Consider the following 56762-nt stretch of genomic DNA (forward strand, 5'->3'; position numbering starts at 1 on the left):
CCCGTCGACCCCGAATACCCCGCCGACCGCATCACCTACATGCTGGAGGACTCCCGCCCCGTCCACGTCCTCGCGACCCCGCTGGACGAACTGCCCCTGGACACTCTCGCCACCACCGACATCACCGACACCGAACGCACCGCACCACTGCTGACCGACTCCCCCGCCTACGTCATCTACACCTCCGGCTCCACGGGCCGCCCCAAGGGAGTCGTCGTCACCCACTCCGGGCTTCCGGCGCTGGCCGCCGGGCAGATCGAACGGTTCGGGGTGGATTCCGGGAGCCGGGTGCTTCAGTTCGCCTCGCCGAGCTTCGACGCCGCCGTCTCCGAGGTGTGCATGGCGCTGCTGGCGGGGGCGCGGCTGGTCATGGCCCCGGCCGGGCCTGCCCGCCCGCCCTGGTGGACACCTGGTCCGCCGGCCGCCGCATGATCAACGCCTACGGCCCCACCGAGACCACCGTCTGCGCCACCATGAGCCGTCCCCTCTCCGGCGCCGTCACCCCGCCCATCGGCACCCCGATCCTGGGCGCGAGCGTCTATGTGCTCGACGCCCGGCTGCGTCCGGTGCCGGCCGGCGTCCCGGGCGAGCTGTACGTGTCCGGCGCCGGGCTGGCGCGGGGCTATCTGAACCGTCCGGGCCTGACGGCGGGCCGGTTCGTCGCCGATCCGTTCGGTGCGCCGGGTGACCGCATGTACCGCACCGGAGACCTGGTCCGCTGGCGGAACGACGGCCAGCTCGAGTTCGTCGGACGCGCCGACCACCAGGTCAAGATCCGCGGCTTCCGCGGCCCGGCGACCGGCGGATCGTCGCGTACGCCGTCACCGACGCACCCGCCGGGGAACTACGGGCGCTGGCCGCCGAGCGGCTGCCCGAGTACATGGTCCCGTCGGCGATCGTGCCGCTCGACGCACTGCCCCTGACCCCCAACGGCAAACTCGACCACAAAGCGCTCCCCGCCCCGCAGCTGGTCGGCCGGGCCCGGCGGGCTGGGCTGGAGTTCACCGCCCGCGATGTGTTCGCGCACCGGTCGGCGGCCCGGCTGGCGGTCGTGGCGAGGGCGGTGGAGCAGGACGCGCCCGCCGTGACGGACGACGGCACCGGCGAGGTCGTCGCCACCCCGATCATGCACTGGCTGCGCGGACTCGGCGGTGCCTGGAGCGGGTTCAACCAGTCGATGACCGTGCGGGTGCCCGCCGGGGCGGAGGCCGGGCGGATCGCCGAAGCCCTTCAGGCCCTGCTCGACCGGCACGACGTCCTGCGGCTGCGGGCATGCCCTCAGGCCGAGGGCCGGCGGCTCGAGGTACGGGAGGCCGCGCGGGTCCGGGCCGCCGAGCTGCTGCACCGCGTCGACGCGCGCGGGCTGGACGGGCGGGAGCTGATCGCCCTGATGACGGCGGAGGGCGAGGCGGCACGACAACTGCTCGCGCCCGAGGACGGGTCCGTGGTGCGGTTCGTCTGGTACGACCGCGGCACCGACCGGCCCGGGCTGCTCCTGCTGCTCGCCCACCACCTGGTGGTGGACGGGGTGTCCTGGCGGATCCTGCTGGCCGATCTGGCGGCGGCCTGGCACGGTGAGGAGCTCGCGCCGGTGCCGACGTCGTTCCGCCGCTGGGCCGCCGCGCTCGCCTCGGCCGCCCCGGCCCGGCGCCCCGAACTGCCGCTGTGGCAGGACATCGTGGCCACGCCCGACCCGCTGCTCGGGTCTCGGGCGCTGGATTCGGCGCGGGACACCGCCGTCACCACCCGGCAGCTCACCCTGACCCTGGCGCCCGAGGACACCGAGCCGCTGCTGACCGACGTTCCGGCCGCCGTGCACGGCGGTGTGAACGACGTGCTGCTGACGGCCCTCGCCCTCGCCGTGCACGAGCATCGGCGCGGGCGCGGGCAGCACGCCCCGGCGCTGCTGGTGGACCTGGAGGGGCACGGCCGTGAGGAGCTCGGCGAGGGCGTCGATCTGTCGCGGACCGTGGGCTGGTTCACCTCGCTGTGTCCGGTGCGGGTCGAGCCGGGCGACGGGCCGCTGCCGGACGCGCTGAAGCGGGTCAAGGAGCAGTTGCGCGCCCTGCCCGACCACGGCATCGGCTACGGCCTGCTGCGCCACCTCGACCCGGAGTCGGCCGCCGTGCTGGGCGGCTGTCCCACCCCGCAGATCGGGTTCAACTACCTGGGCCGGATGTCCGCGGGCGCCGCACCGGCCGCCGAGGGCGAGTTCGCGGCGTCCGCCGACTGGGCGGCCGTGTCCGGCGCCCCCGCCCCGGCACCACGCGACCCGGACATGCCGGTGGCGCACGCCCTGGAGGTCAACTCCGTGACGCTGGACCGGCCCGGCGGGCCCGAGCTGACGGCCACCTGGACCTGGCCGCAGGAGCTGTTCGACGAGACGGCGGTCCGCGCCCTCGCGGCCGGCTGGTTCGACGCGCTGCGGGCGCTCACCGAGAGCGTGCGCGCCCGGCAGACCGGTGGCTTCACCCCGTCCGACCTGGACCTGGTCTCCCTGAGCCAGGACGAAATCGACGACTTGGAAGCAGAATTGAGGGACCTCGCATGAAGACATCCGGGCTCGAGGACGTCCTGCCGCTCTCGCCGCTGCAGGAGGGCCTGCTCTTCCACGCCCTGGAAGGCGCGGCGGACACCGACGCGACAGGCACCGGCGACAACGACGTGTACACCGCCCAGATGGTGCTGGACCTGACCGGCCCGCTGGACGCCGCCCGGCTGCGCACCGCCGCCGGGGCGCTGCTGCGCCGGCACGCCAACCTGCGGGCCGGGTTCCGGCAGCGCGCCAACGGCCAGGCCATCCAGGTCGTGCACCGCGAGGTGCCGCTGCCCTGGCAGGAGTCGGACCTGACCGGTCTGCCGGAAGCGGAGCGGGAGGCCGCGCTCGGGCGGATCCTGGACGAGGAGCGTGCCCGGCCGTTCGACCTGGCCGTGCCGCCCGCGCTGCGGTTCCGGCTGGTGCGTCGCGCGGCGGACCGGCACGCCCTGGTGCTGACCAACCACCACATCCTGTGGGACGGCTGGTCGGCGCCGGTCCTGCAGCGGGAGCTGCTGACCCTGTACGCCGGCCACGGCGACCCCTCGGGGCTGGAGCCGGTCACCCCGTACCGCACCTATCTGGCGTGGCTGGCCGCGCAGGACCGGGCCGCCTCCGAGCGTGCCTGGCGACAGGCGCTGGCCGGGCTGGACAGGCCCACGCTGGTCGCGCCCGGTACCGGTCGGGCATCGGTGCGGCCACGGTGGCACACCGTGGAGCTGACCGAGGAGCGCACGGCGGCGCTGCTGGGCGCGGCCCGGGCCGACGGGCTGACGCTCAACACCGTCCTCCAGGGCGCCTGGGCGCTGACCCTGCGGGAACTGACCGGGCAGGACGACGTGGTGTTCGGCTCGGTGGTGTCCGGGCGGCCGCCGCAGCTGCCCGGCGTGGAGACCATGGTCGGCCTGTTCATCAACACCGTTCCGGTCCGGGTCCGGCTCGACGCCGCGCTGCCGCTGGCCCGGTCGCTGGTGCGGCTCCAGGAGGAGCAGGCGCTGCTCCTGGACCACCAGCAGCTGCGGCTCGGCGACGTACAGCGGATCGCCGGTCACGGGGAGCTGTTCGACACCGTGCTGACCGTCGAGAACTACCCCGGCGGCGGCGGTCCGCAGCCGGTCCACGACGGGGTGCGGGTCGCCCGGGTCACCGGGCAGGACGCGGCGCACTACCCGATGCGGCTGATCGCCGGCCTCGCCGGCCGGCGGCTGGTGGTCCGCCTGGAGTACCGGCCCGACCTGTACGACGAGGACACCTCGCGGATGGTCCTCGGTCATGTCGTACGGCTGCTGCGGACCGCCGCCGACCGGCCCGGCACCACGGTCGGCGGGCTGCCCCACCTGCTGCCGCAGGAGGGTGCCCCGCTGCCCGGCCGCGCCGAGGCGCCGAAGGGCGGCGAGGAGAGCGCGCCCGTGGCGGTGACGCGCTCCGGCGGCCCGCGGGAGGAGATCCTGTGCGGGCTGTTCGCCGAGGTGCTCGGGCACCCGTCCTTCGGTCCCGGGGAGAGCTTCTTCGGGCGGGGCGGGCATTCGCTGTCGGCGCTGAAACTGCTCGGCCGGGTCCGGGCCGTCTTCGGTGTCTCGCTGCCGGTGCGCGAGCTGTTCGCCGCCCCCACCCCGGCGCTGTTCGGCGAGCGGATCCGGCAGGCGGCCGGGGAACCGGACCGGCCCGAGCCGGCCGCCCGGCCGAGGCCCGCGCGGATCCCGCTGTCGTTCGCCCAGCAGCGGCTGTGGTTCCTGTATCGGGCTGAGGGCCCGAGCCCCACCTACAACGTGCCGATTCCGCTGCGGCTGACCGGCGAGCTCGACCTGGCCGCGCTCACCGCCGCGCTCGGCGATCTGACCCGCCGCCACGAGAGCCTGCGGACGGTGTTCCCGGCCGAGCAGGGCGTGCCGTACCAGCGGGTGCTCCAGGAGGCGGTGCCGCCCGTCGAGGTGGTCGACACCGACCCGGAGGGGGCCGCCGAGCTGCTGGCCAAGGCCGCCCGGTACCCGTTCGACCTGGCTGCCGAGATCCCGCTGCGGGCCACCGTGCTGCGCCTGGGCCCGCGCGAGCACGTGTTGCTGCTGCTCGTCCATCACATCGCCGCCGACGGCGGCTCCGTCGCCCCGCTCCTCGCCGATCTCGCGGAGGCCTACACCGCGCGCGGCCGGGGTACCGCGCCCGGCTGGCTGCCGCTGCCGCTGCAGTACGCCGACTACGCGCTGTGGCAGCGTGAGGTGCTGGGCGACGAGGACGACCCGGACAGCCCGCTCGCCCGCCAGCTGGCGTTCTGGCGCTCCGCCCTCGCGGGTGCACCGGGCACCCTGGACCTGCCGGCCGACCGGCCCCGCCCGGCCGTCGCCGACCACCGGGGCGGCACCGTGACGTTCCGGTCCGGCGCCGCGACGCACCGGCGGCTCACCGAGCTGGCCCGCGCCACCGGCTCCACCGTGTTCATGGTCGTACAGGCCGCGCTCGCCGCGCTGCTCAGCCGGATGGGCGCCGGGGACGACATCCCTCTCGGCACCGCCGTCGGGGGGCGCGGAGCGCCGGCGCTGGAGGGTCTCACCGGGTTCTTCGTCAACACGCTGGTGCTGCGCACGGACACCTCCGGCGACCCCGCCTTCAGCGAGCTGGTGTCCCGGGTGCGGAAGACCGACCTGGCCGCCTACGACCACCAGGACCTGCCCTTCGAGCGGCTGGTGGAGGCGGTCAACCCGGTGCGGTCCGCCGCCGCGCACCCGCTGTTCCAGGTGATGCTCGCCTTCCAGAACAACGCCGAGCCCAGCATGCGCATGCCCGGCCTGGCCGTCGGCTTCGAGGGGCTGGCCACCAACGCCGCGCGCTGCGACCTGTCGTTCAGCGTCGCCGAGACCAGGGGCGAGGACGGTGCCCCGGGGGGCCTGCGCGGCATCCTGGAGTACGCCCGCGCGCTGTTCGACCCGGAGACCGCGCAGGACCTCGCCGACCGGTTCGTACGGCTCCTGGACGCCGCCGCCCAGGACCCGGAGCGCCGGCTGAGCGCGCTCGACCTGCTCTCCGCCGGGGAGCGGGCCCAGCTCGCCGCCGAGGCCGAGCGGGCCGCGCCCGCCGCCGCCCCGGACACCCTGCCCGCCCTGTTCGCCCGGCAGGCCGCCCGCACCCCCGACGCGCCCGCCGTACAGCACGGTGCGACGACCCTGACGTATGCCGAACTGGACGCCAGGGCCAATCGGCTGGCGCACCGGCTGGCCGAACTGGGCGCCGCACCCGAGACGTTCGTCGCGCTGGCCCTGCCCGCCTCGGCGGACCTGGTGGTGGCGGTGCTCGCGGCCACCAAGGCAGGCGCCGCCTGGGTGCCGCTGGACCCCGAATACCCCCGTCAGCGCTTGGAGTTGATGCTCGCCGAGACCGCGCCCTGCGCCGTACTGGCCACCGAGGAGTCGGCCCGCCGGCTGCCCGCCACCAGCACTCCCGTGCTGATCGGCACCGACGCGCCCGGCAGGCCGGCCGAGGCGCCCCCCACCGTGCTGCGGCCCGGTCACCCGGCCTACGTCATCTACACCTCGGGCTCCACCGGCACACCGAAGGGTGTCGTCGTCACCCATGCCGGGCTTGCCGGGCTCGGCGAGAGCAGCCGGCGCGACCACGGGGCCGGGCCGGGCAGCCGGGTGCTGCAGTTCGTCTCCCCGAGCTTCGATGTGTCGGTGGCCGAACTGTGCATGGCGCTGCTCACCGGCGCCTGCCTGGTCATCCCCGAACAGCGGCCGGTCGGCGACGGGCTGGCCGCGTTCCTGGCCGAACAGCGGATCAGCCACGCCCATCTGCCGCCCGCGGTGCTCGCCGGGCTGCCTCCGGCGGACCTGCCCGACCTCGCCACGCTGATGACCGGCGGCGAGGCCTGCACCCCGCAACTGGTGGGCCGGTGGGCGCCGGGCCGGCGCATGGTGAACGCCTACGGGCCCACCGAGGCCACCTGCGAGGTCACCTACGCCGTGCAGGACCCGACCGCCGGCGGCTCCGCGCGGTCCATCGGCCGGGCCATGGACGGCGTCCGCGTCCACGTCCTCGACGCCTCGCTGCGCCCCACCCCGCCGGGCGCGCCGGGCGAGCTGTACATCGCCGGGCCCGGGCTGGCGCGCGGCTACCTCGACCGCCCGGCACAGACCGCGGGCCGGTTCGTCGCCGACCCGTACGGGTCCCCGGGGACGCGCATGTACCGCACCGGCGACCTGGTGCGCCGGATGCGCGACGGCCGGCTGGACTTCGTCGGCCGGGCGGACGGGCAGGTCAAGCTGCGCGGCTTCCGCATCGAGACCGGCGAGATCGAGTCCGCCCTGCTGGACGTGCCCGGCGTGCGGCACGCGGCCGTCGTGGTCCGCGAGGACCGGCCCGGCGACCCGCGGCTCGTCGCCTACGCGGTGGCCGCCGCGCCGGACCTGGACACCGCGGGGGCGCTGGCCGCGCTGCGCGGCCGGCTGCCCGAGTACATGGTGCCGGGCGTGCTGGTCACCCTGGACGAGCTGCCGCTGACCCCCAACGGCAAGCTGGACGTGCGCGCGCTGCCCGCCCCGGCCGAGCCGTCGGGTCCCGGCCGGGCGCCGCGCACCGCCCGCGAGGAGCTGATGTGCCGGCTGTTCGCGGAGGTGCTCGGCGTGGCCGAGGTCGGCATGGACGACAGCTTCTTCGCCCGCGGCGGCCACTCGCTGCTCGCCTCCCGCCTGGCCGGTCTGGTCGGGCAGGCGCTCGGCACCGAGCCCGGTGTCCGCGAGATCTTCGCGGCGCCCACCCCCGCGCTGCTGCTGCGCCTCGTCGACGGGGACGGCGACGGGGACTCCCCCGGCGCCGGCTTCACGCCCCTGCTGCCGCTGCGGACCGCCGGGACGAAGACCCCGCTGTTCTGCGTCCACCCGGTGGGCGGGCTCGCCTGGTGCTACTCGGGACTGCTGCGCACCCTCGATCCCGAACGGCCGGTGTACGGGCTCCAGTCGGCGGGCCTGGACGGCACCGCGCCACTCGCCGCCACCCTCGACGGGATGCTCGACGGCTATGTCGAGCAGCTACGCGCGGTGCAGCCGCACGGCCCCTACCGGCTGCTCGGCTGGTCCCTGGGCGGCACGCTCGCCCATCTGCTCGCCGCCGAACTCCAGCGGCGCGGCGAGCAGGTCGAGCAGCTGGTGCTGCTCGACGCCTACCCGGTCGAGGAGCACCGGCGCGCGTACCTGAGCGCCGAGCAGGTGCTGGGCGACCTGTGCCGGGCCCACGCCAGGCTGCACGGCGACGACCCCGACGCCGTACCCGAGGGGGCCGCCGCGCTGAGCGAGCGCATCGTGGACTACCTGGGCCGCGGCGACTCCGAGCTGAGCCGCCTCGATCCGGAGCAGCGGCACGCGGTGCTCGGCGCCCTGGTGAACAACGTACGGCTCGTCTCGCCCGCCGAACCGCCGGTGTTCAAGGGCGACATCCTGCTCGTCGCCGCCACCGAGGACGTCCGCGACTGGGCCGACCAGGAGGCCTGGACGCCGTATGTCTCCGGTGTCGTGGACCGGCTGGAGGTGGCCGCCACCCACGAGGGTCTGCTGGCCCCCGGACCGGCCGCGGAGACAGGCCGGCTGCTCGGCTGCCGCGACTGACCCATCCGCATCCGAGGGGCGGTACGCGGTTCGCGTACCGCCCCTCACGCATGTCCGCCCGGTGGCCGGAACTGGACCGATACCTCGCCGATAAGGCCGGTTCATACGGTCTAAGCCGCACGCAGAGGCCGGATCCGGCCCCCGCGATCGAGCTCATGTTCCGGCCGATGTTCCGGCTGACTTTCCGATGGAGGCGACACTCGTGGTGGACGGGGCGGACGAGATCGGCGGCGCGGCCGGCCGGGAGTACTGGAACGCTGTCGTGTGCGCGGGGGGCTTCACCCCGCTGCCGGGCTGGGCCGCCGAGCCCGGCGTCCCCGGCACGGCCGAGACCCGCGCGCGGCTGCCGGAGAGCGCCCGCGCGCACCTCGACGCGGCCCTGCTGCTCGCCGTGCACGCCAAGGTGGTGGCGGCGCTGACCGGGGACCGGGACACGGTCACCGGGTTCCAGCCGGCCCGCGGCCGGGCCCTGCCCGCGCGGATCACCGTCGAGGACGGCAGCTGGCGGGAGCTGACGGCCACCGCCGCGGGCACCCTGCGCACGGTGCTCGCCTTCACCGCGGACGCCCCGGCCACGGAACCCCCCATGTACGACACCCTCGTCGCACCCCGTGCGGCGGACCTGCCCACCGAGCTGCCGCGCGGGGTCGTCCTGGGTGTCGCCGCCGACGGCGACACCCTGCTGGTGCGGCACCGCACCGACGTCCTGGACGCGGCGGCGGCCCGCCGGATCGCCGGGTACCACGTCACCGCCCTCACCCGGGCCCTCGCCGAGCCCGGCGCGGACCACCACGCCCGGCACCTGCTCGGTGAGGAGGAACTGCGCTACCAGAGTGCGGAGTTGAGCGGCCCGGTACGACCGCTGCCGGACCGGCGCTGCCACCAGCTCTTCGAGGAGCGGGCGCACGCCCACCCGGACGCGGTCGCCGTCGAACTGGGCGAGCGGGCGCTGACGTACGGCGAACTCAACCGCCACGCCAACCGGATCGCCTGGCGGCTGCGCGAGCAGGGACTCGCGGACGAGGACGTGGTCGCCGTCGTCACCGAGCGCGACCTCGACTGGGCGGCCGCGCTCCTCGGCACCTTCAAGGCGGGCGGCGCCTATCTGCCCGTGGAGCCGCACTTCCCGGCCTCCCGGATCGCGGGCATGCTGCGCCGCAGCGGCTGCCGGCTGCTGCTCACCACCGGCGAGGGCTCCGCCTCCCTGCGGCAGGCCGTCGCGGACCTCGGCGACGAGGCCCCCGCCGTACTGGCCGTCGACCGGCTGCCGGACACGCTGCCCGACACGGACCCCGAGCTGCCGGTGGCCGCCGACGCGCTCGCCTACATCTACTTCACCTCCGGTTCCACGGGCGAGCCCAAGGGCGCCATGTGCGAACACGCCGGCCTCGTCAACCACCTCCTCGCCAAGATCGAGGACCTGGGCATCACCGCGGACAGCACGGTCGCCCAGACCGCCCCGCAGTGCTTCGACATCTCCCTGTGGCAACTGGTGGCGGCGCTGGTCGCCGGCGGCCGTACCCGGATCGTCGAGCAGGACGCCATCCTCGACATCGGCCGTTTCGTCGACGTCCTGGAGACCGGCCGGGTCCAGGTGGCCCAGCTCGTCCCCTCCTATCTGGAGGTGCTGCTGACCTGGCTGGACGGCCGCCCCGGGCGGCTGCCCGAGCTGCGGATCGTGTCGGCGACCGGTGAGGCGCTGAAGAAGGAACTGGTGGAGCGCTGGTTCCAGACCTTCCCCGGGGTGCCGCTCGTCAACGCCTACGGCCTCACCGAGACCAGCGACGACACCAACCACGAGGTGATGCGGGCCGCTCCCCGGGGCGCTTCGGTGCCGCTCGGCCGGCCGGTGCGCAACGTGCGCGTGCGGGTCGTCGACGAGCGGATGATGCCGGTGCCGCTCGGGGCGCCCGGCGAGATCGTCTTCCAGGGCGTGTGCGTGGGCCGTGGTTACGTCAACGACGAGGAGCGCACCGCCGCCGCGTTCCTGCCCGACCCGGACGAGCCGGGCGGGCGCCTGTACCGCTCCGGTGACTTCGGCCGGTGGGCGGCGGACGGTCGGCTGGAGTTCCACGGGCGCCGGGACGCCCAGTTGAAGATCCGCGGCTTCCGCATCGAGATCGGCGAGATCGAGAACCACATGATGCGGGCCGCCGGGGTCCGGGACGCCGCCGTGGTCGTCGCCGGCACCGGCGAGGACCGCTTCCTGGTGGGCTACTGCACCCGCTCCGGCACCGCCGAACCGGCCGGGCTGCGCGAGAAGCTGGCCGCGTCCCTGCCGTCCTACATGGTGCCCGCCCGGCTCGTCGTGCTGGACGCCATGCCCCTCACCCCCAACGGGAAGATCGACAAGAAGGAGCTGACCCGCCGGGCGCAGTCCGCCGCTCCCGAGCCCGCCGACGTCTCCTCGGGCGAGCCGCGGACGCCCACCGAGCGGCGGCTGGCCGAGCTGTGGAGCGCGGCCCTGAAGGTGCCGACGCACCGCATCCGCCGCGACGCCCACTTCTTCGTCCTCGGCGGCACCTCGCTGAGCGCGGTCCGCCTCGCCATCAGCCTCGACCGGCGGGTCACCGTCGGCGAACTGGCCGCCCACCCCGTCCTGTCGGACCTCGCCGCCCTGCTCGACGAGCGTGCCGTCGCGCTCGCGGCGAGCTGACCCGAAGCCGTGCACACCGCCAGCCGGCCCCTGCCCCGGAAGGGAGGACCGTGGACGACCTCCGTCTTAGGCCTTCCCGGTCCCGGGGGCCACGCCCACCCGAACACCGGTGCTCGCCGCCCTGCTCGACGAGCGTGCGGCCGTGCTCTTGCGCACCGCCAGCCGGCCCCTGCCCCGGAAGGAAGGACCCGTGGACGACCTCGGCTCCCGCCCCCGGTCCCGGGGGCCGCGCCCACCCGAACGCCGGTGCTCGCCGCCCTGCGCGCCGAGGTGGTCGCGGGCGGGCCGGAGCGGGCTGCGGGCCGGGACGGGGGCGCCGCGCCGGCCACGGCGCATCGAGGCCGGCGCCCTGTTCCCGCCCGGCCCCGGCCCCGCGCTCGCCCCGCAGGCCTGCCTGTCGCTCCACCGCCCCGCCTTCCCATGAGACCCGGCCCTTCACCGGAGGAAGAGACCGCACATGACGTCCGTTCTTGATCTGACGGCCCCCGTGCCGGAGACAGCCCCCGCCCCCCAGGCAGCCGCCACCCGGGTTCCCGTCGTCGCCGCCGACGGCGGGGGCGACCCCGCGGGCTGGGCGGCGTCCCACCGCGCCGAGGTGCGCGCGGCCCTCGCCGACGCCGGCGCGGTCCTGCTGCGCGGGCTCGGCCCGCGCACCCCCGAGGAGGTGGGCGCGGTGGCCGCCGCGCTCGGCATCGAGGCGATGCCCGAGCGCGAGGGGTTCGCCCCGCGCCGCACCCTCGCCCCGGGCGTGCTGTCCTCCTCGGAGTGGCCGCCCGACGAACCGATGTGCATGCACCACGAGGTGAGCTATGCGGCCGAGGTGCCCTCGACGCTGCTGTTCGCCTGTCTGCGCGCCCCGGACGAGGGCGGCGCCACCGCCCTCGCCGACGGGCAGGCTGTGCTTCGGGCACTGCCGGCGGACCTGGTCGAACCGTTCGCCCGCGAGGGCTGGCAGCTCACCCGCAGCTACCGCGAGGTCGGCGTCGCCTGGACCGAGGCGTTCGGTACGGAGGACCCCGCCGAGGTGGCCGCGTACTGCGCCCGCGAGGCCGTGGAGCACAGCTGGCTGCCGGACGGCGCGCTGCGCACCCGCCAGCGCCGGGCCGCCGTCCTCACTCACCCCGGCACCGGCCGGCCCGTCTGGTTCAACCAGGTCGCGTTCCTCAACGAGCGCACCCTCGACCCGATGGTCCGCGAGTACCTCACCGACGTGTACGGGCCCGGCGCCCTGCCGTTCACCACCGCCTACGGCGACGGGCGGCCGATCCCGGACGAGGTCGTCGAGACCATCGACCGGGCCTACCGGGCCGCCACCGTCCGCGAGCCCTGGATCACCGGTGACGTCCTCGTCGTCGACAACCTGCGCATGGCCCACAGCCGCGAGCCCTACGAGGGCGACCGGCGGATCGCCGTGGTCCTCGGCGACCCGGTCCGCCTGCCCGGTCACGTCCGGGCGCTCTGACCCCAGGAGAACACCCATGTCCTCACCCACCACGGCAGCACCCGCGTTCGCCGTGATCTCCGGAGCCCAGGTCGACCGGGCCATCGGCGGCAGGTACGAGGAGGTCGTCCGGATCGTGGAGGCGGCCTACCGCGCGCACGGCAGCGGAGACACCGTCAACCCGCCCTCGTACTTTCTGCGCTTCCCCGACCGGCCCAGCTCGCGGATCATCGCGCTGCCCGCCTCCCTCGGCGGCGACACCCCCGTCGACGGGGTGAAGTGGATCTCCAGCTTCCCTCAGAACGTGGCCGCCGGGCTGCCCCGGGCCTCCGCCGTGCTGATCCTCAACGACCCGGCCACCGGCTATCCGCTGGCCTGCCTGGAGAGTTCCATCATCAGCGCCGCCCGCACCGCCGCGTCGGCCGCGCTCGCCGCCCGGGAGCTGTCCACCCACCGCGAGCGCCCACGCCGTATCGGCTTCGTCGGCACCGGCCTGATCGCCCGGTTCGTGCACGCCTATCTGGCCGGCACCGGCTGGGAGTTCGCCGAGACGGGCGTGTTCGACCTGGACCCCGCGCACGCCGAGGGGTTCACCGGCTACCTGGAGCGCGGCGGCACGCCCGGCACGCTCACCGTCCACGACAGCGCCGAGCAACTGATCCGCTCCAGCGACCTCGTCGTCTTCGCCACCGTCGCCGGCGAGCCGCACGTCACCGACCCCGGCTGGTTCGCGCACAACCCGCTGGTGCTGCACGTCTCACTGCGCGACCTGGCGCCCGAGGTGGTGCTGGACGCCTTCAACGTCGTCGACGACGTCGACCACTGCCTGAAGGCGAACACCTCGCTCCATCTGGCCGAACAGCGCACCGGGAACCGGGACTTCGTGCACGGCACGCTGTACGACGTGCTCACCGGCGCCCTCCGGCCACCCGCCGACCGGACGGTGGTCTTCTCCCCGTTCGGCCTCGGGGTCCTCGACCTCGCGCTCGGCCGGCACGTCCACGACACCGTGCGCGAGGCCGGCGAACTGGCCGTCGTGGACGGCTTCTTCCACGAGATGCGCCGCTACGGCTGACCGCCCGCCGAGCGCATCCCGTCACCAGAGCGGAGGTTCCATGCCGATCATCTCGGCTCCGCAGGACTTCAACGAGGACGACCTGTACGTCGACCTCTGGCCGGTCCTCGGCTCATCGGCCTATCTCAAGTGCGAGGGGTTCAACTTCAGCGGCTCCATCAAACAGAAGGCCGCCCTGTCCATGATCGAGGCGGCCGAGCGCAGCGGTGTGCTGCGGGAGGGCTCGGTGCTGGTCGAGTCCTCCTCCGGCAACCTGGGCGTGGCCCTCAGCGTGCTCGCGGCGAGCCGGGGCTACCGCTTCGTGTGCGTCACCGACTCCCGCTGCAACCTCGCCACCCGGCGCGCGATGGAGGCCTTCGGCGCGGAGGTCCGCATCGTCACCGAGCCGGACCCGGAGGGCGGCTTCCTCGGCGCCCGGATCGACCTGGTCCGCAGCCTGTGCGCGTCCGACAGCCGCTATGTCTGGCTGAACCAGTACCGCAACCCGGAGAACTGGCGGGCCCACTACCGCTGGACGGCGCCACCGATCGCGGAGCGGTTCCCCGGCCTGGACGTGCTGTTCGTCGGCGCCGGCACCACCGGCACCCTCATGGGCTGCGCCCGCTGGTTCAGGGAACACCGGCCGAAGGTGCGGATCGTGGCCGTGGACAGCGCCGGCTCGGTCACCTTCGGCGGCCCGCCCGCCACCCGGATGATCCCGGGCCTGGGCGCCGGTGTGCGGCCCGCGCTGCTCGACGAGTCCCTCGTCGACGACGTGGTGATCGTGCCCGAGCCGGAGACGGTGCGCATGTGCCACCGGCTCGCCGCCCGCGGCTTCCTGTTCGGGGGCTCCACCGGGACCGTCGTCGCCGGCGCCGGCGAATGGCTCGGCCGCCCCGGGGAGGACCGCGCCGACCTCGTCACCGTGGCCATCTCCCCGGACCTCGGGGAGCGCTATCTCGACACCGTGTACCAGAGCAACTGGGTGCAGGCCCTGTACGGCGACGAGCTCGCCGGAGAGCGCCTGCCCGTGCCCCACACCTGACACCCCGTCTGAAAAGGGAGACAAGCGATGAGCAACCCGTTCGAGGACCCGGAGGGCCGTTACCACGTCCTCGTCAACGACGAGGGCCAGTACTCGCTGTGGCCGTCCTTCGCCGATGTCCCCGCCGGCTGGCAGGCCGTGCTGGAGGACGCCGGACTGGAGGAGAGCCAGGCCTACGTCGAGGAGCACTGGACGGACATGCGTCCGCGCTCGGTCGCCGAAGCGATGGCCCATGCCGGCTGACACCCTCACCGAGGCGAGTGCCCACCGGCGGCTGATGGACCTGCTCGACGCGCACGCCGCCGGGTACCGGGTCATCGACCACCCGCCCGAGGGGCGCACCGTGGAGGCCAGCGCGCTGCGCGGCCATCCGCTGCGGCAGGCGGCCAAGTGCCTGGTGCTGCGGGTGGCCGGCGGCCCGGCCGGCCGCGGTCACGTCCTGGCGGTGGTGCCCGGCGACCGCCGGGTGGACACCGGCGCGGTGGCCGCACTGGCCGGACGGGCCCGCGCGGCCTTCGCGGACCGCGCCACCGCCGAACGCCTCACCGGCTGCGCCAGCGGTGCGGTCATCCCGTTCTCCTTCGACGCGCGGCTCACGCTCGTGGTGGACCGCGATCTGCTCGCCGAGGACGAGATCTACTTCAACGCCGCCCGCCTCGACCGGTCCGTCGCCCTGACCACCCGCGCCTACCGGCGCATCGCCGCCCCTCTCGTGGCGCCGATCAGCACCCGTGGATCCGACCGGAAAGCGATGACTCCATGACCCTGCTCCTCGACACCGCCGCCGTCTCCGCCCCGCCCCGCACCCTCACCGTCGGCGCCGGGGACGCGGGACGGATCACCGCGCTCGCCCGGCGCGTCGCCCCTGCCGGGGACGGCCGGGTGGACGACCACGCGTATGTCGCCGCCGCCCGTGACGCCTGGTGCGAGCTGCCGATCCCGCTGCGCCGCGGGCTCCGGGACTTCCGCCGCGACTCCGGGCCGGCCGGCACGCTGCTGGTGCGCGGACTGCCCGTCGACGAGGCGGAGCTGCCCGACACCCCGTCCGTGGGCGGCTCGGTGCAGCGCACCGCGTCCGTGCCCGCCGCCGTGCTGCTGATGGTGGCGGCCGGGCTCGGCGACCCGGCCGCCTTCCGGCCGGAGAAGACCGGCGCCCTCGTCCAGGACGTCGTCCCGGTTCCCGGCCAGGAGGACTTCCAGGGCAACGCCGGCTCGGCGCTGCTGTCCTTCCACACCGAGAACGCCTTCCACCCGCACCGCCCCGACTTCGTGATGCTGCTGTGCCTGCGCGCCGACCACGAGCGGGTGGCGGGCCTGCGCACCGGCTGCGTCCGCCAGACGCTCCCGCTGCTGTCCGAGGAGAGCCGGACGGCCCTGTGGGGCGAGGAGTTCGTGACGGCCGCCCCGCCCTCCTTCGGTGCGGCCGGCGCCGCCTCGCCGCACGCGGTGCTCACCGGTGCCGCCGAGGACCCCGACGTCCGGGTGGACTTCGCGGCCACCCGGGCGACCACGGACCGGGGCCGCGCCGCCCTGGCCGAGCTGGCCGAGCTGTTCGACCTGACCGCGCGGACGGTCCGGCTGGAACCCGGCGATCTGGCGATCGTCGACAACCGGGTCACCGTGCACGGCCGTACCGCCTTCCGCCCCCGCTACGACGGCCGGGACCGCTGGCTTCAGCGCAGCTTCGTCCTGACCGACCTGCGCCGCTCCCGCGGCTCGCGGGCGCGCGACGGCTACGTACTCGACTGACGACCGCGGCACAGTCCGCACGTAGGAATTGAGATGCCCGTGACCACACTTCTCGAACCGGCCGTGCCACGCGCCCAGTCCGCTCCGGTACGCGTCGACGTGCGCGTGGAGGAGACGCCGCTGCCGCCCCACGAACCGCTCGCCCTGTACTCGGCCCTGGCCGGGCGGCTCGGGACGGAGGACGTGTTCCTCCTGGAAAGCCCCGAGGGCCCGCTCCAGGACCGCGGCCGTGCCGTGGTCGGCCAGGGCCGGCTCGCGGAGATCGAGGTCCACGCCGGCCACGTCCGGGTGAGCGGCCGCGCCGAGGTGGCCCGCGCGCTGCTCGCCACCGCCGACCACCTGGGCATGCCCGTGCTCGGCCCGGACACCCGCGCCCTGGACCGGGCCGGCCGGGTGTGGGAGTTCCTCGGTGCGGCCCAGCGGCTGTTCCGGCTGCACACGCACGTCCCGGACGACGCCTTCGCGTTCGGCTTCGTGACCACGATCGGGTACGAGGCCGCCTGGCACATGGAGGACCTGCCCGCCCGCGCGCACCCGGACTCCGGCCCCGACTGCGTGCTGACCCTGTTCCGCGACACCGTCCACTACGACCTCGCCACCGGCGCCGTACGCCGTCTGCGCGCACACGCCGAGGTGTTCGGGCCGCCGCCCGGCCCGGACCCGGTCGCCGCGGCGCTCGCCGACCTGCCCGAGGTGGCGGGGGTGCCGGAGGCGCCCGAGCCGCGCTCGGTGCGCGACTCCACCGCGCGGGGGACCTTCCTGGCCCGCGCCGAGCGGTGCCTGGCGCACATCGGGGTCGGTGACGTCTACCAGATCCAGATCGGGCACAGCATCGAGGTCGACACCGGCCTCACCCCGCTCCAGGTCTACCGGCGGCTGCGCTCGCGCAACCCGTCGCCGTACATGTACCTGGTGCCCCGGGCCGGTACGACCCTGATCGGGGCCAGCCCCGAGATGCTGGTCGCCGCCCAGGGCGACCGGCTGGTGATGCGGCCCATCGCGGGCACCGCCCCACGCAGCGGGGACGCGGACACCGACGCGCGCCGGGTGGCCGCTCTGTCGGCCGACGAGAAGGAACGCGCCGAGCACATCATGCTCGTGGACCTGTGCCGCAACGACATCGGCCGCGTCTGCCTGCCGCGGACGCTGCGCACCGAGCAGCTGATGACCGTGGAGACGTACTCGCACGTCTTCCACCTCGTCTCGACCGTCTCCGGGACACTCGACCCGGCGCACGACACCTGGTCCGTGCTGCGTGCCACCTTCCCGGCGGGCACCGTGACCGGGGCGCCGAAGATCCGCTCCATGGAGCTGATCCAGGAGCTGGAGGACGGCCCGCGCGGCATGTACGCCGGGGCGGTGGGCCTGGTCGACGTCCGCGGCTGGAGCCTGCTCGCCCTGTGCATCCGCACCGTGGTGCACGACGGCGCCGTCTACCGCACGCAGGCCTGCGCCGGCATCGTCGCCGACTCCCGTCCCGAGCGGGAGTGGCACGAGACCCTGCACAAGATGGCCGCCGCCCACTGGGCGCTGACCGGGAAGGAGCTGCTGCCGTGAGGATCCTGGTCGTCGACGCCTACGACAGCTTCACCTACATCATCGACCAGTACCTGCGCGGCCTCGGCGTCGGCACCGAGGTGGTGCGCAGCGGCACCCGCACCCCCGGCGAGCTGCTCGCCTCGGCCCCGGACGCGGTGGTGCTGGGGCCGGGGCCCGGGCATCCGGCGGACAGCGGGCACGTCGACATCGTGCACGCCTTCGCCGGCCGCACCCCGCTGCTCGGCATCTGCCTCGGTCACCAGGCCGTGGGCCTCGCCTACGGCGGCAGGGTGGTGACCGCGGACCGGATACGGCACGGCAAGACCAGCGTCGTACGGCACGACGGCACCGGTCTGTACGAGGGGCTCGGCACCGAGACGACGGTGGCCCGCTACCACTCGCTGGTGGTGGCCGAGCCGCTGCCCGAACGGCTGGAGGTGACCGGGTACGCGGCGGACGACGGGTGTGTGATGTCCCTGCGTCATCGTCAACTGCCGGTGTACGGCGTGCAGTTCCATCCCGAGAGCGTGGCGACGACCGGGGGGATGCGGCTGCTGGACAACTTCCTGTCCGCCGCCCGCCGGTACGCCGCCGCCCGCGTGTGAGGCAGGAGACCCCGATGCGTATCCTCATCGCCGACGGCTCGGCCGTCCTGCGGGCGGGCCTCGCCCAGGTGCTGCGGGACGGCGGACACGAGGTGGCCGCCGTCCTGGCCGGCCCGTCCGCGCTGCCCGCGGCCGCCGTCCGGTGCCGCCCGGACGCCGTACTGGCGGGCCTGCGCCCCGCCGACGCCGACGCCGTCGTCGACGCCGTACTGGAGGCCGGGCGCGCCCTGCCCGGCCTCGCCTCGCTGCTGCACTGCGCCGCGCCCACCCCGGCCCTGGCCGCCCGTCTGTTCGGCGCCCGGCGCTCGGGCACGGCGCTGCTGCTGCACGACCAGGTCGTCGAGGCGGAGGTGCTGTTGCCCACGCTGGAGCGGATCGCGGCGGGCGGCACGGTCGCCGACCCGCGCGCGACCGGCGTGCTCGCCGCCGCGTTCCCGGCGGCCCCGAACGCGGGCGCCGGAGCAGGCCCGGCCGTCTGGGACGACCCCGGGCTGTCCGAGCTCAGCCCGCGCGAGCGGGACGTGCTACGGCTGATGGCGCTGGGCCGTACCAACAGCGCCATCGCCACCGACCTGTGCGTGTCCCCGGGCACGGTGGAGAAGCGCGTGGCCGCCGTCTTCACCAAGCTGGGCCTGAACGGCGGGGACGGCGAGAACCGCCGGGTCCTCGCCGTCCTGCGGCTGCTGTCCGCCGAGGACCCGGCCACCATGGCACCGCCGCCGCCCACCCGGGCCCCGGCCGAGCCGGTACCGCTGTCCGCCGGGCGCAGGAGGCTCTCGCCCGCCCCGCGCACCCGGGTGGCCTGACCCGGGTACGACGGTGCCCCCGACGGAATTCCTCCGTCGGGGGCACCGTCGTACCCCAAGCGCCCGGGACAGGGCCGCGGTCAGCGCTCCCCGGCCGCGAACCGGCGTACGGCTGCGCGCTGCCACTCGGTGACCCGGACGACCACCCACGGCAGCGCGAAGAAGGCCACCACGCCGGCCGCGAAGTGCAGCGCGACCGCACCGACCGGGCTCGGCCCGCCCCACGCGGGGTCGGGATAGGGCGCCCAGCCCCAGATCGGGTAGGTCAGGTTCCGCGCGGAGACGATGACCCAGCCGACGGTGGCCGCGAACGACGCCGTGGTCAGCAGCGCGTTGACGAAGAAGAACGCGACGGCGCCCGCGAAGCGGCCGCCGTCACGCGGCCCGAGGTGCTCGCCGAAGAAGAACCGCAGGCGCATGCGCTCGAAGGCGGGGCCCACCACGGCCGCGCCCAGCAGGGCCGCGAACAGCACCAGCGGCCCCACGCCCGGGTGTCCGCTGTCATGGGCGGCCTTCATGACGAACTGGAGCACGAGGACGAGCCCGGCGACGAGCGGCACCAGCAGGGCGTACAGCAGGCGCCGCCAGGTGTCGCGGCGGAACGGAAGGGTGAGCAGGCCCCACGGGGCGGGACGGGGCGCGGTGCGGGGCGGCCGGTCGCGCGGACCGGATCGGGTGGCGTTGGACACGATGGGTTCTTTCCTCTCTGGGACGGTCCTGAAGCCTGGGACGAACGCCGCGATGGGGGCCGGCCCGACGGCCGGCCCCCAGGGGCGTGGATCAGGCCGCGTCGGCCGCGGTGGCGGCCCCGGTGGTCCGTGCGGCGCCGGGTGCCGTGCCCGCGGACTCGGAGCGCGCCAGCGACAGCAGCTGGAGCGCGATCGCGGAGCCCGTGCGGCCCAGTGCGCCGTGGTACTGGCTCAGCACCTCGTTCTCCAGGGACAGCTGGTACTCGCGCAGGCCCGCGAGGCGGCGCAGGGTCCGCAACTGCCATACGGTCTCCTGGCGTTGCCGGACCAGCTCGATGATGTCCTGGTCGATGGCGCGCAGTTGCTGTCTCTGCTCACTGATCCGTGCGGAGTCGATCGGGGACATGTCACACCTCCACGGGGCTGCCCTGGGCGGCACGGGCGGGAACGGGTTCGTGGTGCCTGGGGACCGCGGCCGGTGGCCCGGCCTGCGGGGTGGTACCGAGAAGCCTGAGCAGGGGGCCGGTCATCGCGGTCGTCGCCAGGGCCATCACCACCAGGACGGTGAGACCGGCCGAGCTGATCAGTCCGGACTGCCAGCCGATGCCGGCGACCACCAGTTCGGTGACGCCCCGGCAGTTCATCAGCGCACCGAACCGCAGCGCCTCGGTGCGGTCCAGGCCGATCAGGCGGACGGCACCGCCCGCCCCGGCCAGCTTGCCCACCGCCGCGGCCAGGACGACGCCGGCCAGCAGCAGCCAGTGCCGGATGTCGGTGCCGAGCTCGCCCACCGAGACGGTCAGTCCGACGCCGGCGAAGAACAGCGGCAGCAGCACCGCCTGGGTGAAGCCCTGGAGCTGCTGGTGCAGACGGGTGACCAGCACCGAGCCGCGCGGCACGGACATGCCGAACAGGAAGGCGCCGATCACCGGGTGCAGACCCATGGCCTGGGTGAGCCCGCCGTAGCCGAACGCCCCGGCGAGCAGCAGCGGCAGCACCAGCCGCTCACCGCGCCCGCCGGCTTCGACGCGCCGCAGGAACGCGGCCAGCGCGGGGCGCACCAGCAGCCAGGTGGCCGCGACGAGCGCGGTCACGAGCAGCACCGTGACCACGACGGGCCCGGTGCCGCCGGAGCGGCTGACGGCGAGTACGGCGGTGAGCACCAGCCAGGCGATGCCGTCTCCCACCGCGGCGGTGAGCAGGGCGAACACCCCGGTACGGGTGGTGTCGAGCCCCAGGTCGACGAGGATCCGGGCGAGCACGGGCAGCGCGGTGACCGACAGCGACAGACCGAAGAACAGCAGGTAGGCCGTCTGGTGGGCGTGCTCGCCGCGCAGCACGCCGGGGGCGGCCGCGGCGAGGGCCGCGCCCAGCAGGAACGGCAGGCCCATGCCGCCGACGACGACCGCGCCGACCGCCGTACCGCCCGACCGCGCCCCGTCCAGCCGCAGCTCGCAGCCGAGCAGGAACATGAAGGTGACCAGGCCCAGTTGGGCGGTGGTGGTCAGCGCGGAGGTCACGCCCGGGGGCAGCAGCCAGTGCCCGGCGGCGGGCCACAGCCAGCCGAGGGCGGACGGTCCGAGCAGCAGTCCGCCGAGGATCTCCCCGATCACCGGCGCCTGGCCGAGCCGGCCCACCAGCAGGCCGCACAGGTGGCTGAGCAGCACCACCAGGGCGACGGCGAGCAGGAAGCGGGCCAGAGGGTCCGCGTGCAGGCCTGTCACGACGCCACCCCCTCGGGCGCCACGTGCGGCCCCGGAACCGTGCCGCCCGGCCAGGCGGCGAACCCCCGCGCCCCGTAGAGCAGGGGGACCCCCGGCTCCTGGACGACACCGGTCACCTCACCGATGACGACAGTATGATCGGACACCTCGGAAAGATCCGAAACCCGACATTCGGCCACGGCGAAGGCGTCCTCGGCCAGCCAGGGCAGCCCGGCGCCGGGCGAGGGCCGCCAGTCGACCTGCCCGAACCGGTCCTGTCCCGGCCGGGCGAACACCTGCGCCGCCCGCCGGCCGGCGTCGTGCAGCAGGTTCACCGCGAAGACGCCGGACGCGCGCAAGGCGCGCAGGGTCTCGCCACGGGTGGTGAGGCAGACCGACAGGGTGGGCGGCTCGGCGGCGACGCTCGACAGCGAGGAGCAGGTCAGCCCGCGCGGCAGGCCGTCGGCTCCATAGGTCGTCACCACGGCGACCCCGGTCGGGAAGGCGCTCATGAGGGCACGGAAGGCCTCCGGCCGGGCGGGACCGGTGGCGGGTGGCGGGGAGTGGCGGGGCACTGCTCGAACAGGGGTCATGGGTGCGTCCTTCGGAGGTCGGGGCCGGGGCACGTCCGGTGGGGTGCCGGGTGCGGCTGCGGGGGTGCTCGCGCAGTTCCCCGCGCCCCTTGAGGGAACTGCGCCCGACTCGGCCGGCTCCGCACCCGTGACAGGTCAGTGGATCGACGTCAGGTACTCGTGGCAGCTGGGCAGCGTCCGCACCAGGCGGTCCGCGTCGGAACGCAGCCGGGCCAGTTCGGCACGGGCAGCCGTCGGGTCGACGTGGGCGAGCGCGGGACGGGCCGCACGCGGCTCGTGGCCGAGGCCGAGCAGCATCGTGATCCAGGAGTACTGCTCGAAGCCGTGGTAGTACGGGTAGATCGCGCGCTCGTCCAGCAGGTGCGAGCGGGCCATGTCCAGCTTCTCGGCGAGGCCGTCGGGCAGCCCGCGCAGCTTCGCCTCCTTCCAGTACGGCGTGTCGTCGCGTCCGGCCGCCACGTAATGCAGCACCAGGAACTCCTTGACGCCGTCCAGGACCCGGGCGACCCGGCGGTTGTAGTCGTCGGCCAGGCTCGGGTCCCAGCGCTCGTCCGGGAAGTGCTTCACCAGCTGTTCGATGCCGTGCTGGATGAAGAAGATGCCCGTGGACTCCAGCGGCTCGACGAACGCGCTGGACAGGCCGATGGCCACGCAGTTCTTCACCCAGGAGCGCTCGTTGCGGCCGATGCGCATCCGGATGTGGTTGGCCTCCAGGTCGTCCTGCCCGGGCGCGGCGAACGCGCGCAGCGTGCGCTCGGCCTCCTCCGGGGTGCAGAACTCGTCGGAGTAGACGTATCCGTTGCCGTTACGGCCGTAGAGCGGGATGGTCCAGATCCATCCGGCCTCCATGGCGGTGGCCGTGGTGTACGGCCGCATGCCCCGCTCGGCCTGGTCCGGCTGCGGGACGCGCAGCGCGACCGCGCGATTGTTGGGGAGCACGTCCTGGAAGGAGACGAACTTCTCCTCCAGGGTCTGGTTGATGAGCAGTCCGCGGAAGCCGGTGCAGTCGATGAACAGGTCGCCGGCGAGGGCGCCGTTCTGCTTGGTCATCACCTCGGTGAGCCAGCCGCGCTCGTCCGTGCGCACCTCGACGACGTCGTCCACGACGTGGCGGACGCCCCGGTCGGTGCCGTACTTGGCGAGGAACCGGGCGAGCAGGCCCGCGTCGAAGTGGTACGCGTACGGGAACTGCGCGCGCTGCTCGTCCAGGGTGGAGCGGCCGAGCGACTCGTCCAGGCCCTGGGCGAACAGCGAGCCGTCGAGCATGCGCGGGGAGCGCTGCGCCTCGCACAGCGCCGGGGTGACGAAGCAGGCCTGGTCGAAGCGGAGGCTGCGGTCGCCCTCGTGGAGCCACCAGTCGGCCAGCGTGAACCCGTCGGACATCCGCAGGCGCTCGAAGGGGTGGTAGAAGTGGTCGCCCACTTCGCGCCAGTTCTCGAACCGGATGGCCAGCTTGTAGGAAGCGGCGCAGTGCGGCATCCACTCGCGCTCGTCGAGGCCGAGGTAGTCGAAGAAATGCCGGACGGTGCTGAAGGTGGCCTCGCCGACGCCTATGCTCGACACCCGGTCGGATTCGACCAGGGTGACATCGATCCGGTCACCGAACGCCGCCTTGAGATACGTGGCGCTCATCCAACCAGCGGTTCCGCCGCCGACAATGACAACTGACTTGATCACGCTGCATCTCCTGTTCGGGGTGTTCGAGCCCGTAACCGTGCAGCGAAGCTATCGAGGAGCGCTTTTCTTTCGTTATCGCATTCTTTCGGCCAGCACCTCGGCCCCGGAACGGATACGGACGACGACGTCCTCCGCGTCCAGGACGGCCAGGGCGCCCACGCAGCCGTCCACCCGGGGCAGGTCGGCCATGGCGATGCCGGGGCGCGGCCCGGGCCGGTCGTCGTGCCAGACGGTCACGGCCGGGGGCCGGTGCGCGGGACTGACCGTGAAGGAGTCCATGGGGGTGTTCAGCCCCTCCCCCGTCGCCTTGAGCACCGCTTCCTTGCGGGTCCACAGGGTCAGGCAGGCGGCGGCCCGCCGCTCGACGGGCAACGCCTCCACGGCGGCCCGTTCGGCGGGGGTGAGGACCAGCTCGTACTCCACGGGGATGCCCGGTTCGGCGGGCGGCACGGAGCGCTCCACGTCCACCCCGAGCGGGTGCCCGCGCGTCACGGCCACGGCCACCAGGTCTCCGGAGTGCGATATCGACAGCTCCCACTCGGCCACGGCGCCCGCCGGTCGCGGTTTGCCGTGCGGGCCGCCACAGCCAGGGCAGCGGGTGCGCAGCGCGACCTCCCCGGCGGGGATCCCGGCGAGCGAGCCGAGCGCGGCCCGGGCCAGCACCCGGCCGGTGACGAACAGGGCGAGGTCCTGTTCCACCAGGAACTCCGCGCTGCGCGCCCGCTCGGCCTCGTCGAGCAGCCCGAAGTGCTGCTCAGGGCTGGTCAGCCGGCTCGACAGCCACACATCGCAGGTGACCGTGGGCGCGCGGGATGCGGGCGGCACGGTCGGGTTCAGGGTCAAGGAAGTCATCGGCGTCCCGTCTGCGCGCTGCCGTTCTCGGTGCGTGGCCGAGGGCCGGTACCTGGCCGGGGCCCCGTGCGTGGACGGGGCCGCCACGGTGGCGATCCTTTCATTCCGCCGGCACCGCCGACAGTCGGAGAAACCTCCGAACACACGGAGGAAAACCCCCTGGACAGCGCCTTATCAATCGTGCTCGGCGCGTGAAGTGCGGACGATAACGAGGCGAAGTCCGCCCTTCCTACTGTCCATTCCGCAGCGGGCGCCACGGTCGTGAAACCGGTGGGCGCCCCGGGACAGGGAATTTTCCACGAGGGGGATACACGCGATGAAGCGCACGTGGAACAAGCACATCCATACGGCCGGCCGTCTGCTCGTCGGCGGGGCCGCCGTCCTCGCCGTCGTGCAGGCCGGTGCGGGCCTCGGCCACCGCCACCAGGGCGTCGTCCCGGCGCACGCCGTGGCCCTCGCCGCCAACCAGGACTGGGGTGTCGTGGCCGACGGCAGCCCGGTCACGGCCGCCAACCAGGACTGGGGCGTCGTGGGTGACGGCACCTCGGTCACGCCCGACAACCAGGACTGGGGCGTGGCACCCGTCCACACCGGCCGGACGGTCCTCGCCGCCAACCAGGACTGGGGCGTCGTGGCCGACGGCACCGGCCGGACGGTCACCGCGGCCGACCAGACCCTGACCTCGGTCACACCCGGCAACCAGGACTGGGGCTGAGGATGACGGCACGACCGGGCACGCTCCCGGCGGGCCCACCCGCCCCCGAAGCGGACCGCCGCTGGCCCCGCCTCCTGGACACCGTGCTGCGCGGGCGGGATCTGACCCCCGCCGACACCGCCTGGCTGATGGACTCGCTGCTGCGCGGCGAGGCCACCCCGGCACAGATCGCGGGGCTGCTCGTGGCCCTGCGCGCCAAGGGGGAGACGGTCGATGAGCTCCAGGGCCTGGCCGACGGCATGCTCGCGCACGCCGTGCCGATGCGGGCGCCGGACGACTGCGTCGACGTCGTCGGCACGGGCGGCGACGGCGCCTGCACCGTCAACATCTCCACGATGTCCGCGATCGTCGCGGCCGGGGCCGGCGCCCGGGTGGTCAAGCACGGCGCCCGGGCCGCCAGTTCCCGTTCGGGCTCCGCCGACGTGCTGGAGGAGCTGGGTGTGACGCTGCGGCTGCCGCCGGAGCGGCTCGCGCGGCTCGCGGAGACCGTGGGCATCGCCTTCTGCTTCGCACCCGACTTCCACCCGGCGATGCGGCACGCTGCCCTGCCCCGCCGCGAGTTGGGCATCCCGACCGTCTTCAACGCCCTGGGCCCGCTCACCAACCCGGCCCGCCCCCGCGCGCTGGCCGTCGGCGTGGCCGACGCCCGGCTGGCCCCGCTGATCGCGGGTGTGCTGGCCCGGCGCGGCACCGAGGCCCTGGTCTTCCGGGGCGACGACGGGCTGGACGAACTCACCGTGACGACCACCTCGCACGTCTGGTGCGTCAGCGACGGCGGGATCCGCGAGGAGCGCTTCGATCCCCGGGAGACGGGCATCCCGTTCGCCCCGGCCGAGGCCCTCCGCGGCGGAGACGCGGCCCACAACGCCGAGGTGGCCCGCCGGCTGCTCGCGGGCCGGCGGGGCCCGGTCCGTGACGCGGTCCTGCTGTCGGCGGCCGCGACACTGGCAGCCGCCGCCCCGTCCACCGCGCCACTCGCCGACCGCCTGCGCCCGGCCCTCGCGGCCGCCGCGGAGTCCATCGACTCCGGTGCGGCGGAGGCGGTACTGCGGGAGTGGGTCCGCGCGAGCGCCGCGCCCGCGCCGGGGGAAGTCCTCGCGAAGGCGGCATGACGGCCGTACGAGCGGTGTGACGTCCGTGGGAACGGGTCGGCGAACGGGGCCCGGGACGACGGAGAGGGGGCCCGGACTGTCCGTCCCGCGCCCCCTCTCCGCCGTCCCGGGCCCCTTCCCTTCAGGCCCTCACGCCGCCGCGCTCAGCTCCGCCAGCTCTCGCTCCACATCCGCCTCGGCCTGCTCCAGCTCTCGCGTCCAGTACTCGTTGAGCTGGGTCGCGAAGTTCTTCCGGAACATCTCCAGGCACCACTTCCGCCGTCCCGGCTCGCGCTCGTGCTTGACGAAGAAGGCCAGGTCGGCGGGGACGATGTGACGCATCCCCAGCAGCGGAAGCGGGCTGGTGAAAGGCCGGAAGTCGTCGTTGTGCAGGCCTGTGGTCTCGTGGTCGGGCCAGAAGTCGCCCACCATGAACCCGGCCTCGACCCACTCCGGCTTCAGCGCGGTGTGCACCCGCTCCACCATCGCCTTCAGCTCGTCGTCGGGCAGCCCGTACGGTACGACCATGTTCACCAGGTAGATCCGGTCGCTGCCCAGTTCGTCGGCCCGCCGGCGCATCCGCGCGAGCAGCTCCCGCGCGAGCGCCATGAGCGCCTCGTCACCGCGGGTGGCGTCGAACTCGACCATGTGCACGTAGTCCCGGCGCAGCGCCTTCACCATGTACGGGCACACCACCCCGCTGCGGCCGAGGTCCGGGTGGGGGCGAGGGGTGTATCCCGAGACCCAGTCCTGCGCCTTGGTCATCAGTTCACCTGACATATGCCCTCTTTTCGCGTATCAGCCGTGATCATTCCGGCCGTCACGCTAGAGACACCCGCTATCCGGCAGACATCGTCTGGGTTTCCCCGGGGCGCGAGGGAAAGGGAGGTCACGCCAAAGCATGGCGCGCTTGCGCCCACGGCGATCCGCAGTTCGGCGGCCAGAGCCGGACGGTCGGTAGGTCAGGCCGGCAGGCTCCAGGAGCGGCCGTCGGGTGTTCCGAGCCACACGCGTTGGGTGCCGTCCGGTTCCACGGTCAGGCCGAGGTCCGAGTGTGGGGGCGAGCCTGCGTCCTGCCAGACAGTGAGAGCGTCTTCCACCTGATCCCAGAGCCGAAGAGGGCCGTGCTGGTGCACGGTCCAGCCGCCTCCGGTCGGTTCGGTCCACGCCTGTGACCCGGTGGCGACGTCCACGAGGATCACGCCCGTGCCAGTGGTCATGAGTTCGGCGGACGGTGCGGCGAGCTGAGCGAGGAACTGCCCGGTCCAGTCTTCCAGCAGTGCGGGGTTCACGCGGGTGGCGCGGGTGTGGCCGGGACGCTGCTGGAAGGTGGGTCGGGGTGGGCGTTCGTGAGGGCGGGCGAGCATGTAGCTGACCTGGTCGGGGTGGAAGCGGCCGGTGGCGGTGCCGTCGTCCTGGACGGTGAGGCGGACAAGTCCGGAGGCGAGCATCCATCCGCTGATGGTGGTGGTGATGGTTCCACCAGCGCGTACTTGGTACAACCAAGCTGGTGGGATGTGGCGGACGGCGCAGGTGGCCACGATGTGGTCGTATTCGGCGTCGTCCTTATGTCCGGTGAGGCCGTCGCCGGTGATCAGCGTGGGGTGGTACCCGGCGGCGTGAATGTGGTTGGCCGCCGCGGCGGCCAAGCCCGGGTCGTACTCGATGGAGTACACGTTGTTGTCGCCGAGGCGGCTGCACAGGATGGCGGTGGAATAGCCGGTACCGGTGCCGATCTCCAGGACCTTGTGACCTTCGCTGATCCTGGCGACGTCGAGCATGCGCACGATGAGGGAGGGCAGCGTGCTGGACGAGGTGGGGCGGCCGGTGACGGGTCCGACGGCGTCGGCGGCGGTGGTGCCGTCGACTTGGGTGACCCAGGTGGTGTCCTGGTAGACGAGCCCCAGCCACTTTCCGGGATCGGTCCAGTCGCGGTGCACCGGGGTCCACTGGCGGCCGTCGAAGTGGAACAGGCCGTTGCCCAGGAAGAGTTCCCGGGGCACCGTTTCGAGGGCTGTGCGCCATGCCGGGTCCTCCACGGGGACTGCGGCGGCGAGTTGGCGGCGCAGGTCGGCGGGGTCGGTCATGCAAGGGCTCCATGCTCTAGGCGGTCGGCGATGGCGTGCTTGATGGGAGCAGTGATGTGGTCGGGAAACCAGGCCCATTGACCGTTGGGGTTGCACTCATACCAGTGCCAGACGCCGGCACGGTCCAGGCCGAAGTCGAAGGCGCCGAAGCTGAGTCCGAAAGCATCGAGGTAGGCGCGCACTCCTCTGACGATGGCCGGGGGGACGGGCACGGCGGTGTAGGCGAGCCGGTCGTAGTGGCGGCGCCAGTCCACGCCAGGTGAACCGTCGATACGGACGGCGGTGAGGTGGTCACCGACGGCGGTGAGGCGGATGTCGGCGGACTTGCCGACGCGCTGCTGAAACAGGTGCGCGGTGTGCCGTAGCTGGCTGTCGATCTGGCCTGGGGTGACGTCCTCGATCCACACGGTCAGTGCGCGGCCGGTGTCGTCGGTGTACTCCGATTCCCTGAGCGGCTTGTAGAGGACCGGCCCGTGTTCAGCGGCGAAGGTGCGGGCGCGTTCGGGGTCGTTGGTGATGAGCGTGGGTGGCACGGTGAAGCCGCAGGCCGCAGCCGTGGCCAGTTGTGCCGGCTTGTACTCGGCGTTCCGGTTGCGCCATGGGTGGTTCAGGTAGTGCGCGCCGGGGAGAGCGGCGAGAATGCCGCCGAGCCCGTAGCGGGCTTCTTCGACGACCCAACGGCCGGTTTGCTCATCCATGGCAAGGTCGGCGGTGTAGGGGGTGGGCCGCCGCCAGTACACCGAGCGCACGTTCCCCAGGTCGACGCTCCGGGACACGGTGGCGAGAGTGCCGGTGGCCCCGGTGCTGTCGAAGGTGCCGGACAGGGTCACCTCGCGGGGAAAGTCGCCGGGGTCCAGGCGGACCACTGGCACACGACGCTGGTTCAGTTCGGTGATCACCTCATCCGCAGTCGCGTCGTCCAGGCGCGTGACGACGAGGACGGGCGGCCCACCCGCAGCCATCAGTCAGAGTCCCCGTTCTGGTCGCTTCCCTGGTCCGGAGTGCCGTCCAGGCTGGTCTTCGTACTCGTCTCCTGCGACGTCTCCGACCGCTTGTGCTTGGCCTCCGCCGTCAGCGGTGCGCCGTCGGGGCCGACCCACGCGGGGACCTGCGTGTGGGGGTCGAGGACGGGCCGGGCGGCGGAGAGGACGGCCGCAGTCGGGTAGGGCCGCATGCGTCCGAGTCCCCAGGGCTTGACCTGATGCAGTGACGTCGAGGGCTGTTGCATGAGTCTCCTCATCTTTCAGGTGATCCGACAGTGACATCGCCGCCCGGGGCTTCCGGACGGCGCGAGGGGCTTGGCCGGGCATCTGGCGTGAACGAGCGTTGTGCCCCGGCCGGGGGTGGTTGGGCCGTCCGCTCCAGGGGATCGAGCGGGCGGCCGTTGCGATCCCCCTCGGGTGTGAGGGACCGTCCCGCGCGCTGCCGACGACCGATGGACGGATGCGGGGGGGCGTCCGATGGCCGAGGACGTAGCGGCCAGTCGTCCGGTCCGGGAAGGGTTCAGGGCTATGGCGCTGCGCACACCGGCGTGGATGGCTGTGGGGGCCGGTCCAGTGTGGCGAGAGCCGCTACGTGGGGCTCCTTGTCGGAAACGGAGTACGCAGTCGGGGTAGACCCCGTGTGGACCTCGTCAAAGACCATGGACACCACCAGCCCGAGCCCAACGGCGACGGCTCCCAGGAGCCCGGCGCCGGCGGTTACCCCGTCGGCTTGCAGCATGCGGTGGCCACAGGTCATTGGCCGCCGACCTTGATCGCGATCTCAGCCCAGACGCGCTTACCCCAGGGAAGGAGATCGGTTCCCCAGCGGTCGGAGAGGGCGTCGACCAGGAGGAGGCCACGGCCGCCGATAGCGTCTGGTCCAACGATGTGCAGCTCGGGCACGCGGCGGGACGTGTCTACCACTGCAATGCGGAGCCGGTCAGGGCGTGGCTGCTCAGTGACCACCCGGACGCTGTGAGAGTGACCGTGGCGAACTGCGTTGGTGACCATTTCGGAGATGAGGAGCGTGCCGGTCTCTGCGGCGTCCTGGTCCATGCCCCACGCCGCGCACGCCTCGCGGACTATCTGACGCGCCGCCGGAACACTGGCGGCCTCGCTCGCGAGGGTGATGCTCTGGCGCGGGTATTGCCCTGGACTCACTTGCTCGTTGGTCATGGTCATCGTCACGCCTTGGTCGGGCTGATGGGGCGAGGGCCCGCCCGCACGCCTCGGAGGAGAAGCGTTCGGGCAGGGCGGCGCCGAGGTGCGTTCACGGGTGCACCTCCCGGCTGCTGACGGTCAGTCAACACGTAGAGAAGGGGATGGGGAGACTCCAGAAAGTGACTCCAACACGGAGTCAGGTCAACGGCGTTGGCCTTAGCATCGGCTCCATCCGCTACCTGGGGGAGTTGCAGATGGACCGTCTGTCACCGGGCCCGCGTGAGGTCGTCGCCGGTCTGCTCGGGGATGAACGCCTGCTCCATGCGTGCGCCGAGCGGGACATGGGCGTGGTGTTTCGGATGCTCAATGCGCGCGGTGTCAGTACGCGGCGCATTGCTGCCGCGGTCGACATCACGCAGGGGCGGCTGTACGACTACATGAACGGCAAGTGCCGGGTGGAGAAGCTGACCCTGTTTGAGCAGATCGCCGACGCCTTCCACATCCCCGGCCACATGCTGGGGCTGGCTCGACGATCATGGGAGCCTGCGCCAGCGACCGCCGAGCACGAGCGGACGGATCGGCCGCCGCCGGACGGTGACGACCTGGTGGCGATGGATCATTTCCGCAGCGCTGACCGTCAGACCGGCGGCGGCAGGTTGTACGGGGCTGTCGTCCGGCACCTGTCGGACCGGGTGGCGCCCCGGCTGGTCGACATCGGCAGCGGTCCGCAGGTGTTCGCCGCCGCAGCCGCGCTCACCGAGATGGCGGGCTGGATGGCTCACGACTCCGGTCATGATGACCGCGCGGCCCAGCACTTCGCCCGCGCTCTCCCTCTGGCCCGCACCTCTGGTGACCTCCCGTTGGCCGCGCACGTCGCTGCGAGCAGCAGCCACCTTGCCCTTGAGACCGGGGATGCGGCCGGGGCTGCCGGCTGGGCGCGGACCGGGCTGGAACTGGCCGTGCAGGGGCCTCGGATTCCCGCGCTGACAGCGCGGCTGCACACCATGCAGGCACGTGCGCTGGCAGTCGCGTCTCAGCGCTCCCTGGCCGCCCACGCGCTGGAGGCCGCGCACCGTGACCTGGAGGCTTCGCCCGCTGCTGATCACCCGTGGCTGAGCCCGTTCGATGCGGCCGCGCTGGCCAGCGAGTCAGCCCTCGTCCTGCGTGACCTGAAGCGGTACGACGAGGCGCTGTTGCACGCCGAACAGGCTGTTGCGCTGCGCGGGGCGGGGCGGGCGCGGTCCCTGGCTCTCAGCCGGATCAGCCTGGTGGACATCCACGTGCGCCGCGGTGACCTCGCCGCTGCGGTGAGCGTCGGCCACGACCTGCTCAGTATGAGCCCGACTCTCGGTTCGGTCCGGGTGGTGCAGCAGCTTGACGGGCTAGGACGGCTGCTGGAGCCGCACCGGGGGTACCGGCCGGTCCGGGAGTACCTGGCGCGGTTCGATGATGCGCGCCGCGCCAGAATGCTCCTGCTGGCTGATCTGATCCCGACGTCCCCTGGAGGCACCACCGTATGAGGCCCCCAGCACCTGATCCCGCCGACGCCGACGCCTGGAAGGCGTACCTTGCGGAGGGGAACGCCAAACAGGCCCGCAAGCGCGTGGCGGCCGACGTGCTGCTTCGGGACCCGTCCGGCCGTGTGCTCCTGGTGAACCCCACTTACAAACCGGGATGGGATCTGCCCGGCGGGATGGCGGAGGCCAACGAGCCACCTGAGGACACGGCACGCCGTGAACTGGTGGAGGAACTCGGCGTACGCCTCACGCTGCTCGGGCTGCTGGTGGTGGACTGGGTGCCCCCGCACGGTCCCTGGGATGATCAGCTCGCGTTCGTCTTCGACGGCGGCACCCTGGACGAGGACCAGGCCGACCGGCTACGGCCGAGAGACGACGAGCTGTCCGAAGCCGCCTTCGTCACGGCCGCCGAAGCCGCCGAACGCCTCCGGGACCGCACCCGGCGCCGGTTCGAGCACGCCCTGAAGGCACTGGACGCCGGACGGCCGCTGTACCTCCGCGACGGCGCACCCTTCATGTGACGATCGCGTCGCCCAGCTCCGACGCCCGAGGCATGGCTGCTCTCATGGCTACGTACGTAGCCGTACGCTCCCCTTCGAACCAGTGTGGCCCAGGGGCCAGCGAGGCCCGCCAACACGCGAGAAAGGGCGCCTGACCTGCGTATTCGCTAGTGCGAAGCCTAAGCGGCAGACGAGCCGGGCTGTACGCCGGGTTCTGTTCCCCGGTGTCCTCGCGGGCGCCGGGGCGACGGCCATCCATCTAGGGCCGGTGTTGCCACCGGCCTCGTGCGGTCTACCCGCGGACTCGGGCGGGCAGCCCTCGAACGTCCGCGCAGAAACACCGGAGTGTTTCCTCTTGACCTTGCTCCGGGTGGGGTTTACCTAGCTGCCCAGGTCACCCTGGGCACTGGTGGTCTCTTACACCACCGTTTCACCCTTACCGAGGGCCGAGGCCCCCGGCGGTCTGCTTTCTGTGGCACTGTCCCGCGGGTCACCCCGGGTGGCCGTTAGCCACCACCCTGCCCTGTGGAGCCCGGACGTTCCTCGGGAAGCCCCCTAAGGGGACTCCACGCGGCCGCCCGCCCGGCTCGTCTGCCGTGTCGACCATGGTACCGGGCGCGTGCCGCGTCGCGGACCCGCGGCCGTCGCCAGGACCGAGCCGGCCAGGATGAGGGCGAAGGCGGCCAGCACGGGGAGGGTCAGCGACTCGTCCAGGAACAGCGCGCCCGCCGCCACCGCCACCGCCGGGTTGACGTAGGTGATCACCGTGGCCCGGGTGGGGCCGGCCTCCCTGATCAGCTCCAGGAACGCCACGAACGCCACCGCGGTGCAGATCACGCCCAGGCCGGCCAGCGCGGCCAGGACGGTGGGCGAGGGCAGGGCGGCCGGACGGGTGAGGGCCGCCGCGGGGGCGTAGACCAGGGCGGCCAGGGTGAGGCAGGCGGCCGTCAGATGGAGTGACGGGACCTCCTTGAGGCGGCGGGCGGCGATCAGGGGGGCCGTGGCGTAGCCCACGACCGTCACCAGGACCTCCGCCAGGGAGCGGGCGTCACCGCCGGTGAGGTGCGGGAGGGTGAGGACCGTCACCCCGGCCAGGCCCAGGGTCAGGCCGGTGATCCGGCGGACGCCGAGGTGTTCCGTGTCGCCCAGGAGCCGGGCCAGGACCACGCCGACGATCGGTACGCCCGCGATCAGCAGGCCGGCCGTCGAGCTGGACAGGTGCCGTTCGGCGTCGGTCAGGGTGAACCAGGGCACCATGATCTCCAGGACCGCGAAGGCCAGCATGGGGCGCCAGTGACGTCGTACCGCGTCCCCGAAGCCGCCCTGGCGGAGGGCGAACGGGAGCAGCAGGGCCGCGCCGAGCGCACAGCGCGTGAACACCACCACCGGCGGGGACACCGCGTCCACCGCCACCTTGATCATCAGATAGGGGATGCCCCAGACCACTCCCATCAGGGAGAACAGGAACCAGCCGCGTGCAGTCATGCGGCCGAGTGTCGGCCTCCCGGTGAGGGGCTGTCTTGAACGCTGTTGCGGTAGGCCGCCGGGGTCACCCCGAGCACCCGGCGGAACCAGCGGGTCAGGTGGGCCTGGTCGGCGAAACCGACGAGGCCGGCCACCTCGGCGGGGCGCAGGCCGGTCTCCAGCAGGATCCGAGCCTTGGTCACCCGGTGCTGGGCGAGCCAGGCGTAGGGGGGTATGCCCATCGTCGTACGGAAGGCGCGCAGGAGCTGGTAGCGGGACAGGCCGAGGTCGGTGGCGAGCAGGGTCAGGGAGGGCGGGTCGGTGAGTTCGTCGGCGAGGCGGTCGCGGACCGTGCGGGCTATGGCATCGGCGCCGGGGACGCGGTCGGGGAGCGGGCGGGCCGTGGAGTGGCGCCGGGCCAGGGCCGTGAGCACCCAGGGCAGGACGGACTCGGCCTCCAGCGGGTCGGGGCAGGCGCTGAGCCGCGTGTGGGCGGTGCGCAGGGCGCGGGCCAGCGCCGGGTCGTCGATGACGGGTTCGCGGAAGTGCGGCAGGCCGCCGAGGGTGCCGTCGGCCAGCAGGGACGGCTCGGCGTACAGGGCGCGGTAGGCGTAGCCGTCGGTGGGGTTGCCGGGGCCGCCGGTGTGCATCTCGCCGGGTTCGAGGACGACGATCGTGCCGGGGCCGGTGCGGATGTGGCCGCCCCGGTAGTCGATGATCTCGGAGCCGCCGACGCAGACGCCGATCGTGTACTCGTCGTGGGCGTGCGGGGCGTACACGTGCCGGCGGAAGCTCGCCGTGAGCAGGTCGAGCGGGGGCCCGCAGCGGCCCAGCCGGGCCCGTGTCCACCGTGCCTGTTCCCCCATCGGACCGTCCCCTCACGACTCCCACCGCCGGCGCCCGTGCCGCGCCGCGCCCCCGCTACCGGGTACAGCGCCGGAAGCCGCCATTCCATGCCGCGCTCGTCCAGGCGCTCACGCCACGGTGAAGGCAATCTTCGACGTGCCCGGGTCGGCGCGGGTGAGCCGGACGCGCAGGCGTTCGCCGAGGGGCAGGTCCGGGCCCTCGATCCGTCCTATGACCGCCGGGGACATCACCTGGACGGTGCCCACGGTCGGCCGGTGCTCGTCCACGTCCACGACGCAGCCGTCGAAGACGTCCCCGACCCGGTCCTTGAGCAGGGCCGCCTCCACGATGTCGACGCACTCCCGCTCGACCGTGCCCGCGCGCCGGGAGCCCTCGGCCATCCGCCGGGGCAGCACGTCCAGCACCGCGAGCACCCAGTCGGGCGGGTTCCGGCCGGCGACGGCGGCGAGGCAGATCTCCGAGGCGTACCGGTCGGCGAGGCGGCGCAACGGGGCGGTGCAGTGCGCGTAGGCGGCGGCGACGGCCGCGTGCGTGGTGAGCGCGGGCAGCTCGCCGTCCCGGAAGACGGTGTAGCCGGCCCCGCGCAGCAGGGTGGTGCACTCCTGGAGGAAGGCCGCGTGGTGCGGGTCGTGCGGGTCCAGGGTGCGCAGCAGGGCCGCGTACGACACGTGGTGCGGCCAGTCGATGTGCAGGGCGGTGGCGGTACGGCGCAGCCGTCCGACGGCGCCGTCGGGGGCGGCGGGGAGGGTGCGCAGGATGCCGGTGCCGTGGGTGAGCATCAGATCGGCGGCGGCCATCCCGGTGAGCAAGGAGAGCTGGGCGTTCCAGCGGTCGGCGGGCAGCGGGGCGCGGTAGCGCAGCGCGTAGGTGTGGTCCTGCTCGACGATCTCCTGCTCGGGCACCTGCAGGGAGATCCCGCCGCGTTCGGCCTCCAGCCGCTCCCGCGCCTCGCCGATCTCCTTGAGCAGTGCGACGGGCTCCTCGGCCGTGCCCGCGTCGATGTCCCGCTGCACGCCGGCGTAGTCGAGCTTGGCCCGGCTGCGGACGAGGGCCCGGCGCACGTCGACGGCTAGGGTGCGGCCCTCCGCGTCCAGGTCGATCGTCCACAGCACCGCCGGACGGGTCTTGCCGGGCAGCAGGCTGGCCGCGCCCTCGCTGAGCACGGTGGGGTGCAGCGGGACCCTCTCGTCCGGGAAGTACAGGGTGGTCACCCGCCGGTGCGCCTCCGCGTCCAGGGCTCCGCCGGGTGCGACGAAGGCGGCGACGTCGGCGATGGCGTACCGGACGCGGTAGCCGGTGCCCTGCCGGGACAGGTGGGCGGCCTGGTCGAGGTCCGTGGAGGTGGGCGGGTCCAGGGTGAAGAAGGGGACGTCGGTGGCGTCGTACACCGGCAGGGCGGGGTCCTTGGCCGCCTGCTCGGCGGCCGCCTGGACCTCCGGTGCGAAGGCCTCCGGGATGCCGAGTCCGGAGCGGAGCGCGGCGAGCGCGGCCCGGAGGGGCGCCTCGGGGGCGCCGGTGACGCGGATCTTGCGGCGGGGCATGGAGCGAGCGTAGGCCGAGGTGGCACCGGAGTCACGCCGTACCCTGGCGCGGAGGTCTACGTAAGGAGTACGTGTTGCTGGTCCTGCTGCCGCCCTCCGAAGGCAAGGCGAACCCGGGCGAGGGTGCCCCGCTCCGGCTGGAGTCGCTGTCCCTGCCGGGGCTGACCGCCGCGCGGGAGGCCGTGCTCGGGGAGCTGGTCGAGCTGTGCTCGGGCGACGAGGGGAAGGCCCGCGAGGTGCTGGGGCTGAGCGAGGGGCTGCGCGGCGAGGTCGGGAAGAACGCCGGGCTGCGCACGGCCGGCGCCCGCCCCGCCGGGGAGGTCTACACCGGTGTCCTGTACGACGCCCTCGGCCTGGCCACGCTGGACACGGCGGCGCGGCGCCGCGCGGCGGAGTCGCTGCTGGTCTTCTCCGGGCTGTGGGGTGCCGTGCGGGTGACGGACCCGATCCCCTCCTACCGCTGCTCGATGGGCGTCAAGCTGCCGGGGCTGGGCGCGCTGGCCGGGCACTGGCGGGCGCCGATGGCCGAGGTGGTGCCGGAGGCGGCGGCCGACGGCCTGGTCCTCGACCTGCGGTCCTCGGCGTACGCGGCGGCCTGGCGGCCGAAGGGCGAGGTGGCGGGGCGGACGGCGACGGTACGGGTGCTGCACGCGCCGACCCGGAAGGTCGTCAGCCACTTCAACAAGGCGACGAAGGGCCGGATCGTCCGCAGCCTGCTGACCGCCGGGACCGCGCCGAAGGATCCCGCGGAGCTGGTGGGGGTGCTGCGGGAGCTGGGGTACGTCGTGGAGGCGGAGGCACCCGGGAGGGCGGGCAAGGCGTGGACGCTGGACGTGCTGGTGGACGAGATCCACTGAGGACACCGTAGGCCGTTGCATCTTCTGCAACGCTCATTGCGGCGCTTGCAGTAACTGGGCACGATGAGGGCATGACCTCGCCGCTGCCCTCCTTTCCGGCTGCCTCCGTGCTGGACCTCGCCCCCGTCGTGCCCGTGGTGGTGCTCACCGACGCCGCCGACGCCGTACCGCTGGCGCGGGCGCTGGTCGCGGGCGGACTGCCCGCGATCGAGGTGACCCTGCGGACCCCGGCCGCGCCGGCCGCGATCCGGGCCATCGCCGCGGAGGTCCCGGAGGCCGTGGTCGGGGCGGGCACGGTGATCACGCCGGAGCAGGTGGACGCGTGTACGGCCGCCGGGGCGCGGTTCCTGGTCAGCCCCGGCTGGACGGAGGCGCTGCTGGAGGCGATGCGCGGGTCCGGGGTGCCTTTCCTGCCCGGGGTGTCGACCACCTCGGAGGTCGTCGCGCTGCTGGAGCGCGGGGTGCGGGAGATGAAGTTCTTCCCGGCGCAGGCGGCGGGCGGTACGGCGTATCTGAGGTCGCTGGCCGGGCCGTTGCCGCAGGCCCGGTTCTGTCCCACGGGCGGGATCGGGCCCGAGACCGCACCGGAGTATCTGGCTCTGTCCAACGTCGGCTGCGTGGGCGGGAGTTGGATGGTCCCGGCGGAGGCGCTGGCCGCCCGGGACTGGGGCCGGATCGAGGAACTGGCGCGTACGGCGGCCGGGTTGCGGTCCTCGGGCGGCTCAGGGGCGTAGGCGCCGGGGCGTGGGTGCCGGACGGCTCAGGGGCGCAGGTGAGAGGTGTCGTTGAACAGCCGCACGCTCGCGTTGCCGTCCGCGTAGTACGCCACCGCCGACAGGGAGGCCGCCGAAAGCTCCATCCTGAACAGCGACTTGGGCGGGGCGCCGAGCGCGAGGCGGACGAAGGTCTTGATCGGGGTGACGTGCGTGACCAGCAGGACCGTACGGCCCGCGTAGGCCGCGGTCAGCTTGTCACGGGTCGCGGCGATCCGGGTGGCCGTCTCGGTGAAGCTCTCGCCGCCGCCGGTGGGGTGGGCCTCCGGGTCGGCGAGCCAGGCGTCGAGGTCGTCCGGGTAGCGCTCGCGGACCTCGCCGAAGGTCAGGCCCTCCCAGGCGCCGAAGTCCGTCTCGCGCAGGCCGTCTTCGAGCGTGACGCCGAGGTTCAGTCGGGCGGCGACGATCTCGGCGGTCTCGCGGGTGCGGGCGAGGGGGGAGGCGACGACGGCCTGGATCGTGCCGCGCCGTGCCAGGGCCTCGGCGACGCGGTGCGCCTGCTCCCGGCCCGCGGCGGAGAGGGAGGGGTCGGTGCCGCCGCTGCCGGAGAAGCGCTTCTGGGGGGTCAGGGGGGTTTCGCCGTGCCGGAGGAGGACGAGGGTGGCGGGGGCACCGAGATCCGGGGCGGCGCTCCAGCCAGGGGCACTGGTGACGCGCTGCTCGTCCACGGCTCCCCCACGGGAGCCGGAAGGACGCCCCTCGCCGGGGGTGGTCGGGGCCTGCTCACCGGGAGCGCGCCCGGCGCTGGGGGTCGTAGGACGCTGCTCGCGGGGAGGTGCCGCTTCTGCCGGGACGGACGCCGCCTCGGCAGCGCGACTGCCCGCAGAAGCGGACGACGGCCGCTCCTCAGCGGCACGACTCCCCACAGCCCCGGACGACGGCCGCTCCCCAGCAGACCCTGCCCCAGCGGCACGACTGCCCGCAGATGCGGTGGATTCCGGCGCGGCTGCCGAGGGCTCGGGGGTCGCGCCATCGGATTCGGCGGTCGCACCGGCGGCTTCGAGGCTCCCTGCGGCGGACTCAGGGGTCGCACCGGCGGCGCGGCCCTCCGCCAGGGCCGCGCGGGCCCTTGCCGCTCCCGCCGCCGCGTCTCCGGGTGGGCCCTGCGGCTCAGGGGCGGGAGGCGGGGTGTCCAGGGCCGCGCGGGACCGGGACGGGGACCACTGCCGGCCCTTCGCCCCCGCGTCCATCGCCTCGTTCGCCAAGCGGTCCGCGTGCTTGTTCCGCTCGCGGGGGATCCACTCGTAGGTGACCTGGTCCGGGGGGTGGACGGACCTCGCCTCCGTCGCCAGGGGCTTCATGTCGGGGTGCTTGATCTTCCACCGGCCCGACATCTGCTCGATGACGAGCTTGGAGTCCATGCGGACGTGGACCCGGGCCGACGGGTCGAGGGCGTGGGCGGCGCGGAGACCGGCCAGCAGACCGCGGTACTCGGCGACGTTGTTCGTGGCGACGCCGATGTACTCCGCGGCCTCCGCCAGGGCCTCACCCGTGGCCCCGTCGAGGACGACCGCCCCGTAACCCGCGGGCCCGGGGTTGCCCCGCGACCCGCCGTCGGCCTCGACGATGAACTCCCGCACCCCTGAAACCCCTTACAGACCCGACTCGGCCGTACGCACCAGGATGCGGCGGCAGTTCTCGCAGCGGACCACCGTGTCCGGCGCCGCCGAGCGGATCTCGTTCAGCTCGGTGATGGCCAGCTCCTGCCGGCAGCCCTGGCAGGTGCGGGCGTACAGCTTGGCCGCGCCGATGCCGCCCTGCTGCTCGCGCAGCTTGTCGTAGAGCTTGAGCAGGTCCGCGGGGACGGAGGCCGCCACGACCTCGCGCTCCTTGGCCACCGAGGCGGCCTCGCCGTCGATCTCCTCGAACGCCGCGTCCCGGCGACCGTTCGCGTCGTCGATCTTCGACTGTACGGAGGCGACCCGCTCGGTCAGCTCGTTCACCCGCTCCTGCGCGGCCTCACGGCGTTCCATGACCTCCAGGACCACGTCCTCCAGGTCGCCCTGCCGCTTGGCGAGGGAGGCGATCTCGTGCTGGAGGTTGGACAGGTCCTTCGGCGAGGTGACCGCGCCGGAGTCCAGGCGCTGCTGGTCGCGGGTGGCGCGCTGGCGCACCTGGTCGACGTCCTGCTCGGCCTTGGTCTGCTCGCGGGCGCAGTCGCTCTCCTCGGTCTGCGCGGCCACGAGCAGGTCGCGCAGCTGCGTCAGGTCCTTCGTCAACGACTCGATCTCGGCGTGCTCGGGCAGGGACCTCCGCTTGTGCGCGAGCTGCTGCAGGCGGACGTCGAGGGCCTGGACGTCGAGGAGTCGGATCTGGTCGGCGGGCGCGGCGTTCAGTTGGGGGCTCCCGTGGTATCGGAAGGGGCGCGCGAAGCGCTCGTTGGAAGGGTGGTGGTGGGCGACGGGTGGGCGGTGGCGGTGGACGCCGCGTGGGCGGTCCAGGGGTCGGTGACCGTCTTGGAGACGTGGACGCGCAGGTCCCAGCCGTGACGGTCGGAGATCTCGTCGAGCTGGCTCGCGGCCAGCTCGCACCAGGGCCACTCGGTGGCCCAGTGCGCCGCGTCGAGCAGCGCGAGGGGGCTGTGGGCCACCGCCTCGGAAGCCGGGTGGTGGCGCAGGTCGGCGGTGAGGAAGGCGTCGACGCCGGCCGCGCGGACCTGGTCGAACAGGCTGTCGCCGGAGCCGCCGCTGACGGCGATCGTGCGGACCACGGCCTCGGGGTCGCCGGCCACCCGGATGCCCTGCGCGGTGGCGGGCAGCCGCTCGGCGGCACGGGCGGCCAGCTCGCGGACGGTGAGGGGGTGGTCGAGTTCGCAGACGCGGCCCAGGCCCCGGCGGCCCTCGGGGTCGGTGGGGTCCGGCACGAGGGGGCGTACGACGCGGAGGTCGAGGGCCCCGGCGAGGGCGTCGGAGACACCCGGATCGGCGGTGTCGGCGTTGGTGTGGGCGACGTGCAGCGCGATGTCGTTCTTGATCAGCGTGTGCACGACCCGGCCCTTGAAGTGCGTGGCCGCGACCGTGGTCGTGCCGCGCAGATAGAGCGGGTGGTGGGTGACCAGCAGGCCGGCGCCGAGCTCGACGGCCTCGTCGACGATCTCCTGGACGGGGTCGACGGCGAACAGGACCCGGGTGACCTCCTGGTCGGGGTCGCCCACGACCGTGCCGACCGCGTCCCAGGACTCGGCCCGCTCGGCGGGCCACAGGTTCTCCAGCGCGGCGATGACTTCAGACAGACGGGGCACGGCCCAAGGCTACCTGGCTGTTCGGCGGGGCTGTACCGCATGCGTCCGGTCTGACCCCGCTCAGCACAGACGCCCCGGTTTCCTCAGGTGAATCGCTTCTGCACCACCCTTACGTGTGAAGCCGGGGAGGGCCGGTCCCCTGGTTGTGCTGGCGAAAACTAGCTTCGTCGCCGGAGGTGACCGAACGATGACGGCCTGTGCGATCGAACCCCCCTCCACGGACGGGACCGACGGCGTGCCGGGGACGGGATGCGCGATCACGGCGGACGGCGCGTACGCCGCCCGGCTCGCGCGGGACGGTGACTCCCTGTTCCCGGAGCGCTGGACCCTGGACGGCCCGGAGCCGTACGCGGTGCCCCTGCCCGGCAACCAGCCGGAGGAGCCCGGGACCGAGGTGCAGCCGATGGGTGACGGACGGGTGCTGATCCACCGCCTGGTGGCCGGACGGCACGCCTTCTCGCTGCTGTACCCGACCGGGCCCGGCACCGGCGAGCTGCCGCTGGGCGCGGTGGAGAGCGCCGAGCCCGGCACCCGGCTCACCCTGCTGCCGCCGGCGCCGGGGGGCGTGCGGGCGTACGCCCTCGCGGTCGGGCCGCGCTCCAGCGTGGTGTGGCTGGTGGCGGGCGGGGCGTTCGGCCCGGAGCGGTGCGCCGAGGTGCCGGGGCGCTGCTCGGGCGGCGTCTGGCTGGACGGGTCCGGCCGGATGCTGGCGCTGGACCGGGAACTGGAGGGCCGGACCAAGACGGTCGTGGTGGACCTGGAGCGCGCCGGCGAGGTCTCGCCACTGCTCCAGATCGCGGACGGCAGCGACGACCGGCTGCTGCTCGCCGATCCCGACAGCGGCCTGCTGCTGATCTCCTCGGACGCGCCCTCCCCCGGGCGCGAACGCCTGGGCTGGGGCGTGCTCGGCAGCACCCTGCCGGTGCGGTTCCCGGAGTGCCTGCGGGTGCCGGAGTGCGCGGTGACCCCGTTCGCGGTCCAGCCCGGTCAGGTGCTGATGCCGGAGGACTGCGCGGTGGGCCTGCGGATCGACGGGACCTTCGGCACCTGGGTGGGCCTGTGGCGCCCGGCCGACCGTGAGGTCCGGCACCTCCCGGCGCCCGGGGGCTGGCTGGCGGGCAGCGGGCTGTTCACGCGCGACGGGGTGCTGCGCCTGCCGTACGCCACGCCGGCGAATCCGTGCGGCGTGGCGGACGTGCCGCCGCCGAGCGGGTGCACGACCGCGGTCACGGGGGTCGCGGCCACCGAGGGGGCGGGGGACGTCCGGGGCCCGGACCGGGACGGCGGCGCTGCGGGGACCCTGGAGCAGGAGGTTCCGACGGGGGCGGAATCGGGCCCTCCGGTTCCGGCGGTGACCCGGCCCGTGCCGTTGCAACAGGCGCCCTTGGGACGTCTTGTAACGAACTAGTGCCGGTTGGCGTGTGCGCCTGGATTCGGCCCGTGGTGCGCCGGTTAAACTCGCCCGGCTGTACGAAAGATCAGTTTGACGGGGTGAATACGTCCGATGAGCGACACCAGCACCATTGAGCAGCTGTCTGCCGGCTCTTCCGAGAACGCCGGCCACGGTCGGCACCGGGGCCCGGTCGCGGCCCAGGAGAGCGAGTCGACTCCGCACGGCCGGCATCGCAAGCCGGTCCAGGAGACGGCGGAGGCAGCTGCCTGACGGCAGTGAAGAAGAGGGGGCGCTCGCTCGGCGGGCGCCCCCTTTGCCTTACCCCGGCTGCCCTCACCCCCGTCCTGCTCCCTCGCCTCACCCCCGCCTGAGCCCCAGCACCTCCGCCGCCGCGAAGGTCTCCCCCGGCGGCCGGTCCGCGTAGCGCGGGGTGAGGAGCGCGTCCAGTTCGTCGTACGTGAAGGTCTCCTGCTCGCTGTCGAACCGGACCCGCACCCGGGGCCGTTCGACCACGGCCACCATGCCGCCGTGGACGACGAGCAACTGGCCGTTGACCCGGGCGGCGGCCGGCGAGGCCAGATAGCCGACGAGCGGGGCGACATGCTCGGGAGCGAGCGGGTCCAGGCCCTCCGCCGGCTTCCGCAGGCCCGCGAAGACGTCCTCGGTCATCCGGGTCCCGGCGCGCGGACAGATCGCGTTGGCCGTGACGCCGTACTTGGCGAGGGTGAGCGCGGTGGAGGTGGTCAGACCGACGATTCCGCCCTTCGCCGCCGCGTAGTTGGGCTGGCCCGCGGACCCGGCCAGGAACGCCTCCGAGGAGGTGTTCACGATCCGCCCGTACACCGCCGCACCGGCCGCCTTGGACCGCTCCCGCCAGTGCGCGGCGGCGAAGCGGGTGGTGTTGAAGTGTCCCTTGAGGTGGACGCGGATCACCGCGTCCCAGTCGTCCTCCGTCATGGAGAAGACCATGCGGTCGCGCAGGATGCCGGCGTTGTTGACCAGGATGTCCAGCCTGCCGAACGCGGATATGGCCGACTCGACCAGTTCGCGGGCCTGGGGGAAGTCGGAGACGTCCCCGGTGTGCGGTACGGCCGTGCCGCCGGCCGCGCGGATCTCCTCGGCGACCTCCTCCGCGGGACCCGCGGACGCCGCGCCGGAGCCGTCCCGCCCCGGTTGCCCGTAGTCGTTGACGACGACGGCCGCACCGAGCCGGGCGAGTTCCAGGGCCTCGGCCCGGCCGAGCCCGCGCCCGGCGCCGGTGACGATCGCGCAGAGCACCTCCAGTGGCAGTGACATGCGCCGCTTCCTCAGATCTCGATGCAGGTGCGCAGGGCGGTCCCGGTGCGCATCTGGTCCAGCGCCTCGTTGATCCCCGCGAGCGGCACCCGGTGGGTGATCAGACCCGCCAGGTCGACGCGGCCGGCCCGCCACAGGGCGATCGTGCGCTCGTAGGAACGCAGCACGTCCCCACCGCCGTACATGGACGGCAGGATGCGCTTCTCGTCGAAGAACAGCTCGAACATGTTGAGCTGGAGGAAGTCGTCCATGGCGCCGGCTCCGACCACGACGAGGGTGCCGCCGCGCCGGGTGTTGTCGTAGGCGGTGCGGGCGGTGGCGGACCTGCCGACGACCTCGAAGACGTAGTCGAAGCCCTCGCCGCCGGTGACCTGCTGCTTGGCGTCGGCCAGCCCCTCGGGTGCCACGGCCTTCGTGGCACCGAACGCGAGGGCGGACTCGCGCCGGGAGGCCACCGGGTCGACGGCGACGATCTCGGCGGCGCCCTTCAGCCGCGCGCCCTGTACGGCGGAGATGCCGACGCCTCCGCAGCCGATGACGGCGACCGACGAACCGGGTGCCACGTCGGCGGTGTTGAGGGCGGCGCCGAGACCGGTCGTGACCCCGCAGCCGATGAGGGCGGCGATGTCGAAGGGCACGTCGTCCGGGATCGGCACGGCGCAGCCGGCGTCGACCACGACTTCCTCGGCGAAGGTGCCGGTGCCCGCGAAGCCGAACAGGTCGCCGCCGGAGCGCCGGAAGTTGGGGGTGCCCGCGTTCATGAACCCGGCCAGGCAGAGCTGGGTCTGCCCGCGTCTGCAGGCCGGGCAGGCGCCGCAGGCCGGCAGCCAGCACAGGACGACCCGGTCCCCCGGCTTGAGGTGCCGTACGCCGTCGCCGACCTCGAGGATCTCGCCGGCGCCCTCGTGGCCGGGTACGAAGGGGGCGGGCTGGGGCAGCACCCCGCTCATCGCGGACAGGTCCGAGTGGCACAGGCCGGTGGCGCGCACCCGGACCCGGACCTTGCCGGGGCCGAAGCCCACCGCCTCGACGTCGTCGAGGACCTCCAGCTTTTCCTGGCCGATCTCGTGCAGTACGGCTGCGCGCATGGTGCGGGCTCCCCTCGCGGTCTGTCACTCGCTGTCTCTCACTCGCGGTCTGTCAGGAGTGCTGGACGGTGGTGTCGACGAGGACGGGCGCGTCGTCCCGTTCGACGGCGCTCACGGCGACCCGCACGGAGGCTTCCGAGGCCCACATCCGGATCCGCAGGGTCTCCCCCGGGTACACGACCCCCGCGAACCGCGTGGCGTACGACCGAACCCGGCTCACATCCCCGCCGAGCAGGGTGTCGACGACCGCCTTGAGCGTGACGCCGTAGGTGCACAGGCCGTGCAGGATGGGCCGTTCGAAGCCGGCGAGCTTGGCGAACTCGGGGTCGGCGTGCAGGGGGTTCCAGTCGCCGGACAGGCGGTAGAGCAGCGCCTGGTCCTCGCGCAGGTGCCGCTCGACGGTCCGGTCGGGCTCCCCGGCGGGGGGCTCCGGCCGGGTGGACGGTCCCCGGTCGCCGCCCCAGCCGCCCTCTCCCCGTACGAAGATCTGCGCGTCGTTGGTCCACAACGGGCCCTCGGCGTCGGTGACTTCGGTGCGCATGACGAGGACGGCGGCCGTGCCCTTGTCGTACACGGCGGCGATGCGGCCGGTGGCGGTGGCGGTGCCCTCGGCCGGGATGGGGCGGTGCAGGGTGAGCGTCTGGCCGCCGTGCAGGACGCGGGCGAGGTCGACGTCGACGCCGGGCATGGACAGCCCGCTGATCACGCCCGGTGAGCCGGCGCCCGCGACGGTGGCGAAGCTGGGCAGGACGTGCAGCCGGGACTCCAGGGTGTAGCGCAGTTCGTCGGGGTCGGTCGCGGGGACGCCCGCGCCGATGCCGAGGTGGTAGAGCAGGACGTCCTTGCGCGTCCAGGAGATCTCTCCCGACCGGGGCTCGGCGGCGAGTGCCTTGGCGGCGTCGATGGGCATGGGGCTCCTGACGGGTCTCAAGACCTCGGTGCGGACGTCCGCACCGTCGGCCGCACCGAGGTCGTCCACGTGCGGACCTAGAACGCGTTCCAGTCCGGCGCCCCCTGTATAGCCGAGCGCCCCCCACTTGTGAAGGCTCCTGACACCGTGTCAGCTCCGCTGGCGGGCCGTGACATTTGTACCGCCCGGGTTGGTACACGCCTCTCTGTCGGGGCCGGGCCCGGTTCCGTACCGTTCGATTCGTACGCTGTGCTGCCCCGCCGCGACCGGGCGGGCTCATACGAACGCTTCGAACGGGGGACACGGGGATGACAGGGTGGCGGAGACTGCGCTGCCGGACGGCGGCCTGGCAGTCGCAACGGCTGGAGTGGCGGGCGCGGGCGCGGCGCGTCAAGGCAGCGCGGCGGGCGGCTCGGGGGACGGAGCGGCTGGACGGCGCGCACCCCGCCGCCGTCGGCCATCCGGGCCCGCCGCCCACCGGCTTCGCCCTGCTGCCCTGGCTGCTGATGGGCATGGGCTCCTTCTCCAACCTGCTCCAGGGCCGGACCCCCGACCCGTGGATCGGCGGCCTGGGCCTGCTGGCCTTCAACTCGCTCTACATCTACGTCACCTTCCGCGCCTTCGACCGGACGAGACGGGAGTCGACGTCCACCCGGGTGGCGCTGGGCCTGATGGGTTTGCTGACCACGGGCCTGGCCCTCGGTTACGGCGGGAGCTGGCTGATGTTCTTCCCGCTGCTCGGCCTGGCCACCGGCGCCGTCCTGCGCGGGCCGTGGCTGGGCCGCGCAGGCGTCCTGCTGGCGGTGTACGCCGGTGTCGCCTCCGCCGCCCAGGACGGCTGGGAGGACGCGACCAGCATCGGCTACGGCACCTTCATCTCCACCATGGTGACCGCCGCGATCCTCAGCCTCTCCGAGGCGGTACGGGAACTGCGGGCCGCCCGCGAGGAGCTGGCCCGGCGGGCGGTGGAGCAGGAGCGGCTGCGCTTCTCCCGCGACCTGCACGATCTGCTCGGGCACACGCTGTCGGTGGTCGTGGTGAAGTCCGAGGCGGCCCGCCGGCTGGCCCCGCGTGATCTGGACGCGGCACTCGCACAGATCTCGGACATCGAGTCGGTGGGCCGGCAGGCGCTCACCGAGATCCGGGAGGCGGTGACCGGCTACCGCGAGGGCAGCCTGGCCACCGAGCTGACCCGGGCCCGGTCCGCGCTGTCCGCGGCGAGCGTGGAGCCGGTGGTCCGGCAGTCCGGGGCGCCGCTCGACCCGCAGACCGAGGCGCTGCTCGGCTGGGTGGTGCGCGAGGCGGTCACCAACGTCGTCCGGCACAGCCGTGCCGACCGCTGCGAGATCACCGTCGAGGGAGCCGCCGAACGGGTCCGGCTGACGGTCACGGACAACGGCACGGGCGCCGGGACGCCCGCCGCCGGCGGGAGCGCCGGCGGTACGGGGCTGAGGGGGCTGACCGAACGCCTCGCGGCGGCGGGCGGTTCCCTCACGGCCGGCCCGGCGCCGCGCGGCGGATTCACGGTCACCGCCGACCTTCCGGTGGGCGGTGACGAACCGGTGCCGTCGGCGGCTACGGCGCCCAGGGCGCTGTGACCGCCCAGCTCACGTCCGCCGTCCACGACGTGGCGCTGTCGAAGGCGTTGGTTCCGCCGTTGCTCGCTATGTAGAGGCCGTGGTCGTAGTGGCGCAGGTAGCGCGTCGGGTAGTTGTACGAGGCGAACGAGGTGCCGGTGCCGCTCCTGCCGGTCTGCGGGCAGAAGGTGGCGTCGGCCCGGAACTGGGCGGTGCCGTCCATGGGCTGCCGGTAGACCCGGTAGTTGGAGTGGCGCAGGAAGTCACCGGGATAGTTCCGTGACTCGAAGGAGACGCAGGAGCTGTCGGCCAGTCCACGGCGGACGATCCAGGTGGCGTCGTTCTTGTCGAGGGAGGGACTGCTCGACGTCACCGGGGAGATGACGGCCGCGTCGTTCTGGTGGCGGACGTAGTCGCCGGTGCAGCAGGAGGTCGTGGCGCGCAGGGAGATCTCCGAGCCGGGGTTCAGCGTGCCGGTGCTGCCGGTCGGGCCGCCGTAACCGACGGAGACGATGTTGGCCTGGACGGCGTTGTCGGCGGCGTCGGTCGGGATGCCGGCGGTCATCACGCCCTCGAAGAAGGACCCGATCGAGCCGTTGCTGTTGTCACCGCCCGTACCGAGGACGATCGCGCCCTCCTGGTGCATCGGGGAGTATCCGCCCGCGGTGGGCTCACCCCCGGAATAGGTGGTCGTCAGCCCGCCCGATTGGGCATTTCCGTATTTCAGCGCGAAATGGTCCTGGCCGTTGTTCTTCAGCAGCGCGGTCACGAACGGCAGCGGGCCGGTCCCGGTGTTGGAGGTGTTCCTGCTGTAGCCGGCGTCGGACTGGAACAGCCCGTTCTCCAGATCGGCCTGCACCCAGGGGCCCTGCCCGTAGCAGGGCGAGAACCAGCACTCGGTGCCGAAGTTGATGGCGTCCATGTGCCCGTTGCCGGTGTCCATGTTGTTGGTCTCGGCGTTGCCGTAGTCGAAGCAGCAGCGGTTGTTGACGTGCGTGCCCGAGGTCACCATGTACATCCCCTCGGCCTGCCCGTTCACGGCCACGCCCGAGGTGGAGTTGTCCCGGTAGCCCATGCCCGCGGAGATCTCCAGGCCGTAGACCTGGTGGCCGCCGGCGGTCACCGGCAGGGCGTCCGCGGGCGCCCCCACATCGGCGGCCCCGGCCCCGCCCGCGCCCTCGATCGTGAGGTCGTTGTGGCGCGGGGACTGGTCGTAGATCTCGGTGATGACGCATGTCGTGCCGGAGCAGAAGGAGTCCTGGGCGGCGGCGTTGGCGTACCCGCCGGCGGACAGCAGACCGATGTTCGTCTTCGCCGCGTCCTTGGCGCGCTGCACCTGGTACAGCGGCCCGTTGTACGACGCGTACAGCGCCCGGGCCAGGCTGTGCGCGGCGACACAGGGGGTGCCGGCGGCGGCGTAGAGGTCACAGGGCAGCGAACTCGCGGCGGCGGCCGGGGGCGCGCCGGCGCCGAGGAACAGCGCGGCGAGGGTGGCGCAGACGGCGAGGAGGGAGAGGAGGGCGCGGGGACCTCGCGGGGCTCGCGGGGCCCCGGGGGCGTGGGGGGATCTCGACAGCACGGTGCACCTCGGGTTCGTCGGGGGGCGAGGCTTGTCCGAAATCCCGGACATCGTTCGACCGAAATACCGAACTTATTCGCCTGCGGAATTACTGCGGATTCCAGGAAATGCGCGGGCACGGCACGGGCGATTGCAGGGGTGATTGTTTGTGTACCGTCAAGACGCGTCAACCCCCGCCGCACCGGACCATGCCGAGTCTTTACGAGCCCCCGGTGTCGAGCCGACCCTGACGAGCCGTCCGTGACGAGCCCGCTGTCCCGTCAGAGGCTCCGGTCAGTGGCTCCGGTCAGAGACTGGCGAGCAGACCGTCGAGCGGGGCTGGTGCGCGGCCGGGATCGAGGGCCTCGACCAGGACACGGCCGTAGTGGATCTTCCGCCCCTTCTTCGTGCCGAGGAAGCGCCGCAACTGCTGCTCTGCGGTGCGGCCCCGCTGGGCGGGCTGACGCAGGAAGGTCTGCAGCGCGCGCAGGTCGCCCTCCGCCCGGACCAGTTCCGCCACCCGGGTCACGCCCAGCGCGCGGATCAACTCGTCCTCCAGATCCGCCGCGCAGACGAAGAACCCGTGCTGTGCCACACCGGCCCGCTCCCAGCCGCGGGCGTAGTACGGGCGCTCCCGCTCGTCGCACAGCCCGGTGAGGCGCAACCCCAGTCCGGCCGGCCCGAGGAGGGTGGCGAACCGCCCGACGTTCATCGCCCCGCCCATGGGCAGGACGCAGACGCCTTCGGCCGCCAGGTCCCGGCCGCGGCCCGCGGCCAGCGCGCCGACGGCCGCCGCGTCGCTCGGCCCTTCGAGCAGCACGACCGCCCGGACGGACAGCCGCACGGCCTGCTCCCGCGCGGGGCCCCCGGGCCCACCGGCCGCCCACGCGGTGACCGCCTCCCGGAACGCCCCCATGTCAGCCATGAGCCGAGTCTCCGCCCATTCCTGCGGCCACGGTAGGGAATTTCCGCGAGCACGCGCCGATCATCGCGGCCAAGGGTCGACCGACACGCCGCCCGACGGCGGTACGGCCTCCGACCCTCGACCGCACCGTAAGCCTCCGACCCCGACCGGCGGGCCACCTCCGACCCCAACCGCGCCGCACCACTCCGCCCCAGTCCGGCGAGCTACCTCCAACCACCGCACCGCCGCACCGCCGCCCACCCTGCCCCAGGGCCGCCCTCCCCTCCCCGTTCCCTCTCCCTCCCCAGATACCTGCGCGAACTGCCCGCCCCCGCCGAGGACCCGCTCAGTTCGCTCGCCGGGACGCGGTTCGGTACGACAGGACGCAGGGGCTGCCCGCGCCGCCCGGCGTAACCTGTGGCGATGGACGACGAGATGCCCCGGGACCACCGGCCCGGCACACGCATCCGGGTGCTGCTCGCCGAGGACCAGGGCATGATGCGTGGCGCTCTCGCCCTGCTGCTCGGCATGGAGGAGGACATCGAGGTCGTGGCTCAGCTCGGCTCGGGCGACGGCATCGTGGACGCCGTGCTCACGCACCGGCCGGACGTGGCCCTGCTGGACATCGAACTGCCGGGCATGAGCGGGCTGGACGCGGCGGCAGAGCTGCGGGCCCAGGCTCCCGACTGCCGGGTGCTGATCCTCACCACCTTCGGCCGGCCGGGCTATCTGCGCCGGGCCATGGAGGCCGGAGCGGCCGGCTTCCTCGTCAAGGACGGGCCCGTGGAGGAACTGGCCGCGGCGATCCGGCGTGTGCTCACCGGGGAGACCGTGATCGATCCGGCGCTGGCCGCCGCCGCGCTCAGCGCCGGGCCGAATCCGCTGACGCCCCGTGAGCGGGAGGTGCTGACGGCGTCGGTGGACGGGGCGACCGTCGCCGACATCGCCGGCCGGCTGCACCTGTCCGAGTCGACCGTCCGCAACCACCTCTCCTCCGCCATCGGCAAGACCCACACCCGCAACCGAGCCGAAGCGGTACGGGAGGCCCGGCAACAGGGCTGGCTCTGAACGGGGCCTCCCGCGCGGCGGGTCACTTCGTCACGTCCGCCTCCTCGTAGGCCGTTCCCTCCGGGGCGACGCACACGAACCAGTTCCCTCCCGGGTAGCCCGCCACCGGGCGGATCAGCGCGGTGCCGTCATGGGCGGCGGGCGCGGATCCCGCCGGCCGGGCCACGGTGGAGGTGCCGTCCTTCCACGACCGCCTCCCGCTGCCGGGCGGGCAGTTGCGCGAGCGCCTTGAGCAGGGCACTGCGGTCGTCGGCCTGGGCGATCCGGTCGCCGGTGTCGGCCACCTCGCGCACCAGGCCGGAGTCGTCCTTCGGCGCCAGGAACTCCCTGAGCCTCCGGCGGTGTCTGCGCGCGTGCGCGTTGATCATCACGCGCCGTACGTACGCCTCCGGGTCGTCCGCGCCGCCGACCCGGCGCCAGGCCACATAGACCCGTTCGAGCGTCGACTGGACCAGGTCCTCGGCGGCGTGCTGCTCCCCCGTGAGGAGAAATGCCGTACGCATCAACCGCGGCCAGCGGCCGACCACGAAGCTCTGGAACTCCTCGTTCCGAGTCTGCTTCCCGTCCCCCATGGGCACCTCCTAGATGTCTGAAGGAGTCCATGGGCCGCCCGGACCGTTGCCCCGGCCCGCACCAAGATTTCCCCTCCCGCCATGACACCGCGTCAGTAACCCATGGAAGGGTCAAAAATTCGTTAGAGGCCCGAAGCAACGGAATAGTTGCCTGTGCATACGAGGTTTACCCAGCACTTATGACACGCGGAAGGCCTCACCCCATGCCAGAGACGACGACCGACCAGCCCACCCGGAGAGCGGGCGGCGCCGTGGTCCCCGTGCTCGCCTTCGCGGGCATCGTGGTCGCGGTGATGCAGACGCTGCTCGTACCGGTCATCAAGGACCTGCCGCAGCTACTGGACACCGCCCCCAGCAACGCCACCTGGGTCCTCACCTCGACCCTCCTCTCGGGCGCCGTCGCCACCCCGATCATGGGCCGGCTGGGCGACCTCTACGGCAAGCGCCGCATGATGATCCTCAGCCTCGCCGTGATGGTGGTCGGCGCCCTGGTCAGCGCCTTCACCGACCAGCTGCTCACCATGATCGTCGGCCGTACCCTCCAGGGCTTCGCCATGGGCGCGATCCCGCTCGGCATCGGCCTGATGCGCGACATGCTGCCGCGCGAGAAGCTGGGCTCGGCCATGGCCCTGATGAGCTCCTCGATCGGCGTCGGCGGCGGCCTCGCGCTGCCCGCCGCGGCCCTGGTCGCGCAGCACACCGACTGGCACGCCCTGTTCTACGGCGCCGCCGGCCTCGGCGCGCTCGCCATCCTCCTCACCCTCCTCGTCGTCCCCGAGTCGCCGATGCGCGCCAAGGGCTCCTTCGACCTGCTCGGCGCGCTCGGCCTGTCCACCGGACTGGTGCTGCTCCTGCTGCCCATCACCAAGGGCAGCGACTGGGGCTGGTCCTCGGGCACGACGCTCGGCCTGTTCGCCGCGGCCGCCGTCGTCCTGCTGCTGTGGGGCCTGTTCGAGCTGCGCGTCCAGGCGCCCCTGGTCGACCTGCGCACCACCGCCCGCCGCGAGGTGCTGCTCACCAACCTGGCCTCGATCATGGTCGGCGTCAGCTTCTACGTCGTCTCGCTCGTCCTGCCCCAGCTCCTCCAGCTGCCCGCCGCGACCGGCTACGGCCTCGGCCAGTCCATGGTCGTCGCGGGCCTGTGCGTGGCCCCGCTGGGCCTGACGATGATGTTCACCGCCCCGGTGTACGCCCGTCTGTCCGCCCGTTACGGCCCCAAGGTCACGCTGATCACCGGCCTGCTCGTCATCGCGATCGGCTACGGCGGCGGCCTCGGCCTGATGGACGCGGCCTGGCAGACGATCGTCACGTCCGTCGTCCTCGGCGCGGGCATCGGCCTCGCCTACTCCTCGCTCCCCGCGCTCATCGTCGGCGCGGTCCCGGCCTCGGAGACCGGCGCGGCCAACGGCCTGAACACCCTGATGCGGTCCATCGGCACGTCGGTGTCCAGCGCCGTCATCGGCATGGTGCTGGCCAACACGGCGAACAACGTGAACGGCGTCGCGATCCCGACCATGCACGGGTTCCGGGTGTCCTTCCTGATCGCCACCGCCGCCGTCGCGGTGGGCCTGGTCCTGGCGGTCTTCCTGCCGAAGGCGGCCCGCCCGGCGCAGCACACGCAGCTGCGGGCGAGCAGCGAGGAGGACGCCAACCTGGAGCGTGCCGAGGAGGCGCTGCGCGGGTTCCGGGGGCGGGTCCTGGACGCCGGCGGCACGCCCGTCGCCCGGGCCAAGGTCACCCTGATCGACCGCCGGGGCCGGCAGGCCGGTGCGACCGTCTCCGCCGAGGACGGCAGCTATGCGCTCGCCGTGCCGGCCGAGGGAGCGTACGTGCTGGCCGCGCGGGCCTCCGGCCACGGGCCGCTGGCTTCTTCGGCGACGCACCCCGGTGAGGAGCGGGCCGTCGATCTGGATCTCTCGCTGCCCGGGGAGACCGTGAACGCCTGACGGGGCGCCCCGCTCCGTCCGCCGGCTCCCGCACCCTTCGCACCGCACCCCCTGTCGATGAGCGACCGGGGGTGCGGCAGCATGGGCGGTCGGACCGACGTACGACCGAAAGGCGCCCCATGCCCGCCGCTCCCAAGCCTGAGATCCTGGCCGCGTTCGAGGCGGCGAAGGGGTTCATGCCCCTGGACGAGGGGCTCGCCCTGTACGACGCCGCCGTCACCGCCGGCCGGCTCGGGCTGCCGCTGCTGGAGGTCGGCACGTACTGCGGGCGCTCCACCGTCCTGCTGGCCGACGCCGCGCGCGCGGCCGGTGCCACGGCGCTCACCGTCGACCATCACCGGGGCAGCGAGGAGCAGCAGCCCGGCTGGGACTACCACGACCCGGAGACGGTCGACCCCGAGGTCGGCCTGATGGACACGCTGCCCACCTTCCGGCGCACGTTGTTCAAGGCGGGGCTGGAGGAGCACGTGGTCGCCCTCGTCGGCCGCTCCCCGCAGATCGCGGCCATCTGGAACTCCCCGCTCGGGTTCGTGTTCGTCGACGGCGGCCATACGGACGAGCACGCCACGGCCGACTACGACGGCTGGGCGCCGCACGTGGCCGAGGGCGGGCTGCTGGTCATCCACGACGTCTTCCCCCACCCGGAGGACGAGTTCACCGGTCAGGCGCCGTACCGGGTGTACCTGCGGGCCCTCGGGTCCGGGGCGTTCACGGAGGTCTCGGCGACCGGGTCGCTGCGTGTCCTGCGGCGAACGGGAGCGGGGATCTGAGGCCCCGGTTAGAGTCGCAGACGTGTCGTACGTTGGCCCGGACTTCGATCCCCCGCAGCCCCGCCGGCCCCGGCGGCGCCCGCTGACCGTGGCGCTCGCCGCGCTGGTGCCCGGAGCACTGCTCGGCTGGGTGGTGTACGAGGCGGTGGGCGGGGGCCCTGGCGGTGAGGACCGTACGGGCTCCCCCGCGCCGGCCCCGCGCACCTCCGCGGTGTCCTCCGCCCCGGTCCCTTCCGCGAGCGGCAGGAGCGGCGGCGGCGACGCCACCGGCGGTGACGACGGCAAGGCGTCCGCCTCGCCCTCCGCCCGGCCGGGCGGTTCCGGCCCGCTCAAGGGGAAGGTCGTCGTGATCGACCCGGGGCACAACCCGGGCAACTTCCAGCACACGGCGGAGATCAACCGCCCGGTGGACATCGGAACGAACCACAAGGAGTGCGACACCACCGGTACGTCCACCAACGACGGTTACACCGAAGCGCGGTTCACGTCCGACGTGGCGCACCGGCTGCGGGACCTGCTGGAGCGGCAGGGCGCCACGGTGGAGCTCACGCGCGACGGCGACAGTCCGGCGTGGGGTCCGTGCGTGGACGAGCGGGCCCGGATCGGCAACACCGCGCGCGCGGACGCGGCGATCTCGATCCATGCCGACGGCTCCGCACCCGGCAACCGCGGCTTCCACGTCATCCTGCCGGGCTCCGTGCACGCGGGTGCCGCCGACACCCGTGCCATCGTCGGCCCGTCGCACGATCTCGGGGTGCGCATCGCGGGCAACTTCCTCCGCGAGACGGGGGAACCGCCCTCCAACTACCTCGGCGACGGTACCGGTCTCGTCACGCGGACGGACCTGGGTGGTCTCAATCTGTCAACGGTTCCCAAGGTGTTCATCGAGTGCGGCAACATGCGCGATAGCAAGGATGCGGCACTGCTGACCAGCGGCGCCTGGCGACAGCGGGCGGCGCAAGGGATCTCTGAGGGAATCGTGAGTTTCCTGCGCGATTCGTGACCGGCGGGCGGAACCGGCCGGACAGCCGGATCTTGCGGACGATAGTGTCTACCGACGACGAGACGACCTACGAAGGACCTGAAGTGAATATCCGCTCCCTCACTAGAGGCGACGGCGTGGTGATCGGAGCAGCGGTGGTGCTGTTCATCGCGTCGTTCCTCGACACGTTCGACACCAGCGGCAACGACATCCCCAACGCCTGGGACAACCTCGGCCTGGTGATGAGCATGTACGTCGGCGGCATCGTCGGCGCGGTCCTGATCGTCGTCTCCCGCGCCCTCCCGGAGCCCCGCAAGGTGGTCGGCCTGGACCTCGGCCAGGTCGGCGTCGCCCTCACGCTCTTCGCCGCGTGGACCTCGTTCTGGACGATCATCGATCCGCTGGGCGCCTTCGACGACTTCGACCAGTTCGACGTCGGTGCCGGCTCCGGTCTGATCCTGGGCCTCATCGCCGCACTGCTGCTGGCCGCCGCCGCCATCGCCACCCCGCTGGTCCCCGCCCTCCAGGCCGCCCTGATCCCGGCCCCCAAGCCGGTCGCCCCGCAGCCCTACGGCGCCCAGCCGCCCGGTGGTTACGGCTACCCGGGCGCCCAGCCGCAGCAGCCCTACGGCGCGCAGCCGCAGCCGGGCCAGCCGTTCGGGCAGCAGCCGCCGGCCCCCCAGGGCGCCGCCCCGGCGCCGCAGCCGGCCGCCGCTGACTTCTCGCCGTTCTGGTTCGCCGTACCGGTGCCCCGCCCGCTGTTCTCGGAGGACGGTTCGCCGAACCAGATCGCCGAACTGGCGCCGGGCACCTGGTACCTGGCCGTCGAGCAGCGCGGAGCCGCGCTGGTCGCGCAGACCCAGGACGGCCGCCGTGGCGTGCTCCAGGACACCTCGGGCATCCAGCGCGGCTGATCCGTCGCCGCCGCGCACCGGCCCCTCGCCCTTCCGGGCGGGGGGCCGTTGTCGTACAGTCGCCTCCCGTGCAATATCTGACGTATCGTCAGGAGGTAGGCGCATGCGGCTCGGTCTCGCGCTCGGCTACTGGGGACGCGGTCCGGACGCCGGTCATGTGCCGCTCGCCCGGGAGGCGGAGCGGCTCGGCTACGACTCGGTGTGGACGGCGGAGTCCTGGGGCTCGGACGCCTTCACGCCACTGACCTGGATCGCCGCCCAGACCTCAACGATCAGGCTGGGTACGGCGGTTGTCCAGATGGCCGCCCGCTCACCGACCGCCACCGCGATGCACGCGCTCACCCTGGACCACCTCTCCGGCGGGCGCGTCCTGCTCGGGCTCGGACTCTCCGGGCCGCAGGTGGTGGAGGGCTGGTACGGCCGCCCGTTCCCGAAGTCCCCGCTCACCGCG

47 protein-coding genes, 1 other RNA gene and 2 pseudogenes (1 of these 50 running past the window's edge) are annotated in these 56762 nt (G+C 73.5%); 26 read left to right on the forward strand and 24 right to left on the reverse strand.

From position 1 onward, the window contains the following. The 12 genes and pseudogenes from OO52_RS38035 to OO52_RS38090 all read left to right on the forward strand — a co-directional run. Positions 1–2551: pseudogene (locus OO52_RS38035) on the forward strand (AMP-binding protein); the annotation flags it as partial. Then, positions 2548–8127, forward strand: coding sequence for a non-ribosomal peptide synthetase (locus OO52_RS38040; protein WP_037630651.1), 5580 nt, complete (start codon positions 2548–2550; stop codon positions 8125–8127). The pseudogene OO52_RS38035 and the gene OO52_RS38040, both read left to right, overlap by 4 nt. 202 nt (positions 8128–8329) lie before the next feature. Next, complete coding sequence (locus OO52_RS38045; RefSeq protein ID WP_234339913.1) at positions 8330–10783, forward strand: non-ribosomal peptide synthetase; 2454 nt, start codon at positions 8330–8332, stop codon at positions 10781–10783. Between the two features lie 457 nt (positions 10784–11240). Next, positions 11241–12245 carry a TauD/TfdA family dioxygenase gene (locus OO52_RS38050; protein WP_078629753.1) on the forward strand — a complete coding sequence of 335 codons (1005 nt, stop codon included), beginning with the start codon at positions 11241–11243 and terminating at the stop codon, positions 12243–12245. A 16-nt stretch (positions 12246–12261) separates the two neighbouring features. Continuing rightward, positions 12262–13299, forward strand: coding sequence for a 2,3-diaminopropionate biosynthesis protein SbnB (gene sbnB, locus OO52_RS38055; RefSeq protein ID WP_030655625.1), 1038 nt, complete (start codon positions 12262–12264; stop codon positions 13297–13299). 40 nt (positions 13300–13339) lie between these two features. Then, the gene (gene sbnA, locus OO52_RS38060) at positions 13340–14323 is read left to right on the forward strand and encodes a 2,3-diaminopropionate biosynthesis protein SbnA (protein WP_030655628.1); all 984 of its coding nucleotides are present in this window, start codon (positions 13340–13342) and stop codon (positions 14321–14323) included. Between the two features lie 27 nt (positions 14324–14350). After that, a complete protein-coding gene (locus tag OO52_RS38065) occupies positions 14351–14566 on the forward strand; it encodes an MbtH family protein (protein WP_030655631.1) in 216 nt (71 codons plus the stop codon). Then, positions 14556–15086, forward strand: coding sequence for a YbaK/EbsC family protein (locus OO52_RS38070; RefSeq protein ID WP_030986052.1), 531 nt, complete (start codon positions 14556–14558; stop codon positions 15084–15086). Before OO52_RS38065 ends, OO52_RS38070 begins: the two co-directional genes overlap by 11 nt. Continuing rightward, positions 15083–16072, forward strand: a complete 990-nt coding sequence (locus OO52_RS38075; protein ID WP_030655634.1) for a TauD/TfdA family dioxygenase — start codon at positions 15083–15085, stop codon at positions 16070–16072. The genes OO52_RS38070 and OO52_RS38075 overlap by 4 nt, the downstream gene beginning before the upstream one ends. Before the next feature lie 33 nt (positions 16073–16105). Next, entirely contained in the window at positions 16106–17629 is a 1524-nt protein-coding gene (locus tag OO52_RS38080; RefSeq protein ID WP_106972134.1) for an anthranilate synthase component I family protein, read from the forward strand. Continuing rightward, a complete protein-coding gene (locus OO52_RS38085; protein WP_030655641.1) occupies positions 17626–18216 on the forward strand; it encodes an anthranilate synthase component II in 591 nt (196 codons plus the stop codon). Before OO52_RS38080 ends, OO52_RS38085 begins: the two co-directional genes overlap by 4 nt. Before the next feature lie 14 nt (positions 18217–18230). Then, positions 18231–19022: a response regulator transcription factor gene (locus tag OO52_RS38090; RefSeq protein WP_063738841.1), complete on the forward strand. Its 792-nt coding sequence runs from the start codon at positions 18231–18233 to the stop codon at positions 19020–19022. An 80-nt stretch (positions 19023–19102) separates the two neighbouring features. Here the strand turns inward: OO52_RS38090 and OO52_RS38095 are convergent, their stop codons facing one another. The 6 genes from OO52_RS38095 to OO52_RS38120 form a co-directional block, all read right to left on the reverse strand. Continuing rightward, positions 19103–19711 carry a hypothetical protein gene (locus OO52_RS38095; protein WP_030655644.1) on the reverse strand — a complete coding sequence of 203 codons (609 nt, stop codon included), beginning with the start codon at positions 19709–19711 and terminating at the stop codon, positions 19103–19105. A gap of 91 nt (positions 19712–19802) precedes the next feature. Beyond that, positions 19803–20117, reverse strand: coding sequence for a hypothetical protein (locus OO52_RS38100; RefSeq protein WP_048910370.1), 315 nt, complete (start codon positions 20115–20117; stop codon positions 19803–19805). 1 nt (position 20118) lies between these two features. After that, entirely contained in the window at positions 20119–21435 is a 1317-nt protein-coding gene (locus tag OO52_RS38105) for a cation:proton antiporter (RefSeq protein WP_051816231.1), read from the reverse strand. Further along, on the reverse strand, positions 21432–22007 hold the full coding sequence (locus OO52_RS38110; protein WP_048910369.1) for a flavin reductase family protein: 576 nt from the start codon (positions 22005–22007) through the stop codon (positions 21432–21434). Before OO52_RS38110 ends, OO52_RS38105 begins: the two co-directional genes overlap by 4 nt. Positions 22008–22142: 135 nt before the next feature. Beyond that, positions 22143–23684, reverse strand: coding sequence for a tryptophan halogenase family protein (locus tag OO52_RS38115; protein WP_030655654.1), 1542 nt, complete (start codon positions 23682–23684; stop codon positions 22143–22145). Between the two features lie 72 nt (positions 23685–23756). Then, positions 23757–24536, reverse strand: a complete 780-nt coding sequence (locus tag OO52_RS38120) for a 4'-phosphopantetheinyl transferase family protein (protein WP_053212754.1) — start codon at positions 24534–24536, stop codon at positions 23757–23759. 316 nt (positions 24537–24852) lie between these two features. Here OO52_RS38120 and OO52_RS38125 point away from each other — a divergent pair, with 316 nt between their 5' ends. After that, positions 24853–25251 carry a hypothetical protein gene (locus tag OO52_RS38125; RefSeq protein WP_030655660.1) on the forward strand — a complete coding sequence of 133 codons (399 nt, stop codon included), beginning with the start codon at positions 24853–24855 and terminating at the stop codon, positions 25249–25251. 2 nt (positions 25252–25253) lie between these two features. Beyond that, complete coding sequence (gene trpD, locus OO52_RS38130; protein WP_030655662.1) at positions 25254–26363, forward strand: anthranilate phosphoribosyltransferase; 1110 nt, start codon at positions 25254–25256, stop codon at positions 26361–26363. Positions 26364–26492: 129 nt separating this feature from the next. Here trpD and OO52_RS38135 read toward each other — a convergent pair whose 3' ends face one another. The 5 genes from OO52_RS38135 to OO52_RS38160 form a co-directional block, all read right to left on the reverse strand. Beyond that, the gene (locus tag OO52_RS38135) at positions 26493–27107 is read right to left on the reverse strand and encodes a DUF6875 domain-containing protein (RefSeq protein WP_051818954.1); all 615 of its coding nucleotides are present in this window, start codon (positions 27105–27107) and stop codon (positions 26493–26495) included. 197 nt (positions 27108–27304) lie between these two features. After that, positions 27305–28429 (reverse strand): ATP-grasp peptide maturase system methyltransferase, encoded by a 1125-nt coding sequence (gene tgmC / locus OO52_RS38140; RefSeq protein WP_030655668.1) that lies wholly within the window; start codon positions 28427–28429, stop codon positions 27305–27307. Further along, a complete protein-coding gene (gene tgmB / locus OO52_RS38145; RefSeq protein ID WP_030655671.1) occupies positions 28426–29391 on the reverse strand; it encodes an ATP-grasp ribosomal peptide maturase in 966 nt (321 codons plus the stop codon). Before tgmB ends, tgmC begins: the two co-directional genes overlap by 4 nt. Next, positions 29391–29657 (reverse strand): putative ATP-grasp-modified RiPP, encoded by a 267-nt coding sequence (gene tgmA, locus OO52_RS38150; RefSeq protein ID WP_030655673.1) that lies wholly within the window; start codon positions 29655–29657, stop codon positions 29391–29393. The genes tgmB and tgmA overlap by 1 nt, the downstream gene beginning before the upstream one ends. A gap of 508 nt (positions 29658–30165) precedes the next feature. Beyond that, positions 30166–30594 (reverse strand): ATP-binding protein, encoded by a 429-nt coding sequence (locus tag OO52_RS38160; protein WP_030655678.1) that lies wholly within the window; start codon positions 30592–30594, stop codon positions 30166–30168. A gap of 233 nt (positions 30595–30827) precedes the next feature. On the opposite strand from OO52_RS38160, the gene OO52_RS38165 reads away from it, so the two are divergent. Continuing rightward, positions 30828–32093 carry a helix-turn-helix transcriptional regulator gene (locus OO52_RS38165; RefSeq protein ID WP_030986023.1) on the forward strand — a complete coding sequence of 422 codons (1266 nt, stop codon included), beginning with the start codon at positions 30828–30830 and terminating at the stop codon, positions 32091–32093. Beyond that, positions 32090–32611, forward strand: a complete 522-nt coding sequence (locus tag OO52_RS38170; protein WP_030655683.1) for an NUDIX domain-containing protein — start codon at positions 32090–32092, stop codon at positions 32609–32611. Before OO52_RS38165 ends, OO52_RS38170 begins: the two co-directional genes overlap by 4 nt. A gap of 166 nt (positions 32612–32777) precedes the next feature. Here the strand turns inward: OO52_RS38170 and rnpB are convergent. From rnpB to OO52_RS38185, 4 genes and pseudogenes are all read right to left on the reverse strand, one after another. Beyond that, positions 32778–33180, reverse strand: an RNA gene (gene rnpB / locus OO52_RS46260) — RNase P RNA component class A. Positions 33181–33295: 115 nt separating this feature from the next. Continuing rightward, positions 33296–34075: pseudogene (locus tag OO52_RS54785) on the reverse strand (DMT family transporter); the annotation flags it as partial. Then, a complete protein-coding gene (locus tag OO52_RS38180) occupies positions 34072–34920 on the reverse strand; it encodes an AraC family transcriptional regulator (RefSeq protein ID WP_030655689.1) in 849 nt (282 codons plus the stop codon). The pseudogene OO52_RS54785 and the gene OO52_RS38180, both read right to left, overlap by 4 nt. 108 nt (positions 34921–35028) lie before the next feature. Beyond that, complete coding sequence (locus OO52_RS38185; RefSeq protein WP_030655691.1) at positions 35029–36462, reverse strand: RNB domain-containing ribonuclease; 1434 nt, start codon at positions 36460–36462, stop codon at positions 35029–35031. 74 nt (positions 36463–36536) lie between these two features. Between OO52_RS38185 and yaaA the strand changes: the two genes are divergently transcribed. Further along, a complete protein-coding gene (gene yaaA / locus OO52_RS38190) occupies positions 36537–37319 on the forward strand; it encodes a peroxide stress protein YaaA (protein WP_030655694.1) in 783 nt (260 codons plus the stop codon). A gap of 71 nt (positions 37320–37390) precedes the next feature. Further along, positions 37391–38053 (forward strand): bifunctional 4-hydroxy-2-oxoglutarate aldolase/2-dehydro-3-deoxy-phosphogluconate aldolase, encoded by a 663-nt coding sequence (gene eda, locus OO52_RS38195; RefSeq protein ID WP_030655695.1) that lies wholly within the window; start codon positions 37391–37393, stop codon positions 38051–38053. A 26-nt stretch (positions 38054–38079) separates the two neighbouring features. Here the strand turns inward: eda and OO52_RS38200 are convergent, their stop codons facing one another. Genes OO52_RS38200 through OO52_RS38210 form a run of 3 tightly spaced genes read right to left on the reverse strand, consistent with a single transcriptional unit; the run spans position 38080 to position 41333 of the window. Further along, on the reverse strand, positions 38080–39672 hold the full coding sequence (locus tag OO52_RS38200; protein WP_037630655.1) for a bifunctional RNase H/acid phosphatase: 1593 nt from the start codon (positions 39670–39672) through the stop codon (positions 38080–38082). 12 nt (positions 39673–39684) lie between these two features. Beyond that, a complete protein-coding gene (locus OO52_RS38205) occupies positions 39685–40428 on the reverse strand; it encodes a zinc ribbon domain-containing protein (protein WP_030655700.1) in 744 nt (247 codons plus the stop codon). After that, positions 40425–41333, reverse strand: coding sequence for a Nif3-like dinuclear metal center hexameric protein (locus OO52_RS38210; protein WP_030655702.1), 909 nt, complete (start codon positions 41331–41333; stop codon positions 40425–40427). Before OO52_RS38210 ends, OO52_RS38205 begins: the two co-directional genes overlap by 4 nt. A 187-nt stretch (positions 41334–41520) precedes the next feature. On the opposite strand from OO52_RS38210, the gene OO52_RS38215 reads away from it, so the two are divergent. Then, positions 41521–42741, forward strand: a complete 1221-nt coding sequence (locus tag OO52_RS38215) for a hypothetical protein (protein ID WP_030655705.1) — start codon at positions 41521–41523, stop codon at positions 42739–42741. Positions 42742–43083: 342 nt separating this feature from the next. Here OO52_RS38215 and OO52_RS38220 read toward each other — a convergent pair whose 3' ends face one another. The 3 genes from OO52_RS38220 to OO52_RS38230 are packed head-to-tail and all read right to left on the reverse strand — an operon-like array spanning position 43084 to position 46020. Further along, the gene (locus OO52_RS38220; protein ID WP_030655707.1) at positions 43084–44022 is read right to left on the reverse strand and encodes a 3-oxoacyl-ACP reductase; all 939 of its coding nucleotides are present in this window, start codon (positions 44020–44022) and stop codon (positions 43084–43086) included. A gap of 11 nt (positions 44023–44033) precedes the next feature. After that, the gene (locus tag OO52_RS38225; RefSeq protein WP_030655710.1) at positions 44034–45110 is read right to left on the reverse strand and encodes a Zn-dependent alcohol dehydrogenase; all 1077 of its coding nucleotides are present in this window, start codon (positions 45108–45110) and stop codon (positions 44034–44036) included. A gap of 52 nt (positions 45111–45162) precedes the next feature. Further along, on the reverse strand, positions 45163–46020 hold the full coding sequence (locus OO52_RS38230) for a MaoC/PaaZ C-terminal domain-containing protein (protein WP_030655713.1): 858 nt from the start codon (positions 46018–46020) through the stop codon (positions 45163–45165). A gap of 308 nt (positions 46021–46328) precedes the next feature. On the opposite strand from OO52_RS38230, the gene OO52_RS38235 reads away from it, so the two are divergent. Beyond that, positions 46329–47618, forward strand: a complete 1290-nt coding sequence (locus OO52_RS38235; RefSeq protein ID WP_037630657.1) for a sensor histidine kinase — start codon at positions 46329–46331, stop codon at positions 47616–47618. Here OO52_RS38235 and OO52_RS38240 read toward each other — a convergent pair. Both OO52_RS38240 and OO52_RS38245 read right to left on the reverse strand, forming a co-directional pair. Then, complete coding sequence (locus tag OO52_RS38240; protein ID WP_030655718.1) at positions 47596–49176, reverse strand: alpha-L-arabinofuranosidase B; 1581 nt, start codon at positions 49174–49176, stop codon at positions 47596–47598. The genes OO52_RS38235 and OO52_RS38240 overlap by 23 nt on opposite strands. Before the next feature lie 286 nt (positions 49177–49462). Then, positions 49463–50080 (reverse strand): TOPRIM nucleotidyl transferase/hydrolase domain-containing protein, encoded by a 618-nt coding sequence (locus tag OO52_RS38245; RefSeq protein ID WP_030655720.1) that lies wholly within the window; start codon positions 50078–50080, stop codon positions 49463–49465. A 414-nt stretch (positions 50081–50494) separates the two neighbouring features. Between OO52_RS38245 and OO52_RS38250 the strand changes: the two genes are divergently transcribed. Continuing rightward, entirely contained in the window at positions 50495–51127 is a 633-nt protein-coding gene (locus OO52_RS38250; protein WP_030655722.1) for a response regulator transcription factor, read from the forward strand. 128 nt (positions 51128–51255) lie between these two features. Here the strand turns inward: OO52_RS38250 and OO52_RS38255 are convergent, their stop codons facing one another. Next, positions 51256–51699 carry a sigma factor gene (locus OO52_RS38255; RefSeq protein WP_234339914.1) on the reverse strand — a complete coding sequence of 148 codons (444 nt, stop codon included), beginning with the start codon at positions 51697–51699 and terminating at the stop codon, positions 51256–51258. A 203-nt stretch (positions 51700–51902) separates the two neighbouring features. On the opposite strand from OO52_RS38255, the gene OO52_RS38260 reads away from it, so the two are divergent. From OO52_RS38260 to OO52_RS38280, 5 genes are all read left to right on the forward strand, one after another. After that, the gene (locus OO52_RS38260) at positions 51903–53645 is read left to right on the forward strand and encodes an MFS transporter (protein ID WP_030655725.1); all 1743 of its coding nucleotides are present in this window, start codon (positions 51903–51905) and stop codon (positions 53643–53645) included. Between the two features lie 119 nt (positions 53646–53764). Then, positions 53765–54415: a class I SAM-dependent methyltransferase gene (locus OO52_RS38265; RefSeq protein WP_030655727.1), complete on the forward strand. Its 651-nt coding sequence runs from the start codon at positions 53765–53767 to the stop codon at positions 54413–54415. Positions 54416–54437: 22 nt separating this feature from the next. Continuing rightward, positions 54438–55418, forward strand: coding sequence for an N-acetylmuramoyl-L-alanine amidase (locus tag OO52_RS38270; RefSeq protein WP_030655730.1), 981 nt, complete (start codon positions 54438–54440; stop codon positions 55416–55418). Positions 55419–55501: 83 nt separating this feature from the next. Then, a complete protein-coding gene (locus OO52_RS38275) occupies positions 55502–56311 on the forward strand; it encodes a DUF5336 domain-containing protein (RefSeq protein WP_196943450.1) in 810 nt (269 codons plus the stop codon). Between the two features lie 103 nt (positions 56312–56414). Then, positions 56415–56762, forward strand: the beginning of a protein-coding gene (locus OO52_RS38280; protein WP_030655734.1) for an LLM class F420-dependent oxidoreductase. The gene runs 663 nt beyond the window's last position; the window shows 348 of its 1011 coding nt (coding positions 1–348); it begins with the start codon at positions 56415–56417; its stop codon lies off the right edge, out of view.

This window comes from Streptomyces flaveolus, from assembly GCF_000716535.1.
In the GTDB taxonomy this organism is placed as follows: domain Bacteria; phylum Actinomycetota; class Actinomycetes; order Streptomycetales; family Streptomycetaceae; genus Streptomyces; species Streptomyces flaveolus_A.

What these genes read in the sequence shown, in the direction of transcription:
- OO52_RS38040 (WP_037630651.1), top strand. Translation starts at nt 2,548, where the DNA reads ATGAAGACATCCGGGCTCGAGGACGTCCTGCCGCTCTCGCCGCTGCAG.
- OO52_RS38050 (WP_078629753.1), top strand. Translation starts at nt 11,241, where the DNA reads ATGACGTCCGTTCTTGATCTGACGGCCCCCGTGCCGGAGACAGCCCCC.
- sbnB (WP_030655625.1), top strand. Translation starts at nt 12,262, where the DNA reads ATGTCCTCACCCACCACGGCAGCACCCGCGTTCGCCGTGATCTCCGGA.
- sbnA (WP_030655628.1), top strand. Translation starts at nt 13,340, where the DNA reads ATGCCGATCATCTCGGCTCCGCAGGACTTCAACGAGGACGACCTGTAC.
- OO52_RS38065 (WP_030655631.1), top strand. Translation starts at nt 14,351, where the DNA reads ATGAGCAACCCGTTCGAGGACCCGGAGGGCCGTTACCACGTCCTCGTC.
- OO52_RS38070 (WP_030986052.1), top strand. Translation starts at nt 14,556, where the DNA reads ATGCCGGCTGACACCCTCACCGAGGCGAGTGCCCACCGGCGGCTGATG.
- OO52_RS38075 (WP_030655634.1), top strand. Translation starts at nt 15,083, where the DNA reads ATGACCCTGCTCCTCGACACCGCCGCCGTCTCCGCCCCGCCCCGCACC.
- OO52_RS38080 (WP_106972134.1), top strand. Translation starts at nt 16,106, where the DNA reads ATGCCCGTGACCACACTTCTCGAACCGGCCGTGCCACGCGCCCAGTCC.
- OO52_RS38090 (WP_063738841.1), top strand. Translation starts at nt 18,231, where the DNA reads ATGCGTATCCTCATCGCCGACGGCTCGGCCGTCCTGCGGGCGGGCCTC.
- OO52_RS38100 (WP_048910370.1), bottom strand. Translation starts at nt 20,117, where the DNA reads ATGTCCCCGATCGACTCCGCACGGATCAGTGAGCAGAGACAGCAACTG.
- OO52_RS38110 (WP_048910369.1), bottom strand. Translation starts at nt 22,007, where the DNA reads ATGACCCCTGTTCGAGCAGTGCCCCGCCACTCCCCGCCACCCGCCACC.
- OO52_RS38120 (WP_053212754.1), bottom strand. Translation starts at nt 24,536, where the DNA reads ATGACTTCCTTGACCCTGAACCCGACCGTGCCGCCCGCATCCCGCGCG.
- OO52_RS38125 (WP_030655660.1), top strand. Translation starts at nt 24,853, where the DNA reads ATGAAGCGCACGTGGAACAAGCACATCCATACGGCCGGCCGTCTGCTC.
- trpD (WP_030655662.1), top strand. Translation starts at nt 25,254, where the DNA reads ATGACGGCACGACCGGGCACGCTCCCGGCGGGCCCACCCGCCCCCGAA.
- OO52_RS38135 (WP_051818954.1), bottom strand. Translation starts at nt 27,107, where the DNA reads ATGACCAAGGCGCAGGACTGGGTCTCGGGATACACCCCTCGCCCCCAC.
- tgmC (WP_030655668.1), bottom strand. Translation starts at nt 28,429, where the DNA reads ATGACCGACCCCGCCGACCTGCGCCGCCAACTCGCCGCCGCAGTCCCC.
- tgmB (WP_030655671.1), bottom strand. Translation starts at nt 29,391, where the DNA reads ATGGCTGCGGGTGGGCCGCCCGTCCTCGTCGTCACGCGCCTGGACGAC.
- tgmA (WP_030655673.1), bottom strand. Translation starts at nt 29,657, where the DNA reads ATGCAACAGCCCTCGACGTCACTGCATCAGGTCAAGCCCTGGGGACTC.
- OO52_RS38160 (WP_030655678.1), bottom strand. Translation starts at nt 30,594, where the DNA reads ATGACCATGACCAACGAGCAAGTGAGTCCAGGGCAATACCCGCGCCAG.
- OO52_RS38165 (WP_030986023.1), top strand. Translation starts at nt 30,828, where the DNA reads ATGGACCGTCTGTCACCGGGCCCGCGTGAGGTCGTCGCCGGTCTGCTC.
- OO52_RS38170 (WP_030655683.1), top strand. Translation starts at nt 32,090, where the DNA reads ATGAGGCCCCCAGCACCTGATCCCGCCGACGCCGACGCCTGGAAGGCG.
- OO52_RS38180 (WP_030655689.1), bottom strand. Translation starts at nt 34,920, where the DNA reads ATGGGGGAACAGGCACGGTGGACACGGGCCCGGCTGGGCCGCTGCGGG.
- OO52_RS38185 (WP_030655691.1), bottom strand. Translation starts at nt 36,462, where the DNA reads ATGCCCCGCCGCAAGATCCGCGTCACCGGCGCCCCCGAGGCGCCCCTC.
- eda (WP_030655695.1), top strand. Translation starts at nt 37,391, where the DNA reads ATGACCTCGCCGCTGCCCTCCTTTCCGGCTGCCTCCGTGCTGGACCTC.
- OO52_RS38215 (WP_030655705.1), top strand. Translation starts at nt 41,521, where the DNA reads ATGACGGCCTGTGCGATCGAACCCCCCTCCACGGACGGGACCGACGGC.
- OO52_RS38220 (WP_030655707.1), bottom strand. Translation starts at nt 44,022, where the DNA reads ATGTCACTGCCACTGGAGGTGCTCTGCGCGATCGTCACCGGCGCCGGG.
- OO52_RS38225 (WP_030655710.1), bottom strand. Translation starts at nt 45,110, where the DNA reads ATGCGCGCAGCCGTACTGCACGAGATCGGCCAGGAAAAGCTGGAGGTC.
- OO52_RS38230 (WP_030655713.1), bottom strand. Translation starts at nt 46,020, where the DNA reads ATGCCCATCGACGCCGCCAAGGCACTCGCCGCCGAGCCCCGGTCGGGA.
- OO52_RS38235 (WP_037630657.1), top strand. Translation starts at nt 46,329, where the DNA reads ATGACAGGGTGGCGGAGACTGCGCTGCCGGACGGCGGCCTGGCAGTCG.
- OO52_RS38245 (WP_030655720.1), bottom strand. Translation starts at nt 50,080, where the DNA reads ATGGCTGACATGGGGGCGTTCCGGGAGGCGGTCACCGCGTGGGCGGCC.
- OO52_RS38250 (WP_030655722.1), top strand. Translation starts at nt 50,495, where the DNA reads ATGCCCCGGGACCACCGGCCCGGCACACGCATCCGGGTGCTGCTCGCC.
- OO52_RS38255 (WP_234339914.1), bottom strand. Translation starts at nt 51,699, where the DNA reads ATGGGGGACGGGAAGCAGACTCGGAACGAGGAGTTCCAGAGCTTCGTG.
- OO52_RS38260 (WP_030655725.1), top strand. Translation starts at nt 51,903, where the DNA reads ATGCCAGAGACGACGACCGACCAGCCCACCCGGAGAGCGGGCGGCGCC.
- OO52_RS38265 (WP_030655727.1), top strand. Translation starts at nt 53,765, where the DNA reads ATGCCCGCCGCTCCCAAGCCTGAGATCCTGGCCGCGTTCGAGGCGGCG.